We start from the raw sequence: 57,671 nt of genomic DNA, 5'->3' as shown, positions 1-57,671 counted from the left end.
TCGGGATGATTAACCTTTGAATCTTAAAAAGCTCGCTGACGATTTGGGCGGTATAGTCTCCGACGGTCACTTTATTTGAAAAAATTTACATTGGTGAGGTGTAAAATGGAAATTGTGATATTGCGTGACGTAATCGATGATGACCTGGCGATTTTTTTTGAACATCAGATGGACACGACCGCCAATTTCATGGCGGCCTTTACTACTAAGGACCCGTCAGATCATGACGCTTTTAAGGTACATTGGGAGAAGATTTTAAACAATGAGACAATTATTAAAAAGACGGTAATTTATTGTGGAAAAGTGGCAGGACATGTTTCGAGCTTTGAACAGTTCGGTGAACGGGAAGTCAGCTACTGGATCGGACGTGAATATTGGGGGAAGGGCGTAGCAACTGAGGCGCTCTCTCAATTTCTGGATTGCATAACCATCCGCCCCCTTTATGCACGTGCGGCGAAGGATAACATTGCTTCCATTCGCGTATTAGAAAAGTGTGGCTTTAAGATAGAAGGGGAAGACAAGGGATACTCCAATTCACGAGCTGAGGAAGTTGAAGAATACATCTTGAAGCTATCATTATAAAAGAAAAATGGCGGCCAATTCGGTCGCCATTTTTGTGTAAATCTGAAGCATATCTTGTCTATCTTTAGAGAAGATTCAACAAGCGTGTTTCTTCTTCCGTAAATACCCTGGAGCGAGTCAGAAACCGTCGTCCCTCTGGGTTTTCCAGCGAAAACATGCCGCCTCTGCCCGGTACTACGTCGATGATCAGCTGGGTGTACTTCCAGTATTCGTACTGGGCTTTGCTCATGTAGAAGGATGCGCCGCCGATTTCCCCAAGAAGCACGTCGCTGTCCCCGATCATAAATTCTCCTGCGGGATAGCACATCGGAGAGCTGCCGTCGCAGCAGCCGCCCGATTGGTGAAACATGACCGGCCCGTGCTTGGATTGCAGCAACGCGATCAGCTCCAATGCCGCGTCGGTGGCGATTACTTTGCAGATTTCCTCCGTCATCGCATCGACCGGTCTCTTAGAAAAATCCGAGGGCGTCGGGACTGTAACTGACGAGCAAGTTTTTCGTCTGTTGGTAGTGTGAGAGCATCATGCGATGGTTTTCGCGTCCGATTCCGGACGTCTTGTACCCGCCGAAAGCTGCATGCGCGGGATAAGCATGATAACAGTTGGTCCATACACGGCCTGCCTCAATACTGCGGCCCATGCGGTAAGCCTTGTTGATATCGCGGGTCCACACGCCTGCCCCCAAACCATATAACGTATCGTTGGCAATGGCCAGGGCATCGTCCTGATCCTTGAACGTCGTGACGGAAACAACAGGTCCGAAAATTTCCTCTTGGAAAATACGCATTTTATTATGGCCCTTAAGCACGGTGGGTTGAATATAATACCCGTCCGCAATATCTCCTTCCATCGCGGCCCGGCCTCCGCCGGTCAAACACTGTGCCCCCTCCTGCTTGCCGATGCTGATATAGCTCATGATCTTCTCCACTTGTTCCGTAGAGGCTTGCGCGCCAACCATCGTTTCGGTGTCTAACGGATTGCCCTGTTTAATCGCCGCCACTCGCTTCAAAGCGCGGTTCATGAATTCATCGTAAATGGAATCCTGAATGAGCGCGCGGGACGGACATGTACATACCTCTCCTTGGTTCAAGGCGAACATGACGAATCCTTCGATCGCTTTGTTCAGGAAAGCATCGTCTTTCACCATGACGTCATCAAAGAAAATGTTCGGAGACTTCCCGCCTAATTCCAGCGTAACCGGGATAATATTCTGGGACGCATATTGCATGATGAGCCGACCGGTCGTCGTTTCCCCTGTAAAAGCGATTTTGGCGATCCGGCTGTTCGAGGCGAGCGGTTTGCCGGCTTCCAGTCCGAACCCATTGACGATATTCAGAACACCCGGAGGAAGCAAATCCTGAATGAGCTCCGCCAAAACGAGAATGGAAGCAGGCGTCTGCTCCGCGGGCTTAAGGACGACGCAGTTCCCGGTGGCTAAAGCGGGCGCGAGCTTCCATGTTGCCATGAGCAGCGGGAAGTTCCAAGGAATGATCTGGCCCACTACCCCGAGCGGCTCGTGAAAGTGATAGGCAACCGTATCGTTGTCCAGTTGACTGATAGAACCTTCCTGCGCCCGAATGCAGCCGGCGAAATAGCGAAAATGATCGATGGCGAGCGGAAGGTCGGCAGCGAGCGTTTCTCTCACAGGCTTGCCGTTGTCCCAAGTGTCCGCAACGGCCAGCATTTCCAAATTCGCTTCCATGCGGTCAGCGATCTTGTTCAGGATGACGGCGCGTTCCGCAACGGAGGTGCGTCCCCAGGCCGCTTTCGCCTCGTGTGCCGCATCGAGCGCCAATTCTATGTCTTCCGAGGTGGAGCGAGGAATCTCGCAAAAAATGCGGTTGTTGACCGGCGAAGGGTTTTCAAAATATTGCCCTTTCACCGGAGGCACCCAGCGGCCGCCGATAAAATTTTCGTAACGCTTTTTGAACGTGACCTTCGAGCCGGGCTGTCCCGGTTGTGCGTAGATCATATGTAACAACTCCTTTACGGTGGTAGTTTCGATATTTTATATGTGAATTCCATCGCAATATGCCTCCTCTGTCAGAGAGTAAAGCATTAAATGGTAGACGCAGCAAAACAAAAAGGCGCCTATTTAGGCACCTTTAGCGAGGCTCAATCCATGATAATCTCATCCAGCTCCGTGCGGTTTTTGTTCGCAGCCGATCTGACCTCCCGGTCCAGCTTGCTTCCGCCTTGTATTTGGTCGGCAGCCTCGGCTTGATTGTTCAGCTGCTCTTCCGTCTGTCCGATGCCGTGCGCTTCCTGATGGTTTCTGCTGCTTGTCATGTGCCTGTTCCTCCGCAAGTCGTGATACGCCCGTGGGCTGTCCCTTACTATGCGCAGGAACGGGTACGATATTCATCGTTAAAGCAGCATTACCAAGCCGCGACGACGCCGTCGGCGCGCGGTTCCGTGCCTCCGGCCAGCACGCCGTTCTCGCCGCGCAGGATGATTTGCCCCCGTCCGAACGAACCGTGGTCGAGCGCCCATTGGACCTCATGACCCATTCGCGCCAGCGATTTCGCCACCGGCTCGGGAAAAGCATGCTCCAGCATCACCTTGCGGCCGCTGATCCACTGCCAGCGAGGAGCATCGAGCGCCGCCTGCGGAGACAAGCCAAAGTCAATCATGCTGGACACGACCTGCACATGGCCTTGCGGCTGCATATATCCGCCCATCACGCCGAACGGACCGACAGGTTCCCCATCCTTGGTGATGAAGCCGGGAATGATCGTATGGTACGTTTTTTTGCCGGGTTCCAGGCTGTTGGCTTTTCCCGGATCCAGAGAGAAATCCGCCCCCCGGTTTTGAAGTGCGATGCCGGTGCCGGGGATGACGATTCCCGATCCGAATCCGGCGTAGTTGCTCTGGATGAAAGAGACCATACCGCCTTGTCCGTCCGCCGTCGCCAAATAAATCGTTCCGCTGCGCGGCGGGTGACCCGGAGCCGGCACGACCGCCTCCCGGCCGATCAGCCGTCTCCGATCTTCCGCGTACGCGTCGGAAAGCAGATCCTCCACCCGCACGTTCATGCGGGAAGGATCCGTGATGTAGGCCAGTCCGTCCGAAAACGCCAGCTTGGTCGCCTCGATCAGCCGGTGCACGGTAGATACCGAATCCCTCTCGCCCAATTCGAAGCCTTTCAAAATGTTGAGCGCCATCAAGGCGACAAGTCCCTGCCCGTTCGGCGGAATCTCCCAAACGTCATATCCCCGGTAATTGACGCCAATCGGATCCACCCACTCCGGCTTGTACGCCGCCAAATCTTCCTTACGGATCAAGCCGCCGGTTTTGCGGGACGCTTCGTCGATACGGTCCGCCAACTCGCCTTCATAGAAAGCACGCGCCAGTGATTCGGCGATTGCGGTCAGCGTGCGCGCATGATCCGGCGAACGCCAAACTTCACCGGGTCGCGGCGCACGGCCTTCCGGCGCGAACACGCGGAACCATTCGCTGAATTCATCTCCCTGCAGCACTTCCGAATACCGCCTGAAAGTGCGAGCCCAGCCGTCAGCCAAATCGGGTGCAACCGGATAACCGTTCTCCGCATAGCGGATCGCCGGTTCGAACAAGTCAGCGAAAGGCAGCTTACCGAAACGCCGCGACAATTCCGCCCAAGCAGCCGGTGCTCCCGGCACGGTCACGGGAAGCCAGCCCAGAGCGGGCATGGTCTCGTGTCCGCGCCCCTTGACGGCTTCGATCGACAATCCGGCCGGCGCCGGTCCGCTCGCGTTCAAACCGTGCAGCTTCCCCTCCACCCAAACCAGCGCGAATGCGTCGCCGCCGATCCCATTCGAGGTGGGCTCCAATACGGTCTTGCAAGCCGCAGTGGCGATGGCGGCATCCACGGCGTTTCCGCCTTTTTTCAAAATGTCGAGACCGGCTTGCGCCGCAAGCGACTGAGACGTACACACCATCCCGCCGGATCCGTATACGGTCATTCTGCGGGATGGGTACGGGGTGTGAATCGCGTCGAAATTCATCTTGTAACCTCCACTTTGCTATTCAGCAGCGCGAACGCTTCTCTACAGAATACAACAGGCAGGAACGCATGTCCTGCCTGTTGCCCTTACATTTATTTACCGGTCCAGCCACGTGCGCATCATCGACAGCAGCTGCGCGCTGTTTACCGGTTTGGTGATGTAATCGGACGCGCCGGCTTCCAGGCACAATTCGCGGTCTCCCTTCATCGCCTTCGCCGTCAGCGCGATAATCGGCAGATCCTTGAATTTCGGCTTGTTGCGGATGGCCCGGGTCGTCTCATACCCGTCCATTCCCGGCATCATGATGTCCATCAACACAATGTCGATATCCGGCATTTGCTCCAGCAACGAGATGGCGTCATGGCCGTTCTCGGCCGGTATCACCTTCATGTGATGGCGTTCCAAAATGGTCGTCAAAGCGAAAATATTCCGGATGTCGTCGTCTACCACAAGCACCCGCTTGTACTCGATCATCTCGTCGGAATTGTGAAGCTTCACCAGCGCTTCTCTCGAACGTGCGGGCAAGTCCTCCGATTTCCGGTGAAGGAACAAAGTGGTTTCGTCCATGACCTGAACAGGCGATTTTACCTCTTTGATCACGGCCGTCTTGGTCAGCTCTTCCCACTCGGCTTCTTCTTCCGGACGAACCTTTTGGCTGCGGTGAACCACGATCGGCAAATGCTTGTTTTTGATATTCTTCACAATATCCCGGACGAAACGGTTGATGTTCATATCCGTCAAATCGTTATCGGCCACAACACAGTCAAAATGCTTCGCGTTCAGTTGATTCAACGCCTTGCGTCCGGTATCGACCGCCACGATTTTGACATCTTCATTCGCAAGCAGCTCGACGAATTCATTGCGCTTACGTTCGTCCTTCACCGCGATCAGAAGATGACGAACGTCCTTCTCCGCATATGCCAACAGGTTCTCCAACGCATTCTCAAGGTCTTCGTTCGACACCGGCTTACGGACAAAATCATAGACGCCTTTTTGCAGGAGGTTCACTTCGTCTTCATCCACGGTCAGCACGCACACCGGGATATGGCGGACACCGATGTCGTTTTTAAGGTGCTCAAGCACGAGCCATCCGTCTGTATCGCGAAGATGCAAATCGAGCGTGATAGCATCCGGGCGGTATTTTTGAGCCAGCTCCAAAGCCTGCAAGCCCCTGGATGTGATCACGGCCTTGCAGCCCTTCTTGTGAACGACCTCCAGCAAGATTTCGTTAAATTTTTGATCGTCTTCGACAATCAACAGGACGCGATCCCCCGACTCAATTGTGTCCCGGTCGTCCCTCAATTCTTCAATGGTGGCGGCCACCAAGCTGCGCGTGCGTTTCGGCGGCGTCACGTCGATGACTTCCGGCTCGTGCTTCAATTTGGGGGCAGGTTCATAAGATTCCACTTCAGTAGGCAAATACAGATTAAACACGCTGCCGCTGCCCAATACGCTGTAAAGCGAAATCTCGCCTCCCAGCATCTCCGCAATTTCGCGGGATATCGCCAGACCCAGCCCGGTTCCGCCGTATTCGCGGTTTGTGCTGCCGTCCGCCTGCTGGAACGCCTCGAAAATGATCTGCTGCTTGTCCTGCGGAATCCCGATCCCGGTATCGCTCACCGAGAAACAGAGAACCGTTTTGGCGCGATTCAGCGTGTCGTTATCCCGGCTCCACCCCTCGTAGGCTCTGCGGACCAGGAGCATGATTTCTCCCTTTTCCGTGAATTTAAAGGCGTTGGAGAGCAAGTTTTTCAAAATTTGCTGAAGCCGTTTGAAGTCGGTCACGATCGTACGCGGCACATCCGGTTCCAGCTTGATCTTGTACTCAAGAATCGAGTCGTCCGCCATATGCCGGAAGCTGCGATCCAAGCCGTCCGCAAGCTCGGCAAGCGGCACTTCGCTGTAATCCGGCGTGATCGTTCCGGATTCGATTTTGGATAAGTCCAAAATATCATTAATGAGGTTAAGGAGTTCGATGCCTGAATCCTGAATCGTCTGGGCGAATTTCACTTGATTGTCCGATAAGTTGCCCTCCGGATTCTCGGCAAGTTGTTCCGCCAGCAACAGCAGCGAATTGAGCGGAGTGCGTAACTCATGCGACATGTTGGCCAGGAATTCGGATTTGTAACGGGAAGTAAGCGCCAACTGTTCGGCTTTCTCTTCCAGGAACCGTTTGGCGATTTCGACCTCGTTGTTCTTGCTTTCCACTTCCGCTTTCTGAATGACGAGCAGCTTCGCTTTTTCCTCCAGCTCGTCGTTCGTATTCCGGAGCTCCATTTGCTGCTTCTGGAGCTCTTCCGTGAGCGATTGCGACTGGATGAGCAGTTCTTCCGTACGCTGGTTCGCCTGCATCGTGTTGATGACGATTCCGATCGATTCCGTCAATTGGTCGAGGAAGGCGACATCGATTTCGGTGAACGGACGGAAGGATGCCAGCTCGAGTATGGCCAGTACTTGTTCTTCAAAGATGATGGGCAGCAGCACGATGTTGAGCGGTGCCGCTTCACCCAGTGCGGAGGAGATCTGAACGTAATCTCCCGGCACGTTCGTGAGCAGAATCCGCTGCTTCTCGATGAGGCACTGACCGACAAGACCTTCGCCGGACCGGAATTTGTTGGCCAAGTGCTTGCGGTTTTGATACGCGTAGCTCGCGAACAGCTTCAGTACCGCTGCTCCGTCCTCCGGCTCGTTGATATAGAATACGCCATGCTGCATATGCACAAGAGGTGCCAGCTCCGACAAAATCATGCGGCTGACCGCAGAAAGATCTCTCTGGCCTTGCAGCAGACGGGAGAACTTGGCCAAGTTTGTCTTGAGCCAGTCCTGCTCGGTATTGATGCGGGTCGTCTCCTTCAGATTGCGAATCATCTCGTTGATGTTGTCTTTCAGCGCGGCGACTTCGCCTGACGCGGAAACGTCAATCGTTCTGGACAAATCACCCTTCGTCACCGCAGTCGCAACGTTCGTGATCGCGCGCACCTGCGTCGTAAGCGTACTTGCCATATAGTTAACGTTGTCGGTCAAATCCCGCCATGTGCCGGCTGCTCCCGGCACGTTCGCCTGTCCACCCAACTTACCCTCGGCGCCGACCTCGCGCGCCACGGTCGTGACCTGATCGGCGAAGGTGGCCAGCGTCTCGATCATATTGTTGATCGTATCCGCGAGCTCGGCGATTTCTCCCTTGGCTTCCACCGTCAGCATTTGCTTCAAATTACCGTTAGCGACCGCGGTCACGACTTTGGCGATTCCGCGCACTTGGTCGGTCAGGTTCGTCGCCATGATGTTTACGTTGTCGGTTAGGTCTTTCCAAATCCCGCCTACGCCGCGAACCTGAGCTTGTCCGCCGAGCTTGCCTTCCGTGCCGACCTCCCGCGCCACCCGGGTAACCTCGGACGCGAACGAATTCAGCTGGTCCACCATCGTGTTGATCGTGTTCTTCAGCTCCAACAGCTCGCCTTTCACGTCGACCGTGATTTTCTTGGAGAGGTCGCCGTTCGCGACTGCCGTCGTGACGACGGCAATGTTGCGCACTTGCACGGTCAGGTTGGACGCCATGTAGTTAACCGTATCGGTCAAATCTTTCCATGTGCCGGAAACGTCCTTCACCACGGCCTGCGCGCCCAGCTTTCCTTCCGTGCCGACCTCGCGGGCCACCCGCGTAACTTCCGATGCGAAGTTGGAGAGCTGATCCACCATGGTGTTCATCGTGTTTTTGAGCTCGAGAATTTCGCCCTTGACATCTACCGTGATTTTTTTGGACAGATCTCCCTTCGCGACCGCGGTCGTTACTTCGGCGATGTTCCGTACCTGATCGGTCAGGTTGCGCGCCATGTTGTTTACGCTCTCGGTCAAATCCTTCCAGGTTCCGCCGACGTCTTTAACCTGAGCCTGACCGCCGAGCTTGCCCTCGGTACCAACCTCGCGCGCCACACGGGTAACCTCGGACGCGAACGTCGACAACTGGTCCACCATCGTGTTGATCGTGATTTTGAGCTCAAGGATTTCCCCCTGTACATCCGCGGTGATTTTCTTGGAAAGGTCGCCGTTTGCGACCGCCGTCGTGACGACGGCGATGTTGCGCACCTGGTCCGTCAGGTTGGACGCCATGTAGTTAACGCTTTCCGTCAGATCACGCCAAGTGCCCGCCACACCTTTAACCTGCGCTTGGCCGCCGAGTATCCCCTCGGTGCCGACCTCGCGCGCCACCCGCGTAACTTCGGACGCGAACGTCGAGAGCTGATCCACCATCGTATTGATCGTATTTTTGAGTTCGAGAATTTCGCCTTTCGCGTTAACGGTAATCTGCTTCGACAAATCGCCTTTCGCGACCGCGGTCGTCACTTCCGCGATGTTGCGCACCTGGTCGGTCAACGTGCCGGCCATGAAGTTCACGCTGTCGGTCAAGTCTTTCCAGGTACCCGATACGCCCTTAACATCCGCCTGGCCGCCCAAAATCCCTTCCGTAGACACTTCCCGGGCAACCCTCGTCACTTCGTTCGAGAAGTTTTTGAGCTGGTCTACCATCGTGTTGATCGTGCTCTTCAGCTGCAGAATTTCGCCCTTGGCGTCGACCGTGATTTTCTTCGACAGGTCGCCTTTGGCGACCGCCGTTGTCACTTCGGCGATGTTACGCACCTGGTTCGTCAAGTTCGACGCCATGTAGTTGACGCTTTCGGTCAAATCGCGCCAGGTGCCGGACACGCCTTTAACGTCCGCCTGGCCGCCCAGCATGCCTTCCGTGCCGACCTCGCGCGCCACCCGCGTAACCTCGGAAGCGAACGTTGACAGTTGGTCCACCATCGTATTGATCGTATTTTTCATCTCGAGAATTTCGCCCTGTACATCGGCGGTGATCTTTTTGGAGAGATCGCCGTTTGCGACAGCCGTCGTAACGACGGCGATGTTACGCACTTGGTTCGTCAAGTTAGACGCCATGTAGTTAACACTTTCCGTCAGATCGCGCCACGTGCCGGATACGCCTTTAACGTCCGCCTGGCCGCCGAGCTTGCCTTCGGTGCCCACCTCTCGCGCCACACGCGTCACCTCGGACGCAAAAGTGGAGAGCTGCTCCACCATCGTATTGATCGTGTTTTTCAGCTCGAGAATTTCGCCTTTCGCGTTAACGGTGATCTGCTTCGACAGGTCGCCCTTGGCCACTGCGGTCGTGACGGCTGCAATGTTCCGGACTTGATCCGTCAAGTTGCTCGCCATGTAGTTTACGCTGTCCGTCAAATCTTTCCACGTTCCGGAGACGCCTTTGACGTCGGCTTGTCCGCCGAGAATGCCTTCCGTTCCGACTTCTCGCGCCACCCGCGTAACCTCGGACGCGAACGTGCTCAGCTGATTCACCATCTGATTGATGTTGCTTGCCGTGATTTGGAATTCGCCGGTCAGCGGACGGCCTTCGATCTCGAGTTCGACCTTCTGGGACAAATCCCCTTTGGCGACCGCATTGATAACCCGTACCATTTCACTTGTCGGCTGGATCAAATCAGTGACAAGCCCGTTCAACGAGTCGGTCATGGTTTCCCATGAGCCGCTGAGATTTTTCTGCGTGAATCTGCGCGAAAGGTTCCCTTCCTTGCCGACGATCCGGGATACGCTCTCTACCTCGTGAACCATGCCTTCTTGTATGTCCATGATTTCGTTAAAGGTATCGGCGACCTTGCCCGCCACCCCGGTGTAATGATAGGGCAGACGATATGAGAAGTTCCCTTTTTTCATCGCCATTAAAGCGTTCAATAGTTCCCCCACGTCTAATTGGTCGTTTTCGGGAACTGGGTTATTTTTTGGGTTCGCCATATTCTCAACCTCTCACCGTTATATTTTCGTAGATTGATTTTCATAGACAATCAAGAAAAATGCGGCTCGCCGGCCGGTGGTGCGTTGGAATACTTGTGGTACGGCTTGGCTTCGATCGTGAAGACGAACGTCGCGCCCGGTTCGTCCGTCGCAATATATTCAATGCTGCCGCCCATCAGCTCCACCAGCGATTTGGAGATCGACAGCCCGAGTCCCGTTCCTTCGAATTTCCGGTTGGTGGAGGCGTCCACTTGCGAAAAGGGCTGAAACAATAAGTGGGCCTTGTCGCGCGGAATTCCGATCCCGGAATCCCGAATCGTAAATTCGATCGTAATCGAGTCGTCTCGTTCTCCCGCTTTCTTGACGTCAATATAAACGCCCCCGGATTTCGTGAACTTCACCGCATTGCCGATCAAATTCATCAATACTTGCCGGAGGCGATTCATATCTCCCCGAATGACCGAAGGCAGCGACGGTTCCAGCGTGGCTATCATTTCCAGACGCTTTTCCCGGGTTTGGGCGGTAAACAATTCGATCGTTTCTTCCACGCATAGTGCCAGATCGAACGGCTCGTTCTCCAGCTTCAAATGGCCCGATTCGATGTTAGAATAATCCAGTATATGGTTAACCAAAGAGAGGAGCGCATTGCCGCTCGTATGAATGATTTCCGCCAAATCGGCATACTCTTTCGGCAGCTCTGACGCTATTAGCAATTCGGACATGCCGATAATGCCATTGAGCGGAGTCCGGATTTCATGGCTCATCATGGCGAGAAACTCTGACTTTACCCCGGAGGCGATTTCCGCCATTTCTTTGGCCTGGATTAATTCGTGATTCGTTTTCTCCAGCTGCTTCGTCTGCTTGCGCAGCAATTCGCTTTGGACCTGCAGCGCCTTGTTCGCTTCGTACATACTGACATAGCCCTCAATTTTCGCTTTCAAAATTTGAGGGCTGAACGGTTTGGTCATATAATCGAAAGCGCCGATCGAGTAGCTTTTGAAATCATGTTCCACTTGATGATAGGCAGCCGACAAAAAAATAATCGGCACATATTTGGTCTTCTCGCGCATGCGGATCATGTTCGCCGTTTCAAATCCGTCCATATCCGGCATTTGCACATCCATGACGATAACGGCAAAATCATATTCCAATAAGTACCGCAGCGCCTCGATACCCGAATAAGCCCTGAAGATGCGATAAGGCTCTCCGAAGAGAATCGCCTCGATCGCAACCAAGTTTTCGGGATGATCATCTACTAGTAGTATGTTGATTGGATATTCCACTGCGGCCCTCCTTATGCGGGCTCTGTTTATGAATGTAGGACATGAGTGTTTATACCCAAAAAAAAATGCACTGAAACAGAGAAGTCGAGAAAAACTCGAAATCAATATAAAAAATAAGCCTTGTTGTGACCTTTCGGTGCAACAAGGCTTAAATGATTCATTCGGTCACGGTAATTTCGCCGGTCATCGTCGGATGAGTCGAACAATAATACGTATAGGTGCCGGGCTTGTCGAACACATAACTGAACTCGGCGTTTGTCAGCATGTTTTTACTGTCAAACGGAAGTTCCAGCCCGGTAACGGTATGAATCTGCTTATCTTTGTTGACCCATTTCACCTTCTGCCCGATTTTGATTGTCAGCTTGGAGGGCTGAAACGATGTGCTCGTGATGTCGACTAGCGGATCGCCGCCGCCACCTCTGGCGGCCGTTCCGGTCCCGCCGTCCGACGTGCCGCCGGTATGTCCGCCATGATTCGCATGATCGTCACTCGCAGCAGTTGCAGGTACTTTCACCTCCGCTGTAATCAAGATTTGTTTGGTCTTCGAATCATAGGAGACCTTAGCCCCGAGCAGTTGATTCACAACCGGGAGCGGAATCATGACGGATCCGCTTTTGTTGAGGGGTGCTGCGGCGATCGGCTTCACTCGGCCATCCATTTTGGCTTGTTTCTGATTCATCCACAATTGAACGATCTTATTGGCCGCAAGATAAGTAACAGATTGATCGGATGGCGACCATTTCAAGCTCGCGCCGAATGTGTCTGCTACTACTTTCAACGGGACATACGCCGTTCCGTTCAGTACAACCGGAGCGATCGGCAGGTTCACGGTTTTACCCGCCGCATCGGCTGTTTTTTGTCCGATTTTCATTTTGACGGATTTCACCGCGAGCGTTCCCGCATCTTTCTTCACTTCCATCATCGTATGCAGCCCGCCCGGGTAAATCCCGTTGTTCGTATTGTCCACAACATTATGACTATGAAGCGGGAACATGCCGTCCTGATCGAACGTGACAAGCAGATCGTATCGTTCGCCCGGACCGATCAATACCGTATCTTTGGTACTGGGTGCAGGCAGCGGTCTGCCGTCGGACGCGACAATCTGAAAGTGGTAGCCGTGCATATGGAAGCTGTGCGGCTGATACCCGGAATTGATGAATCGAATCAGCACCGTCTCCCCGACCTTGCCTTCGATCATCGTCGTCGGGTCATTTTCGGTGTCCGGATATGCTTTGCCGTTGATCGTCCAGTAGGTCGGATGAAAGGCCGTGCGGTCGTAGGGACGTCCTTCTTCTACGGCTTTATGCCACACCGGATCGATTTCATTCACATTAAAAATGTACTCCTTATCGTATGAAGGGCCGCCGGTCCAAACTTGATTCGCCCCGTTCTTGGCTTTCACGATCAAGGCACCTTGCATGCCCATCTGCAGATGCTCGATCGTATCGACGTGACAATGATAAAAATAAGTGCCTGCATGTTGGGCAGTAAAATTATATGTGAAGCTCTCTCCGACCTGAATCGCCGGTGAGGTGTGCGGTACTCCATCGTTCGCCTGATCGGTATCCAGACCGTGCCAGTGGATCGTGTGAGCCAACCGTTTGATGTCCTTTTTGAAGGGTCCGATATTCGTCAGCGTTACTTCCACTTGGTCCCCTTCATTCACTTCGAGCGTAGGACCGGGATAACCGGCGGTGCCTTGCTGGTTTTGCAGGCTGTAACCCCATACATACACTTTGTTCCCGTCCGGCAAAGTTAAATAGCCGTCTGTGGCATATAAATGAAATTTCTTCACCGTTCCGCTGTCGGTGCCCGCATAACCGACAGCTCCGTTCAAGAGCAAAGTGAATAGCGCGATCGAAGAAAAAAATAAAAAACAACGCAAAAGAGCGGTCTGCCGTCTCATATCTGTTTTCCTCTCGTGTATAAAATGAAAAGAAAAGAAAGGGAGCGCTGTCGGCTCCCCCTCTACGGTTAACGTAACAATATCCCAGCTTGCTTATTAATGGTTCATGTGTACGCTTACGGCTGTGCCGGCCGTGACAGTGAGCGTTTTTGTGGCTTGATTCCAGGAGTAGGAACCGCCAAGCACGCGAACGATCTCTTCTGCAGAGGCAAAAGCGATGCCTTTAACCGTGTAACCGGGTGTAACAAGTTGTTTTCCGTTCACGGCAAAAGCTTTCGACTTCTTGGTCACTTTGCCGCCCACCGCTTTGGCGAACGAATCCAGCGACACAAACAGAGTGCCGTTTTTCCATTCCGCTTTGGCGGAGTCGCCGATCGCCTTGCCGTTCACGATCAATTTCACCGCGTTTTTAGGCACGACTACGACAGTGCCGGTCATTTTGGAACCGGAGTGCAGATAACACTCATATGCGTAGGTGCCCGTCTTCGTAAATTTCAATGGGTACGTCTGCCCTGACATGAGGATGCCGGAATTCGTAAAGCCGCTGCCGTTAAACGTTCCGCTTCCGGAAGGCGCTAAAAACGCGGGGTTAAAGCCACCCTGCTCGGTAAAGAAATTCATATCTTTCGGCTTATTAAAGGTGACGAAATGAGGCTCATAAGGGCTAAGATTCGTCCATGCGACGGAATCCCCTTCGCTTACGACAACAAGTTCCGGAATCATACGGTTATGCGACATCGTACCATGGGCGGTACCCATGTCGACTTGGTAAGTAAGGGTGCCGTTTGCATTCGTTTTATACATAGGAGCATTACTGTGGTTCATTGTATCCAGCTGCAGCAGAAGTTCTTGTTCTTGCGCTCTCGCTGCCGCGACTTGCTCCGTTTTGCTCGGGATCGGCAGTCCTTTGGCCAATACCACGACCGTACCGGTCATCATCGGATGCAGCACGCAGTAGTAGTTGAAAACACCGCTTGAGGTGAATGTGATGTCGTAAGATAGGTTCGGGGGCAAAATTCCAGAGCTGAGAAGCGTTTTGCCGTCGTAACTCACCCCGCTGGCAGCAGTAGGAGCCTCGGACTTCGGATCGTTCGGATTCAACGGCTGTTGTCCGGCCAGGAAAGTGACCGTGTGTGGTGTAAGTTTCGCTCCATTGGTGAAGGTGACTTTGTCGCCTTCATGGATGAAAAGCACTTTCGGGAACATGGAATCCAAAGATGTAGAATCAGTTTCCTTGCCTACTGAGATGTTCCAAGACTGCGAATCGGAGGAATCGGCGGCAAACGCGGATCCGGCCAGTGACGTAACGATAAGCATGATGAGAACAAATAGGCCCTGCTTCTTTGACATGTAGACACTCCTTTGAGGTTTGCATTCGTGCCTATATCCAATATTTAGGCACATAGCCAATATTATCATGCAAATATACAGACGAAAAGAATTTTTTGTTAAAGTTACCAAATGTTATATTTATCGACTTTTCTCTAGGATTTTCTCTTCTAAGCCGCGCTTACCTTTCCTATTCGTGAAATCACTCCCCATAATGACAAGAAACGCTGCAACTCAGGACTTTATTACCGGTCTTGAAAGCACTTTCAATGTTTAATGAGGCTGTTATGATAGCGATGAATCAAAATCCTGAGGAGGAATCTCATGACAAGTCGCAAAGTCGTCGGCCTTCTATCATCGCTGTTACTGGCAGGCAGTCTCGTCGTCCCCTCTTCCGCATTTGCAGCTCCAAGCTACAACCCGGATCCGAGCGTGCTCGATATCGGACCCAAGCTCCGTTCCGAAACGGTCGAGCAAGTGAAAGCAGAGAACCGGCTCGATCTCTCCGGCGCCGAAGCGAGCGGCAGCAGCGCCTCCGGTGCCGCCGCAAAAAGCGTGACGGCTTCCGATGTCGGCACGAAAGTTGTCAGTTGGGTAACGCACAATGATTATACCGGACGTTACGTACTCACTCCGTTCACTTTGCGCGCTGTAGGGAAATACGGCGAAGTATGGGTTGCGAACAACCTCGATTTCCCCGCCGGAGATCCGCGCAATTCCATGACGGCGATCACAGACGCTCAAGTTCAATATTTGATGGATGCTTTTGATAACAAGATTTACGAGAAAGAAATTGCGTTTTTTGCCCCGCCTGCGGAACGCAAAGGAGAATACGGGGTGCGTCCGGAGTATAAAGACGAAAGCGGCCGTGTCGTGATTCTCATTGATAATATTAAAGACCAAAGCTACTACAACCCGAACTATCCTAGCTATATCGCCGGTTATTTCTCTTCCACGATCAGCGATTTGTCCGACCGTAACGTCATGACGATCGATAACTTCGACTGGCTGAACCGGACCGGTCCGAACGCGAAAAGGCCTTATCTATACGAAGGTGTTTTCGCGCACGAGTTCCAGCATTTGCTCCACCGGGATACGGACAACGGCGAGGACACGTTCATCAACGAAGGCCTGTCGGATTTCGCCCAATATCTTGTAGGTTACGGACATTCCCAAGGTCATATCGATTTCTTCATGGATAACCTGCGCAACTCGCTCACCGGCTGGGGCGATCAATCCGATCTCAAAATCCTTGCCGACTACGGCAACGCCTATTTGTTCCAACTGTATCTGTACGAGCAATTCGGTGAAAATTTCATCCGAGATGAGTTTAAAAATCCGAAACACGGAATCGACAGCATCAATTCCGCCCTTGCGGAAATTGGCGTCAATAAGACGTTTAATCAGGTTTACTCCGATTTCATGGCTGCCATTATGCTGGACGGCAAATATCAAGGTGACGACAAAACCTTTAAGTTCAACACCATCGATCTGAAACCGAACGTAGCAGGATCCATTTTCAACAATGAAAACATCGCGCCAGCCTGGGGAACGGATTTCAAAATCATTACACCGGATAAGAAAATCGATCACCTGTACTTTAAAGGTCTCGATTTCCTCGGATTGAAATGGGCGACGGCGAATGATCCGGACAAAGGAACCGTACTCTGGGGCGGTAAAGACTCCAATCTTGCCGATAACTTCTTGATTAAAGGGTTGGATCTCACAGGTCAAACGAAACCGATCGTATCTTTCAATACGAAATATGACATTGAAGAACAATGGGATTTCGGCGTTGTTCAAGTCTCGACGGACAACGGCAAAACCTGGGCTTCATTGTCCAACAGCGATACCCGTTCTGATGTCGTAGACAATGGTCATCCGAAAGTCAAGGCGAATGTGCCAGGCTTTACCGGCAGCTCGAACGGCTGGAAAACGGAATCGTTTGACTTAAGCGCATATGCAGGAAAGAAAGTACTGTTAGGCTTCCGTTATCTCACAGATTGGGCCTCCACGGAATCCGGCTGGTATTTGTCCAATCTGATGCTCAACGATACGACCATTGATCCGATGACGTCTACCGCCGGCTTTATGAGCTTGGAACAGGCGACTAAGGAATACGTCAACTATCAAGTGCAATTCATCGGATTTAAAAAGGGGAATGCGAACGGCGCTGAAACGCATGCCAAACTGGTTCGTTTCCCCGACCTGCTGAACATGTCCCAGGCCGATCAACTGGAGCTCGCCAACATGCTTCATGATTCTTCTTTCGAGAAAATCGTGATGATGACCACCTACTCGGCTCCGCAGGGCAATAACAACAGTGTGAATTATGATTATTCGGTACAGTTCAGAACCACCACGAAAGTAAAATAATCGCGATTGAAAAAAGCAGCTCCGGTCATCGACCGGGGCTGCTTTGTTTCGAAACCGGTTATGAAAATTGAACCTCTAGAAGCACGTCACCCGATTCCCCAAGCGCAAACGCTTTTTGAGAGTAGTGTATCGAAGAGAGCACCGGGATTCCATCGAACAACGTCTGAAGATTCAGCCGGTTTCCGCCGGTCCACCGTACCGTCACCGATTTTTTTCCCGCTTGTATCGCTTTTTCGATCTTGGTCTGCAATTGCTCCATCGTGTTAACCGTGTTCTCGGGCTTCAAGTAAGTGTAACCGAGTTCCTTCTCAAGACCGTTATAGAATGCCGCTTTTTGAGGATCTGTCTTCTTTGCCATGCTCAAGATATCCCCATAGGAAGTGACCGCTGCCGGGTAAGAACGGGTCCACCGATGGTCCCTCCGGATTTGTTGATCCGTAAGCAAGTAATAATTGTAGCTCGTTCTTCCCTTTAGGTCCGGCACGGGATCGTCGAAGGTGGTGTCCAGGTGATACCATTTCCCTCCGATTTTCACCAAATTCCAAGCATGCAGTCCGGTCGACACCGTGCCTTCGACGATGCGATTCTGAATCCCTGCTTCGTTCAGCAATCGATACGTAAGCAAGGCATATCCCTGGCACACAGTACTGCCGCCGGTCAAGGCTGCATAGGAAGAATGTTGAGCCAGCGTCCTGTCGTAGGCGACATGTAAAATGACCCAATCGTGAACGGCCTTCACTTTCTCATGCTCGTTCATTCCCGGCTTGATCAATTGCTTGGAGAGTTGTTTGACGCGGTTGACGACGAATGCCGTTTGTTTGGCGTCTTCCCAATAACTAACCTGCACCTTGATGGTTGCAGCATTCGCGGTGAAGGACGTATTCCATCGGTAAGATGAAATGGTATATCCCAAGCTGTCGTCGGCATCCAATACGGCGTGGACCGCTTTATCCATTTGCGCAGATAACGAACTTGTGGAACCTTGGTATGTAATCGTGAACGAACTTTCCCGTTTGACCAAGTGAGATTGGATGACCGCTTGCAGCGATTTGGAGGTTGCACTGCTCGAAGCAGCGGCTGCAAACACGGCGGGCGGGTTCAACTGCGTGTAGTAATACGCGGAGAATCCGATGGCGGCGGCGAGAGAAGCGAAACCTGTACGAACCCATTTGCGCATCGGATCATATCCTTTGGGTGTGATGGAATCGGCTGGTAGATTGCTGGCTTTATTGTTGATCATTTTCCGAAGTATCGGTCTACGCCATCGGAAATTCCTTTGACGAGCAAAGCTTGGTACGACGCCTGGGAAAGTTTGCGGTCTTCCGCCGGGTTGGTCATAAATCCCGCTTCAATGAGCGTAACCGGCACATTCGACCAATTGAACCCGGTTAAGTCGGCACGCGGTACGACGCCTCTGGATTTTGCCCCGGTGGCGTTCTTCATTCCTTGATAAATCAGCTCGGAAGCTTTCTTGCTTTTCGCATAGATCGTTTTGGTGTATTTATTGCTTTGTGACGGGTAGAGTACGCTGAAGCCCGCGGTTTTCGGGGAGCTGTCGCCATCAGCATGGATCCGGATAAACAAATCCGCCTTTGCCCGGTTGGCGATGTCCGAACGCTGCTTGTTGCTGATATCCACGTTGTGTGTGGTACGGGTCATCACCACTTTATAGCCGCGTTTCTCCAGTTCCGTTCGGAGCTTTAAGGAGATTTCCAAATTGAGTACATATTCCGGTTTCTTGGTCGCGACTCCGCTTGTGCCCGAACTGACTTTCGGTTTTTTGACGGTAGCGCCCGGGCCGATCGGTTCCAACTGGTTGTTGCCCTTCAATTGATGACCCGGATCAATGCAAATCACATAGGGCTTGACGGCAGCGGGCTGTGCAATCGCCGTTGAGGCGATGACGAATATTCCAAGCAGCGTCAACAATCCTGCAGTTAAACCTCTCTTCAATGCCGGTCAACTCCTCACGATGACTTTTACTTCAGTATGCCGTGAGCGTGCTGATGAATCTAGTTAAATTTCTTTCATTTCCCTTTATTCGAGATCGATCCAAAATCTTTTGATCACATTTCCGTCTTCCTCAACGTAATCGATGTCCGGTATGCCTGGTTTTGAACTCTCTCACCGAGTCTACCACATTCTTCCGGATTCACCCGCGGAATATCTGTTGTAGAATAAAACAGAGGTGATTAGATGACTACATGGATCGTGCTTGTCCTTCTTATCGTTGTAGCTATTGTTTATTTATACTTGAGAAACGCCAAAAACCGGGATCCAAAGTATACGAAATGCCCGGTGTGCGGGAGCAGGACGAAACTCATCGGTACAAAGCCTAAGTGTACGCAATGTCTGGCGGTTCTAGGCGAGTTAACGCACAGCCATTCGAACAGCTAAACATAGAATAGCTTTTACATATGCTATCATTCGGTGAAGGCAGCGAGATTCTCCAGCGTTGATCTGAAACCCGCGAGATGATCCTCCTTCCGGATTCCACCAGGCACGTTATCGCATACGATGGTGACTTCGGTTCCTTCCGGTACCGCCTTGATGGTCCATGTCATCGTCATCGTTCCCGAGAAGGCCGGGTCGTCGGAATCGAATTCGACCTGCTGCACGACCCGCTCGTCAGGCACAAGCTCCAGAAATGTTCCTTGGACAACGTCCTCGTGTTCCGAGGTTTTGCCGGCTGTGGAGTGCTCCGATGTCTCATACGTCAGGGTCATTCGATAGGCTCCGCCTTCTCGAGGATCAAATTGATGTATTTGTCCCTTCATGCCCTCCGGCGGAAGCCAGGATACCAAAGCCTGCGGATCAATGAAGGCATGATAGATCGTCTGCGGCGATGCTTGTATCACTCTCGAGGCGGAGTCGGTTCTCGTATGGCCGGACTTATTCGTCATGTCGCGATCCTCCTTTTTAGGGGTGATGATTTTGGAGTTTCATCCACAGTTCCAGAGATGGACGGTTGTCTGCCATCAATTGATCTTTCGAGCGTTTGTTTTTCTCGCACCAATTCACGAAACGTCTGAACTCTTTGACGTTGAGCCCATTCTGAGCGGCCAAGCTTAAAACCAGCTGATCCCATCGTTTCATGTCGACGTGCCCGGTTAACGCGAGCTTTTTAATCCATTTGAACGGGTTCCAGTTCGATTTCGAAGCGTTCAGTTTTCGCTGTATAAAGTAAATGTTTCCGATATATTCACCCCCATGTCCCCACTCCAAGGGTATAAAATGATCCAGCGTTACATCATCCGCAGAACCGGTCAGCGCGCAGACGGCTTTCTTTTTGGCTTCGGTAATTTGCTCTGCTGTAAGGGTTCTGGGAAGGTAATTTAAAAGCTCGTTTCTTTTTCGGGTGTACCTTTTCGGTTCCATGGTCCACAACTCCAGCTTGTCCGATTAAAATGTGCGCCTGCAACAAACCGCCCGTGGTAAGGGCGGTCTGTTTTTTTCAGCCTGAAATTCCGCTCTTGGTTTTTAGTATATCGTCAACCTTCGCTTTCATCGACAAAACGGTCGTTTTTTTATATTGGATTCCGAGCCGAAGCACCTTGATTTGCTGTCTGCGGGACAAATTTCGAAAACGGGGCTCCTGCTTCATGAACCTGCGAATAATAGACCAGCTGGGGACGGGCGTTCGTTCCCGCCGAATGTAGGGTACGTCATACGGTAACTTGCGTTTGCGGATGAGGTGAAGGAGCGAGGTGAGCCGGGAAGAGGCTTTGGTTTCGTCCACCAAACAGGGTGCGGTCTTTCTATTCGTGTGCTTCTGCAGAAAATCATAATGATGGTGGCCGCTGACAATGACGTATCCCCCTTGTTTACGGGATTTCCGGACAATCATCAAATGCATGCAATCCTGAGCGGCTCTCCGAAGCTCCTTGATTCTTCGCGTCACCGGTTCAGAATACCCGGGTTTGATCTTGCCAAGAGGGATATATTGTACCGTATATCTCACAGCAGGCCTCCCCGTTCATATTTTGTTATGTATATGCCATGCTCGCTCCTTTCCGTCACATCACCACCGGCAATAAAAAAACATCCAGGAATCCTGGATGTACGAACGGAATCGGTTTAGCCCTGCATTCCTTTCTTCAGCCACTGGGCAACGGTGACGACCCGCTTCGCTTGGTGTTTCACTGCCGCTTTTACATCCTCCTTCAGGTTCCCGTCCTGATCGACGCTCACGCTCGTGCCGTATGGATTACCGCCCGCAACGAATACGGACGGATCCGTGTAGCCGGGCGGTACAACAATCGCTCCCCAGTGGTACATCATCGTATATAAGGAAAGGAGGGTCGCCTCTTGACCGCCATGCGGATTCTGAGCGGAAGTCATGGCGCTGACGACTTTATTCACCGTCTTGCCTTGTGCCCAGATACCGCCTGTCGTGTCCAGGAACTGCTTCATTTGCGTGGCCATGTTGCCGTATCTTGTAGGTGTGCTGAAAATAATCGCGTCTGCCGCGACCAAATCGTCCGGAGTTGCCACGGGAATGTCCTTGGTCGCGTCGCTGTGCGATTTCCAGGCCTCGTTGCTCTCAATCAAGGACGGCTCAGCCAGCTCCCTCACCTTGAGCAGCCGCACTTCCGCCCCCGCTTCCGATGCGCCTTCTTGCGCCCATTTTGCCAATTGATAGTTGGTCCCCGTCATGCTGTAATAAATGACCGCCAAATTTACTTGTGCCAAATGTATTCTCCTCCCCGCAGGCTGATGATTCCAATCACCCTCTTTTAACGCTCCTCCCCCCGTTTGAACCATCGCCTTACCTTTGGTACAGTAAATGCAGCCTTATACGATCCGAGGAGTTCCTATGTCCAATACCAATTTCTATATGAAGTGGTCCGCGCTCACGCTGTTCATCGCTCTCTTAGCCGCCGGCTGCAAACACGCAGACAACAGCATATACCCAGAGAGCACATCGTCGGACTCCGCTTCTGATTCCTTTCCCGGTCCGTCGACGCCGTCTCCGTCAACCGAGAAACCGGTTAACACGGTGCCCTCCAAGCTGGAGAAAATTTCTTTTTACAGCGAGGCCTTGCAGAAACAGATGCGGTTAAATGTGTATTTGCCGCCGGGGTACAGCACAAGCCTCAGATACCCGGTCTTGTACATGCTGCACGGCTACTTCGGAACCGAGTCGGCGTGGATGCCGGAGATGCAGCTGGAGAAGGAAGCCGACCGGCTAATTCTTGCCGACCGGATCCAACCGATGATCATCGTGGCGCCGCAGCTGGACAACAGCTATGGCCTGAATTCCGCGGAGAAATACCGGATGGAGACGCCCGCGGATCCCGTTCATTCCCGTTACTATGGCAAATATCAAGATTATTTCGAGCAGGATGTTCTCTTTTACGTGGACAGCCATTACAGCACGATTTCCTCCAAGGAAGGTCGGTATGTAGGCGGCTTTTCTATGGGCGGCTTCGCGGCATTGTCTGCGGCATTCCGACATCCCGAGCTTTTCTCGAAAGTCGGCGGCCACAGTCCCGCGCTGTGGACCGACTGGTCCCGTGTGCCTCGGATGAAGTCATGGCTGTACCCCAATAAAGCGGCGCGGCTTGATCGGGATCCGCTCCTGCTTGCGAAGAACGGGGATATGAGCGGCATTTCCGTATACTTGGACTGCGGGGATGCGGACGATTACAAGCTTTATGTCGGCACGAAAAAGCTGTACGAAGTGCTGCAAAGCAAGGGCATCCCTTCCGAGTACCACCTCAATCCGGGCAAACACAACCGAACCTACTGGAAATCCCAAATCGAACATTACTTGCTTTTCTATGGAGCCAAGTAAAAGAAGAACCGAAGCCGGATGCGCTCATCCGCTTCGGTTCTTGTCGTTCATGACCATCTGGCAGCTCCAATCGCTCCGCTAAACTCTCCATTCGGCAAATATACAGCCTCCGCGCCTCTGAACTTGGTGTATCCGGCCACTACGTCTCGAAGCACTTCATTTTGTACAAAAGATGAACCGATATAGACAACTCGTGAAACTCTGGCTTCGGCAGCTGCCAACACACTCGCCGTTGACACCGTCTCGCCTACCATTCCGATGACCGACGCCAGTAAATCTTCCTTTTTCGCCGGGCTATTGCCGAGATTCGGATGTCCGAAATTACTCGCCGTAAGCTCTGCAGCGATGGGCGGTACCGAACCTTCATAGATATGGCCGACCGTTAAATCCACATTGTCTCGTTTTCCCCGTTTGGCTGACTCTACAATCTCTTCATAATGTTGCATTCCGGTGAGCAAATACGACAATCCCATAATCGTGCCGCCGCCGACGCCGGTTCCGCCTACACGGGTATACTGATCTTTTTTCACATGATGAATAGAAGTGCCTGTCCCTACGTTACATAAAATAAAGGAGTCCTCTGAAATCCCCTCTTCGGAAAGCAGATAGCGAATTCCTTGGCATGTCGCATCGAATTCCGGGACGAGGCGATGAGGCTTACCCAACAAGGAACCGAAATTTGCGCTTCTTCCGCCCGTTAAATTTATATCGGCACCATCCAAGCGGGCATTCACCCAGGATACTGCCTTATCCATCTGTGATGCGGGAAACTTGCGAAATTCATAGGTGCCGTTACGGTTCACGGCAAACTTGATTAAGGTACCTCCGGCATCGATGCCCGCGTTGAAAAGCGTCAGAGAATGATCCCCCATTCGACTAGAAAACGACTACATTTTACGGTTGGTGACACGCTTATAAACGACAAAGACGCTGCACAAAAAAACGATATAGGTGAAAATGATAAAGATTATAGAGTGCCAATCCCGGTTCATCAATATATTTTGACCAAGTACACCCATCGTCACGAGGAAAGGCAGTTTACCGAGCACGGTGGCCGTGGCATAAGGTATAAATCGCATGCGCGTAAGCGCGGAAAAAATGTTCACCGCCTGTGCGGGAGCAAGGGGCAGCATCCGGGCAAACAACACGGCCGCGAACGGATTCCGTTCCGCGAATACTGTGATCCGGAACACGCCTTTCATTCCTGCCGCCTTCCGTCTTTGTTCCGGCGTGAATGTATATCGAACGATGAGAAAAAGCGCCAAGGCCGCGCCGGCGGACATCGCCAGATTGAGCACGGTTCCCAGTATCGGTCCGTATTTGGCACCGATCAGTACAGCAACGACAGTATAAGGAATAGCGGGAATCAGCGCGATAATAAAGCCGAGAATCAGCACCAGCGCAAAATGCATCCCGGAATCGTCGGCCTCCAGCCATCCGGCGATCGATCCTCGCCAGATCCACAACGATACGGCTGCTGCCAAATACAGCGAAATGACGAGCCATTTTCTCATAGAGGAAGAGTTTGGACGATGTGTTCGATATTCGTAACCGCCTCTTCGATCGTCGACGCCTTAACGACGGTAAAGTCCGCACCGTAGGCATCGGTAGAGAAAGCGTAACGAGGATCATAGTAATGTTCAAGCAGCATTTTCACAGCTTTGTCGTATCGGGCGGTCATCAAGCAGCCCTCGATTTCGTGGGCAATCGGCGTATGGATGCGGGACTTGATGTGACGGAAAGCGGCCAAACATTCCTCGTGATGCTCTTCCGGCCGATAATCGTCCAGAATGTGCTGTACGCGGACGTCGAGCGGCAGCTCAAGCATCAGGTGATGGCCTGCCTCTTTTTTCCGCACCAGAAAATCCGGCAGCACCACTTTGCCGATTCGCTTGCTTTCCGCCTCCATCAATACATAGGGAGAATGCTGACAGAGAAGAAGTTCTTCCAACAAAAGGGCTTCGAACGTTTTTTGATTGTTGCCCTTCAAGCCGATCTGTCCGAAAATGGATCCTCTGTGCCCAGCCATCCCTTCCAGGTCCAATACGGGAAGACCGCGTTCCTTCAGCGTGCGGAGAATAAGTGTTTTGCCCGTTCCGGTATTGCCGTGCAGCACGACAGCCTTGGGTCGCAAATGAAAGTTTTCAAGCGAGTCCATGATCCACTTACGGTAGGCGCGATATCCCCCGTTCAGGCGATAAACGTGAATATCCATTAAAGAGAGGACGGTGGCGGACGTTTTGCTCCGCATGCCGCCCCTCCAGCAGAACACCGCTTTGCGACCCGGAATCTCGGCGAAAGTGCGGATGAAATCCGGCAGCTTGGCCGATACGATCTCCAGCCCTCTCTCCTTCGCGGCTTGAGCGCTCACTTGCTTGTAAATCGTTCCGACCTCGGCCCGCTCTTCGTCGTTAAACAGCGGAATATTGATGCTCCCGGGTATGGACGACTCTTCGAATTCAGACGGGGATCTGACGTCGATCAGCACAAAGTTGCCGCTCTTGCGCTGCTCGATCAGTTCCTCCAACGATATATCCTGAAACATGTCGGTCTCCTCAAACTGTAATGGATCTAGTGGATTAGGCTTTCACGACAATTTTGCCGGCGTTTTCTTCCGTGACTTCCCCGATCAAATGGGCATCGACACCGGCGTCTCTCAGCTTCTGATGCAATTCTTCCGCCTGGGACGGGTCCACGGCAATGAGCAGACCGCCCGATGTGACCGCATCGCAAACAATCCAGCGGTCCGTTTGATCCATCTCGTCCGGGAACGACACGTGATCTAGCACGTGATTGAAGTTATTCTTCGTCCCGCCGGGCACAAATCCTTGTTCCGCCAGTTCCCTGACGCGGGGAAGCACCGGCACGTCCGAACGGTGAATGACGATGCCCGCATTGCTGCCTTTGGCCATTTCTAAAGCGTGGCCAATCAGGCCGAAACCGGTAACGTCGGTGCACGCGTGAACGTTGTACGGCTCCATCGTTTCGGAAGCCGTTTTGTTCAACGTCGACATCACCTTGGTGACCGTTTGTACCTCTTCATCGGACAATTGGTCCTTCTTGATGGACGTCGTCATGATTCCCACGCCGATCGGCTTGGTCAAAATCAGTTTGTCGCCAGGCTGGGCTCCCGCATTCGTCCGGACTTTATCCGGATGCACGATGCCGGTAACCGCAAGACCGAACTTCGGTTCCTTATCGTCGATGGAATGTCCGCCGACAAGCGAGGCTCCCGCTTCGTGAACTTTATCGGACGCTCCGCGCAAAATGTCCGCCAATATGCGCTTGTCCAGAGTGGAGATCGGGAATGCGACGATATTTAACACCGTTAACGGTTTTGCGCCCATCGCATAAATATCGCTAATGGCATTGGCTGCGGCGATTTGGCCGAACGAATAAGGATCGTCGACGATCGGCGTGAAAAAATCGACGGTTTGAACCATTGCCAATTCATCGGTCAGTTTATATACACCGGCATCGTCGCTCGTATCCAACCCTACCAGCAAATTCGGATCCGGCACTGACGGCGGCAGGCTGCGGATCACTTGCGCAAGGTCCGCCGGACCGATTTTACACCCGCATCCTCCCTTGCTCGACAGAGAGGTCAATTTAACGTTTTCAGCTGCTTCCAATTCATTCACGGTCCCTTCTTGCTTTCTTTCTTAAATCGTACAGATTTTCAGAAATGAAAGCAAACATTACCGGGTCTGCACTGCCAGGATTCATGCTATAATGATTCTTTGTTTTCTGAGTAGTCGTAAAGGAGGTGCTCCCATGTCCCATGTCAGTCTCGACTTTCAGCCCAAGTCGCGCAACAACAAGACGATCTGGATGGTGCTGCTCTTCATCCTGATAGCGGCGGCAGGTTTGATGTATGTTAAATGGATGCCGTATTATCATAAATCGTTATCAGCCGCGGATACCCATTCGATCGGCAAATCCATTCTCGGAGATTCGGCAGCGAAAACCGGCATTCCAACTTGGAACGATGCGGTGAAGTACGCCCGTACCTACTTTGAGAAGGTTTGGCAAGCGGCTGTTCTCGGTATTGTATTGGGATCGCTCGTTCAAGTGTTGATCCCTGTCCGCTGGCTTCAGCGTGTGCTCGGGCAGAACAACTTCAAAAGCACTTTCATCGGCGGTGTCGCGTCACTTCCCGGCATGATGTGCTCCTGTTGCGCCGCTCCGATCGCCGCGGGTCTTCGCCGTAAGAACGTATCGGCGGGTGCGGCGCTAGCCTTTTGGCTTGGAAATCCGCTGCTGAACCCTGCGACGCTGATTTTCATGACGTTCGTCTTGTCGTGGAAATTCACCGTGCTTCGCATCGTTTTCGGTGTTTTGTTGACTTTCGGAGTCGGCTATCTCGCCAACCGTATGGTGAAAGGCGGGAAAGTGACGAATCCGGAAATGGTCGATGCGGTGACCGTGCCGACCGCGGAAATGCAGGCTCCATTCCTGAAACGTTGGATGAAAAGCCTGGGCGATATGCTGGTTCAGGTCGTTCCGGCTTATGTGCTTGCCGTGCTCGTTCTTGGCGCTTTGAAAGTATGGTTTTTCCCGACAGCTGGCGTATCCGGTACGGCGGCTTTGATCTTGTTCGCCGTTGCCGGTGCGCTGTTCGTCATTCCGACCGCTGCGGAAATTCCGATCATGCAGTCCTTGCTAGTCGCAGGAGTGTCCACCGGCCCGGTTGCCGCGCTGCTGCTTACGCTGCCTGCAGTCAGCCTGCCGTCGCTCCTGATGTTGTCCCGATCGTTCCCGCGCAAAATTTTGTTGTTCGTGCTGGGGGCCGTCGTTGTTGCTGGCATCGTTTGCGGAGTCGTTGGCGATATTTTGTTATAAAGGCTTGTTACGTACAAAACCGCCCGGGAAGCGAACAGCTTCCGGGCGGTTTCTATTCGTCTTGCCGGCGTTAGAGAGGCTCATTCGGCGGCTGGATTTCCGGCGGTTGCTGCGGCGGAACCTCGGGCTGGACGTCGGGCTGGATATCCGGAGGTACAGCATCCGGTTTTACTTCCGGCGTGGGATCAGGCTTGATTTCAGGCACTTTCTCCGGTTGAATTTCAGGCACTTTGTCCGGTTGAATTTCCGGCGATAGTTCTTCTCCCATCTTCAGCACCTCCTGCTATCCATTACCCGTTTACGAACTTCCCACCGCTTTCACGTCCACGATCACATGATCAAACGGAACGCCGTTGACGGACACATCCAACCCCCACAATCCGGGCTCGTCGAGACCGAACTTCGCTCCGCTTGGGGCAGCCGCCCCCACTTCATAACCCCCGAGCGATACGGGCCACTCGTATAAAGTAACGGTTTGGTTCGAATTTTTTTCGTGGCCGTCAATTTGTACTTCGCGTTCTGTAACTCTAAATCGCCCCAGAAGTAAACCGTTACATGTTGTCGGCGTGGACATTACCCAAGAAGCATAACAAGTTGTTGCTTTTTTATGACCCATGAGAACGTGCCACAAATTAATAAGCCTCGAAGTAACATCCCCCGAGGCTTGCGGTCCGCCAGTATCAGCTGCGTTCCCAAATCAAATTGCGTAATCTCCGATCCATTAGCCATACCGGTCCCCAAGCTAAAATCGCAATATAGACTGGAAACAGCATATTGGACCACAACGGACTATTCACCCTGAGTTGCGCAGCTACCGCTCCTCCCAAGTAGCCCGTGAGCAGAAGCGCACCCAAGAATCGTGTTCGCGGTACCGCATACAGAAAGGTGCAAATTAAACCCAGAACGCCGATTACCGCCAAGTGGTTCTCCTCAAATCCGAGTGCGAGAGTACCTTCTACCACTTGCTTTGGCTTGGCGACTTTTCCGATTCCATCGAATAGCATGAACAGTACGACAATACCGCATATAATCCGTGCCGTCCAAAGCCGTCCCTTAGAAAAGCCTGTTTCGATCGTCGCTAATTTCGTTTTCATTTCCATCTCGTTCATAAAATTCTCTCGTCCTCCATGTGGGTTGTTTGACATTCTTAACATGCAAGTTCACAAAAATGTGTGTGTAGGTTAATGCCATTTCAATCACCACAGCGTTTGGATTGGTAATCAGAATACTTCTGTATATCTTTTGAAATTGTCCATAATCGCTTGCCAGCCCGCCTGCTGCATTTCAATGGAATGGGTGCTTTCAGCATCAAAAATTTCAACGACCTTCGTTTCATTTCCTTGATTGACGAAGGTGATATCCACTTTTCTCCCATCTCCGAGTGTGTATGAAATTTGCTCAAGCTGCTTCACTACATCGTATACCCCACCGAAATCAAAGCCCGTGCTGCCGTCTTTCGCTTCCATCCTTGTAAGAAACTTGCCGCCAACCCGCAAATCATTTTCCGATCTTGGCGAGTGCCATGTCTCTGATGCTTGATTCCACTTCGTAATGTGTTCCGGTTCAGACCAATACCTCCATACTTTTTCTACTGGCGCTTGAATGACTGCCTGAACGGTTACTCTCGTTTTTTGATGATTACTTGTTTCCATTTTGAAGCACCTCACTCGATGATTGTTTTTTGGATTCTCATTTATAAAGACGAAATCCGATTCCAAAATTCATCGGTCTAATTGTTCAGGGAGCCCAAATCGCGAAAATATTTTGGTGTTGATGAAATTTTGGATGTGGAATATCTTCTTTTCTTTCATTACAATGACGTGAATTCCCCAGGGTACCAAGCAGCTTTTGTCACTGCTCGGCACATATTGCGCAAAAGCAGGGTAACCGCCATTCACCGTAGTCGACAAAAACCGGGACCCGTCACAATGCCAGCGTGTAAGCGAGAAAAACTTGAACAAGTCGTCCTTGCCGCGCACCCACATAGGGAAAGGCGGCATAGACATATGGCCTTCTTCATGAAACAAGGCGACCAGTGCATGGATATCAAATTGTTCAAAAGCTTCCACATACCGTGAGAGCAGCTCTTGATCAGGCTCAGCATCCATCAATCTGTATTCTTCAGAACGGGATTTCGCCCGACCCATCGTTTCTCTGGCTCTTTGCAAGGCGCTGTTAACTGCTGCTTGCGACATTCCTAACGTTTCTGCAATCTGTTTGGATTGCCACTCAAATATGTCCTTCAAAATGAGCACTGCACGTTGACGTGGAGGCAAGATTTGCAAGAGTGTAATAAAACAAAGTTGAAGGGTATCTTTTCGTATGAGTATATCTTCCGGATTTTCCGAAAATGCGGGCGCAGGCCAGATCCAGGAGGAGTCAGGCAAGGTTTCGCTGGGTGCGATAATCGATGTCTCGGCATCGCGAAAGTCAACGGGACGAGTGCGGCGATTAGCTTGTCTTAGCTTATCCAGGCATATATTTGAAGCAATCCGATAGACCCATGTTTTGTAAGAGGATTCCTGTCTGAATGAGTTCCAGCTTTGCCAAACACGAATAAAGGTTTCCTGAACGGCATCGTCTGCGTCATCGATCGATCCTAGCATTCTATAACAGAACGATGTTAACTCCGGCTTCAACCGGTCAAATAACTGAAGTTCTAGAGCATGCTCCAGTGCAGTTTCGTTCATTGGGCTCTCCTTCTTAGGTGTGAAACCCTTTTCCCACACCACCAAAAAAATGTAAATCATAGATTAAGAAAGAGTTTCTACATTTTTCTCAAGTATCCTTCATCATTTGCAACTATCCTGCCTCTATCGGGCCGGACGATTGCTTACCACCTGTGACATTGCGCCTAGCTTCGTATTGTCTTTTTTAGATCTCTGCTATGAGTTATTTTCAGGGTATCCTAATGCTCAATCCAATATCGAATTAGCTTGTTGCATGATTTCAGAAATGATATCCTCCGCTTTTTGACGGTCTGTAAGCATTCTCGTGCCTTGTCCAGTCCACAAAGACATGAGCCGGCGATCGAACAGTTGAATAAATATCAGCGATTATAGTATTCTGCTTCTTTTAAATGAAGAGAAAGCTTCCTAGCCTCGAATACGATGACGGTCATGCCTCGCTCACTTTTCGATTCATGCCATTCGCCTTCTTCCCAGAATGCCGCGTATCCTGCTTGAATCGGCATTTCGTTCCCGTCCCCGCCCTTGACGACACCTTCCCCTTGTACCACTAAGAAGAGCTGTTCGCAGGCGGCTTGATGGCGGCCGACCAAGCCTTCGGGACCAATGAACATACAGCCGACATGCAACGATTCTTCGCTGTTCAGAATTCTGGCCATGGACAAATTCCGGCTGCCGAATGCGGCAATCTCACGGGCAGTATCCGTGGTGCATTGAAATATTTTCAAAGCGAGTCTCCTTCTCTATGTTTTTCGATACCGAGGTCAGCTAAAAATCCCGCCAAGTGTAGTCCACACTTAAAATACCTGCAGACCTTTCTTTCGCGTGAAAGTTCTCCATGCCTGCAGCTTCCGGCTTACGAAAACAAACTAAATTTTGATAGAGACCGAAGGCCCGGCAAATAGACGGTCTTGCCGAATGTATCCCGCATCGGTCATGATCTTGTTCGTAAAAAATGCACGTGCCGTAAAATCTCTCTTGATTTTGTAATTGTGAACGCCTGATCGAGGACATCGATTTCACATATTTCTTGATGCTTCTAAGCTCCGTCTCTGTGACGGGGACCGGACCGCAGCAAAGTCCGCGGCAGCCCTTGCACGGCAGAGTGTCGATAAGAAAAGCCTCCTATCCCGATTAACCACTTTATTTATGCCATTTAATGTAATACGGCTTCTTTCGAAATTTGTCAATCCACTGATTCGGGACGCTCAAGAATAAAGGAGCCCCCGCTGGGAGGGCTCCTTTGTTGTCCTATCCTTACTCTTCTTCGAAGAGACGCTCTCCTCGATACAGTCGCCAGGCGATTCTCGCGGTATGCGGCACCTCGCGGGCGGTTGGCGCATGAGCAGCCAAGTAACGGGTACACGCCAGCAAAATCGTTTCCTTCGCCTGCCGGGCGAAGTCATCCGTCCGATCCTGCCACCGGTCATACTCAGACACCGCGGCCTCGTACATCTGGAACGTGTGAAATTCAGCGTCTTCCCGAAGCAGTCCGTGTCCCAGTGTGTTAAGGAGCGCTGCGGCATCCTGTTCCGCTGCGAGATACCCGGCCGCCCAGCGGGCGGATTCCTCGACCTGCTGTCTGCGATCCATTAGCTCCAACAGTTCTTCCAGCCGATAACTGCGCCCTGCCTTGTCGCCTGCAGCCGGTTTCGGGGCGCGCGGCACGTTCAAAAACCGGTCATGATACACGGCCACAACGCCGTAAAATAAAGCCCTGTTCAGCAGCGGCTCTTTCGAGCGAAGCAGCCGTTCGTGCACGGCATGCGCATAGGTGAACGTGTGCAGTACGGCGATCCAATCTCCGAAATCGTTCTGCGTATGGAACCGGACAATGCGCTCTGCGGCGGCCAATGAGATCAATTGAGCCAAGCGGGACGGTTCAACGCCGGAAAGCAGCAGATCCGTCAATGTCCCAATCGTCTCTATGGGCTTATCGCTCAACACTTGATTCACGAAGGCTTGCTCATCCAGCTCTGCCGCATGACCGGCTGATATATCCGCACTCTGCAACCATTCGAACGCCTGCCGGATCGGCGTGACCAAATCGACCGGCGCCAGCCAATGATGCAGTTCCTCGCTGCGCGTCGGTTCCGCCATCATCGGCACAAGCGAAGCGAGCACTTGCTGCGCGGATCCCCGTCCCATCATCTCGAGCGCTTCGAATGCCTTGTTGTGAAAATCAAAGGTGTGCCCGCCGTCCAAATAAAAATGGTCGGTAACGGCGGAAAGCATCATCTCCGCGATCCTTTCAGGAGCCATGCCGCCGGAGATGGCGGTTAACAGCACTTTTTCCGCGCCTTGCGTATCCCGCACCTCCATGCAGTTGCGGTACCACTGAATCAATCGTTCCTCTCGAACATCCGTGGAAGGCAGCGGGCCGAGCAAATGCCGGGGAGCGCGCCCTGAACTGGCACGGGCGACTTGTACCAGGCCGTGATAGAGGGCCAGAATCCGGCCGGTTTTGTCCAGCTTCGGCATCACGTTCCTCATCGCGGTTAGAATGGTCAGACCCGCTCCCCAACCGTTTCCCTGCCCCGTCCCGAATTCAATCCCGACCCGCACGATGTCGTCCGCGGCCACACCCGCTTCCATTAGTCCGACGACCGCTTTGGCGATCACGATTGCGATGTTCTGCTCCAACCCTTGCCGGAGACGGTTCATGAGCTTTGCGGTGTTGTCCGTTTCTCTCGGCCTCGAGCTGACCCAGACCGTGTCTCCTTCCACCTTCACGTCATAAGCCGGCACATCGTCCGCCCACGGATCAAGCGTTCCGCCGCTGCATACATCGAACCGGGCGTGGTGCCAGTGACAGGTCAAAATACCGTCGCAAACGCTTCCCAAATGCAGCGGAAAACCGAGATGCGGGCATCGGTTGTCCACGGCAAAAACCCTCTCCCCGTGGTAAAACACTGCGATTCCGCCCCTGACGACTTTTGATCCTTGTGTTTTCAATTCCGCTACTGATCCTGCCTCCACCCATTCTGCAGTACTCATTGCCAATCCCTCCCCATATACATCCATGACTTCCTATACTTCCAGTATAAAGGAGATGGAGCGCCCTTGAAAATCGCGATGATTCGTCTCGAAGACGTCGGTCCGGGAGGCTATTACGAAACCCGGGAAAATCAGCAAAAGTTATGGACGGTTGCGGAGTATCTTCACCGGCAGGGCGTTCCGTTTCAGGTTGCCGTCATTCCGCGTTTCGTCGATCCGCCGCGGGGAATCAACCGGTCGATGGCGGATGCATCGAATCCGGTATCTGCCGGGTATCTTCGGGCGATTCGTGGGATGCCCGCTCTCGGCGCGACCTTGGGCATGCACGGATTCACCCACCAATATGGCAACGCCGTCAGCGCTGAAGGATACGAGTTCCATGACGGCAGCTGCACCGAGGACTGCCCTCCGGACGATTCGCCGGATACGTTGACCCGCTATGACAAGTTCCTTCTATCATACGCCTATCGCCGTTTTCAACGGGCATTGGCGCATTTTCGAGCCGCCGGACTGCGTCCCGATTGGTTCGAGACTCCCCATTACACCGCTTCCGCCTTACAAAGACGACTCCTCGAAGCCTGCAGCGGAGTCATGCATGAAGAAAACCCGGAAAAGCCCGGCAGCCGGACGATTTCGTTCCGCGCTCCCGGGACGCCGTTCTCGAAAGGAGCCTGGTATGTGCCGACGCCATTGAGTTATGTAGGCGGTGCCTCCGTGGAGGAAGACGTAAACCGGATCTGCGAACAAATGGGATCGTATGAGGAAAGGGATATCGCGTCGTTTTTCTTTCATCCTTTCCTCGAGTTCCCCTATATCCAGCTTCGCTCCGGCCAAACACCACTCTACTCGGATCAATCACCCCTTCATCGGCTCATTTGGAGTTTCCTTGCGGAGGGCCGCCGATTCGTGTCCATCCTGCACTTGTTCCGTTGGTCCGGCAGCCCATTCGTCCAGCCAGCGCACCGCTTCTAAGCGGTCCGGCCAAGTCTGCCTCAACGGCTCGAAGGCACTGTGCTTCCTGCCGTTTGCCAGCGCTTCCGCTGAGTACCAAGCTTCACGGGGAAGCCGGAACAGCCCGGCGATCGTCAGCCGTTCGCCTAGGTTCAGCGGGCGAATCTCCTCATAGCCTCTTAGAAGCGCCGCCATCAACTCCGGATTGAACCCCGTTACATTCGATAGTGCTTTTACGAGCTCCATGTACCTGGAGCCGACCCGGAGCGTGTCCCAATCGATCAGCTTTATCCCTGCGGCAGTTACGATTATGTTCGGTATTGTGACGTCACCGTGGATTAACGACGGTTCCTCCCGCTCTTGATCCATGGCCAGGCTCGCTTCCGGGCGACGAAGCAGGCTCCAGGCTTCATGCGCCAAAGCATTGCATTCGGAACCATGCGCCGCGAACCATTGCCCCCCTGGAGAGTTCTGTTTGCTTAACTTGCTTAATTGGGTGCGAAACCTCCTCTCCTTAGCTCGTAGAAGGTGCTTATGCCTGCGCGTATAGCGGTGTCCGCTCATGCTCCTCCCCAAACCGTGAAGCCTCGCCAATGCATTTCCCAGCTCTTCAAACTCCGCAGGCTTTCGGGACAGGATTCTCCCTTTCACCCATTCCGTCATATAAAACACGGTGTCTCCGCTCGACAGCCAGTAGCGTCCGCTTGTCGTCGTTCGCCAAAGCGGCATATGAGGATATTTTGACTTCTCTAAGGTGCGGATGCACGCGACGACAGCCCGGATCTGATGTTCGGCATCCGAACGTCCGGGGGTGCGGCGAAAAGGTTTGAGCACCCAGTCCCCTTGACCCGATGTGACCCGGTAGGCGGCGTTCGGTCTGTAAAAAGACGAGTGCGGCGTCACCTCGCGCGCGGACAAGCCGAAGCGGCGGATGACGGTCTTCAGTAAGGCTTCGTTCAACCCGTCGGCCATCGAACGATTAAACCTCCCATCCGTGCCATTCACCCTATATTATTCAGCTTCTGCACGGCGGGTCTGAAGCAGGACGTATATTTTCGAAGCACGGGAACACCTTATGGAAAAACAATCCGAGGTCACGACGATGCCTTTAAGCACGATCGAACTGTTAAAAAAATCTGCCGATTTTAAACATGAGGCGCTCGATAACGACAAACTGCAAACCGATTTGTTTTACTTTGCCTCCTTGTGCGATATGAAAGTTATAAGAAAGGAGATCGCTCATCCTTTTACCCTTTGTTCTTCCGTCCAAGAGTTCGAACAAGTATTAAATTCAGCCATGTCATGTTCTCCCTTTGACGAACAGAGCGACTTGGCTTCAACGCTGCTGAGCGGTCATGTGATCGTTCGGATCGAATCCAAACTGTACAAGCTGGAAGCCGTCAAGCCCGGAAACATCAAACCGAGCGAAGCCGTCATGGAAACGACGATTCAAGGTCCTCAGCTCGCTTTCAGCGAGGATGCCGAAACGAACCTGATGATCATTCGCAAAAAATATCCGTTCGCCTCCCTGCTTACCGAGAAATATTCGCTCGGCAAAGTGTCGCAAACGAAGTGCTATATGGTGTACGACAATGACAAAGTAGATCCCAATGTCCTTCAAGACTTAAAGTGCAAGCTTGAGAAAATAGAGGCTGATGTCGTCCAGGCAACCGGGCAAATTGAATCGCTCATTACGAAAAGCAAGATTCGCTGGATCCCGACCATGATCATTACGGAAAGACCGGATCGCGTCGTATTCAATTTGGCTCAAGGCAAAGTCGTCCTCGTCCTCGACGGCACGCCGTTTACTCTCGTCACTCCCTCTGTGTTTTACGATTTCATGTCCGCGATGGACGACGTATACCAGCCGTTTGTGGTGACACGCGCTCTCGTTGTTCTGCGGTATATCGCCCTTCTGGTGACCATTACGCTCCCGGCATTGTACATCTCCATCGTATCCTACAATCCGGAAATCGTGCGTGTGCAATTCGCGCTCTCCTTGGCCGGAAGCCGCGCGGCGGTGCCTTATCCTTCGTTTATCGAAGTGTTGTTCATGCTGTTTCTTATCGAAGCGCTGGTCGAAGCCAGCCTTCGGCTCCCAAGATACATCGGTTCTACCGCAACGACCGTAGGCGGCCTGATTCTCGGGCAAGCGGCTCAACAAGCGGGACTCGTGAGCAGCGTGATGATCATTGTGACTTCCGTGATCGCCATCTCGAATTTTTTGATTCCGATCAATGCCATGAGCTTTGCGATCCGCATTGCGAAGTATCCGCTCATCATATTGGCTTCGTGCTTCGGATTTGTCGGGCTGGTCGCCGGTCTGTTCGCCATCACCCTTTACGTCTCCAGGTTGGAAAGCTCCGGCCTCCGTTATTTCCGCTTCTATATCGGAGAACCCGCGGTCAGCGGTTACAAGGAGGGGGATAAGTATTGAGCCGTTATTTTTATTATTTGTTTGTGCTCAACATGTTCATCAACACGATTTTCTTCGTGCCGCGGATCTTGCTGGCGAAACGATATGACGGGGCCATCTCGTCCATCCTCCTCGCCATCGTCATCGGCAGTTTGCTGGCGTTCCTCTTCACATCGGCCATGAACCGGCTTAACGGTCAAGGATTGCCGGAAATGTTGGAAAAATCGTTTCCCTTTGCTATTCGCGCCCCTCTGCTGATCTATTTCGGCATCATGTGGTGCGCAGCCGGTTCGATCATTCTGATCGCGTTCTCCCATATCACGCAGCGTTATTTGAACCCCGATATGAATCCGAACATTCTGCTGCTTTGTTATTGCGGTATCGGTTGGTGGGCCGCTACGTTCCGTCCCATGGCCATTTTGAATGCGGCGGAAATCATCATCCTCGTTCAGTTACCGTTCGTGCTGTACATCATGATGAAGACCCTCCTGAACCGGGAGTTTGATTGGGATGAGCTGAGGGTGCTTACCGACTATATCTGGCGAATGCCATCATGGACCAGTTTAGCGGCGGCTACATATGGTTTTACCGGATACATCAATTTCGCTTTATATAACCGATTGTATAAAAATATGAAAGTCAAGCATCGCTGGCTGATCCCGCTCCTCGGCACCTCAGTGATGTTCGTTTCCATTTTTGTGCCGATCGGTTTGCTCGGCGTGGATGCCGTAGCCGATTATTTGTATACCTGGATCTCCACGGCGGATACGACGAGGATACGATTCGGATTTGTCGAACGCATCGTGTACCTATTCTTGTTCATTTACATCGGATTTTGTTTGCTCTTCATCGCGATAACCTGGAATATTGGTTCTTTGCTCGTTTTGAGCTGTGTGAAGCGAGACAACGTAAAAATCAGAAAGCACAACGTTTCCATGAAAACTGTCGTATGCGGCCTTTTTGCCGTCGTCACCTTGGTGCTGGGAATGCTGAGCAACGATAAAAGACTGTTGGAGTTCGTGACCCAGTGGCTGTCCGTCCGCTTCGTATCCGAGGTGTTTCTTGTCGCGCTGGTCGTCTGGTTGAGCTGGAGGCGGAAGCATGCGTAGCTTCAAAATCATCGTTGCATTCTGTGTGTTGTCGCTGCTGCTGAGCTCCTGCGGTTTCAAGGACCTCGACCGCCGTTTTTTCGTCATTGCTTTCGGCATTGATTCAGGAAAAACCAAGAAATATGAAATTTCACTCAAGCTGGCGATCCCATCCCCCAAGATTGAACCTGGGCAAGAAAAGGATCAAGTCATCAGCGAGGAAGCCGACAGCATTGCGGAAGCGGTTCGACGCATGAAGTCCAAAGTGGATAAGGAATTTGATTTTGGACATTGCAAGATCTTGGTGATCGGCAAAGGCTTTGCAGAAAAGCACAAGCTGGCGCGAGAAAATCTGGATTGGATATTCCGGCGCAGAGATATTCAACAGATCGCTTATATAGCGCTTGGAGAACCGGATGCCAAATCCGTTCTGAACACCAAAGTCAAATCCGAGCGTCTGCCCGGCAACGCCTTAATACTGGCTTTATCACGTGAAGGTACGGAGTCCCCTTTCATCGCAACCGTGTATCTGTTCGATTATTACCGAAGAGTCAGGGGTTACGGTAAGGATCCGTATCTTCCCGTCATCCGAAGCCTCAAGGACACCTTTGACATCAGTCGGGCCGCCGTGTTCCAGACGGGTACAATAAAACTGGAGCTTTCGCCTGAAGAAACCAGCATCCTCAATCAAGTCGTCCGCCAATATCCGCATATCTCGTTATCTACCGAATATAACGGACATCAGATCAGCGTCAATGTCGTGCAGTTGAAGGCGAAGTACCGGATTACCGGGACGGACGAAAATCCTCGTATCGTCTTTCACGTAAGAATGAGGGGCGAAACGGAAGAATCCTCCGCCGGCGTGTTCGACAAAAGCTGGACCAAGCTGGAGAAGTATTTGGAGGACCAGGTCGTAGAAGATTACACGAATTTTCTTCGCAAGCTGCAGCAAGCGAAAGTGGACCCGATCGGTTTCGGGATGCGGTACAGGGCGATCAGGCATGAAGGACATGGGGAATTCGACAAATGGTGGAATACGGTATACCCGAATGTCGAATTCAAAGTATACGCAAATGTGGAAATCCGGGGAACGGGCATTATCAAATAGCCTTCAGAAAGGAGTGAAACCAGGATGGAACCGAACGAAACGGAACCGGTTATCGAACAAGAAAACATGGCTGCGTCAGAAGGCGAAGAAAACGTCGAACAAGAAACGGAGGAATACGTTCACATTGAGTGGGCGGGCTATATTTGAACGAAAAAGCGGCCGTAAGGGCCGCTTTTTGCCGGTATTTGTCAGGCTTGCCGTGTAACGCCCGGCTTGCTGGAAGAACCTTGTTCGAGTTCTCTTTCGCGCCGCAGAATATCCTCCATCGACGTAGCGAGCGCCGCTTGCGGGCCTTGGAAGTGTTTCTTATAGTATGCGAAATCCATAATGATGAGCAGGACCATCATGCCGAGCACGGCGTAGCCGGCCATTTCATTCGGCGGGATGACCATGATCACACAAATGAACACGATCCACAGCAGCGACACCACGGCAATGAAGTTGCTGTAGCGGCCGAGATGCCACGGGCCCAGATGTTTCTTTTGGAATTTGCCTTGGGATACCGCAATCAGCTTCAGGAAAATCGGAATGCCATAAGCGAGGTACAGACCGACCACGCTCACAGCCGTCAGGAACGCAATCGTCGTGTAGGCCGCGTCCGGATTGGCCGATTTGATGATGTAGTCGATAAACGCCAGCAGGAACGAAAGAATGACGGCAAGCCAAATAGCTTTCGCCGGGGTGCGATATTTTTTTGAAATTTGTGCCCATTGCCCGCTGAAAGGCATCCCTTTATCCCTCGAGAATGCATACATCATACGGGAGAATGAGGTAATTGACGACAAGCCGCAGAACCACATGGCGGCTGTGACCAGCCATAGAATTACATTGCCGAACGTGTTCCCCAGCGCATCACTGATAATATAGATGAAGGCATTGTCCGACCCGTTGGCTGCGGCGACATCCTTAATCGACAGCGTAACGAACGCCAGCATGATAAACCCGAAGACGAACGAATAGGCGACGGAGTTGAAAATACCCCATGGCGCGCGTACCCGGGGGTTTACCGTTTCTTCAATGGTGTGGGCGGAAGCGTCATATCCGGTAAACGTCCACTGCGCCTGCAGCAGGCCGATCAGGAAGGCAAACATATAGGGTTTATCCGAGAACGTTTGGCCGACTTGAAACAAGTAATCCACACTGTTCAAGCCGTTTTTGCTCAAAAAGGCGAGTGTCAACACGAGCACGGCTACGATGGCGATATGATACCAGGCGGAGAAATCGTTCAGTCTGGCGACCATTTTAATGCCGATATGATTCAGGATACCGTGGCTCAGCAAAATGACCGCAAACACGATCAATGTTGTCGTGAGCGTGGAGGTGTAGCCGAAGGCGCTGGCCAGCAGCGGATCGGCGAAGATGGAGACGGAATAGTCGATGCCCGCCACAATGCCGATTTGGCCGATCAGATTGATCCATGCCGTGTACCAGCCCCAGCGCTTGTTTTTCAGAATCGAAGCCCAATGGTATAAGGCGCCGGCTGTCGGAATGGCGGAAGCCAGCTCGGCCAGGCACGCGGCAATGAACATGACGAATAGTGCCACGAGCGGCCAACCGAAGCCCATCATACCGGGACCGCCGTATTTCAATCCATGTCCGTAAAGCGACACCGCGCCTGTCAGAATCGAAATGATGGAAAAGGAGATCGCGAAGTTGGAAAATCCGCCCATACTCCGCAAAAGTTCCTGCGCGTAACCGAATTTATTTAAGTCCTGTTTGTCCTTGTCATGGTTGTGGGAATGTGCACTCATGCTTTGGCCTCCTCCAAGTTATCGGAACATACCAATCCGTAAGTCCTTTTCACTTTCCAAGGAAACTTTCATGCTTGCTTTCATCGAATTCACGAATGCTTCGGCCTGCCAGCCGGACAATCCACACCGCAAACAAAGATGTAACGACAATCAACAGGATGCCGATCGTCAGTTCCATTCCGTCCACCTCCCCGTCCCTCGACATTGCGATCCCATTCTAGTTGTAAGCGGTTTCTAAAGCATCTATGAGAAAAGCTTCCGCGAAGAAGCGTCCCTCCGATTCCGGGCCATGCATGCTAAATGTCCAGGTTCACGCCGCTTGTCTTTTGTTCGAGCATCGCCTTCAAGACACTCCCGATATGCGCTCCGGCTTCCAATGAAGGCGTTCCCCGCGGATGGATGTTGGAGATCACGGTGCGGTCGCTTTCCACTGTTCCTTTGCGAGGACGGTAGCACATATACGCGCTCATCGAACGGGAGGACACGAGACCCGGCCGCTCCCCGATCAGCAGAACCAGCACTTCCGGCTCTATAATGTCGCCGATATGATCCATCACCGCCACCCTGCCGCCGCGTACGAAAAACGGCGTTCCCAAAGACAGGCCGTGGGCTGACAGCGAGTCCAGCAAAGATGGATATACGTCCCGCAAGTTGGCATCCACTGCATTGGCGCTCAGTCCGTCGGATACGACGATTTGCACCTGCGGCTTCATTCTGCAGCTTCGGCGGATCCGTTCCACACCGTCGTCCCGAATGATGCGGCCCATGTCAGGGCGTTTCAGGTAGTTATCGATGTTCTCAAAATACGTATCGACCGTGAATAGCCCAAACTCGTCCAGCAGCGGTTGACTCACCGTTCCGTACACGGAATCAATTGCGGCGGCGTGATCGCAGCGAAACTTCAGCATCTCCCGGGTGAGCGGCCGCGTACCGGACCGCCAAACACCGATCCGGGCTGGCGTGCTCGCAATCAGTTCTTCCACTCCCTCTGCCCATTTCGCGTTCGGCACATGCGAGATCGGAGGGCCAAAATCGTCCGCGCTTCCGGTTTCTGACGGCATCCGAGACTCAGTTACGTTAGCCGCGGGCTGAGAGGCTGCGTTTTGCAGGGCGGCGGGCAGCTTCTTCTGCAACTCCGCCATCACTTTATCAACCAATTGATCCAAGGGGATGGTCCGATTCATGCTTCACTCTCCTTCGCCTTCACGTTTACATGAATATTGACGGATCGCCCGCGATCGGCGTCAACCGGCCGTTTTCCATAATGCCCATCATCTCCAGCCATTTCTCGAAGGCAGGAGCCGGACGAAGCCTCATCGTTTCCCGCAGCGTGGCAATATCGTGATAGCTGGTGGATTGATAGTTCAGCATACAATCGTCCGCCATCGGAACGCCGATGATGTAATTGACGCCTGCGGCCGCGAGCAGCACCGCCAAATTGTCCATGTCGTTCTGGTCGGCTTTCATATGGTTGGTGTAGCAGACATCTACACCCATCGGAACCTGCTGAAGCTTCCCCATGAAATGATCTTCCAGACCGGCACGGATGACCTGTTTACTGTCGTATAAGTACTCCGGCCCGATAAACCCGACAACCGTATTCACGATGAAGGGCTTATACTTCTTGGCAAGTCCGTAACATCTCGATTCCAGCGTCACCTGATCGACACCGTGGTGGGCTTCCGAAGACAACTCGGAGCCTTGACCCGTCTCAAAATACCATAGGTTAGGTCCCGTTCCCGTCCCCTCGCGGCGGATCATATCGTCCGCTTCGTCCAGCAGCTTCACGTCGATGCCGAACGCCGTGTTGCCGTCCTGCGTGCCGGCCAGGCTCTGGAACACCAAATCAGCAGGCGCGCCTTGCCGGATGGCTCTCATTTGCGTTTTGATGTGGGCAAGCACACAGTTTTGCGTCGGGATGCGCCACTTTTCCATTTCTTCTTTGGTCGCGATGAGCATCGCTTTCACGCTTTCCGCGGAATCGATGACCGGGTTGATGCCCAGTACGGCGTCGCCGATGCCGTAGCTCAAGGCTTCAAATAAAGAAGCCTTCATGCCCCGGATACTGTCCGTCGGATGGTTCGGCTGGGCGCGTCCGGCCAGAACGCCGCGCTGTCCGATCGTAATGTTGCAATGCGTCGTCACTTCGATTTTGGCCGCCGCCTGCACCAAATCGAGATTGCTCATCAGCTTGGTCACGGCCGCAACCATTTCACTCGTTAAGCCGCGGCTGATCCGGCGGATTTCTTCATTGTGCGTATCTTGACGAAGCAGGTGCTCCCGAAGCTCGGCCACCGTCCAGTTTCGGATCTCGGCATATATTTTCTCGTTCACTGCTTCCTCAATGACCCGCGAAACTTCATCGGTTTCGGGAGGAATAAGCGGATGATTGCGAATGTCGGCCAGCGTTAAATCGGACAGTACCAGTTTCGCGGCCATGCGCTCTTTGGCGTCTGCCGCGGCAATGCCGGCCAATTGATCGCCCGACTTTTCCTCGTTCGCCTTGGCCATGACTTCCTTCAAGTCTTTAAAAGAATACGTGTTGCCGAATAATGCTGCGGTCAGCTTCAAACGTCCGTCACCTCCACTCTGTTATGGAACGCCAGCGTTTTGACTACGACCGGGATCATCGATCCGGCTACCGGCTGTCCCAAATCGATATAATCGCCGTGCTCCACTTTGATCTGATCGATGCACACCAATTTCGGTCCTGCCCCTGCACGTTTCGCGAGCGCTTGGCCGAGCGCTTTGGCGATGTCATTTTCGCACACCACCACGATCACGCCGCTGCTTGGAAAATAAGCTATAAAGCTTTCGTAGATCGTTTCGGACAATCGTTGCAGCGAAGCGTATGTCAGTGGCCGGAGTCCAGATATCGCCAACGCAAACGGTGGAGAAGCTTCCGCATCGAACAAGCCGGCTGCGGTGCGCATCGTCTGCGATACAGCCTGCGCCAAGTGCTCCGTATGTGCCAGTAGATGGGGAGTAACCTCCAGCTTCTGCACCGGCAAATTGCGAATTGGAAGTGCCGATTCATCCAAATGAACGGTAGCGCCGCTAATTTCCGTGCTTTGCATCCCAGCCCCGATCACCGTGGCGCGCACCGTTTGGTCCGGCTTCACGAGCCGGATCGCGTATCGCGACGAGAGTTCCTTGATCGTGTGCGCGAGCAGCGGGCCGATATCGCCGTGCACCGCGGTGTCCGCCAAACCATTCGGTTTTGCCTCCTCCATCAGCCGGCCGATTCCTCCCGAAACCATCCATTCTTCAATGGGCGGCATGGGACTCAGCGGTTCCCCCAAAAGCAAGGCGCGAACCGGCTCCTGGTCGGCACTGGCGTAACCGGCCAAGTAATCCAGCATGTTGCGGCTCATGGCGGAGCAAATCTGTTGCAACACTTCAAAGCTCACCCTTTGTCCAGGTTCCAGCCGATAACCGCTTGCATTCAACCAGCGCCTGATCGACGGTGATACCTCCGTGATCGCTCCCCCTGTATCTACTTGAATCAACCGGCCGCCCACATGAAAAGTAACCGTCCCGATCGGCTTGCCGCGCTGAAAAATCGCCGCATTCGCCGTCCCTCCGCCGATGTCGATATTGGCCACGGCGCCGCGGATACGCAAGGATCGTTCTTCCGCGCCTGCGCCTTTGCCGGCCAGCAGTCCCTCGAGGTCCGCACCTGCGGTCGCGACCACAAAATCTCCCGATCGCTCGGCAAGCAGATGCAAGATCCGCTTTGCATTGCGTTTGTTCGCGGTTTCGCCGGTGATAATGACGGCACCCGATTTCAGCTCCTCCGGCCGGACCGCCGCATGCTCGTATTCTCGCGCGAGAATCTGCCATATCCCATCTGCATCCACTTCATCAGCGCTTTTCAGCGGCGTGCTGTAAATAGGACTCTCATACAGCAGCTCCCTCTCGACGATATCGTAGCGCGGAAGGCTCAGGACACTTGAGGTGCGCATGAGCCGCAGGCGGCTGACGATCATTTTGGTCGTGCTTGTGCCGATATCGATGCCTACGCTCAAAATCCACCGATCGTCCGAGCGTTCGGTCATCCGGTTCTGAACATCCCGGACCATGGTTCCACCCCGTCCGTCAAAATGCGCTCCGCCAGCTTGGACAACGGGATTCGGGCTGCCATGCTGGCACTGCGCATTCGTTTGTAGGCTTCGTCCTCTTCCAGCGCGAAAGCTCTCATGACAGCGCCCTTGGCTTTCTCAACCTGTCTGCGCTCCTCCAACGATTGCTTAAGCTGTTCTAGATCCTTCTTGAGCGATTCCATCTTTTCTTTCTGGCTGAGCGCGATCCCGACAGCCGGAATCAGATCTTCCTCCGACACCGGTTTGACGAGATAAGCGGACACGCCCGCTTCCCGGGCATCCTGCACGAGCTCCCTCTGGCTGTAAGCGGTCAGAAGCAAGACAGACGTATCGTGCATTTTCCTGATAATCTGGGACGCCTTGATGCCGTTCATCACGGGCATTTTCACATCCATGATCACCAGATCGGGCTTCAACCGGGCCACGATCTCGATCGCTTCATCCCCGTTCTTGGCTTCTCCGGCGACGACATACCCTTCTTCCTCCAGCATTTCGCGGATGTCCATACGGATGATGGGATCATCATCCACAATGACGATGGAGTTCATCACAGTTTGTCCTCCTCCGGCAGCGCTCTGGAAAGCGGGAATGTGATTTGCACGCTGGTGCCGCGGTCATCCGAGGCGATCGTCAGAACCCCGCTCAAATTTTCCTGGACCAGCATTTCCGAAATTTTAAGGCCGAGATGCCCTTTTCGCTCCTGTCTTCCTGCGGCGTCGAGCCCAATTCCGTTGTCCGAAACCCGCAAGCTGACGATCTGACTTTTGTTGGCGATAGAAATGTCAATTTCACCTTGATCGCGTTCCGCGAACGCGTGCATCACGCAATTCTGAATGAGTTCGTTCACAACTAGCGCCAGCGTTGTAGCGGTATCGGAGGGAAGTGAGAGTTCATCTCCGAAAATACTTGCGCGGATCGTTTGATCCGGTTTGGCCATGGAGGAAATAACATTTTTTGCAATCCGCTCCACCACGTCGTTAAACACGATCGAATCAAGGCCTTCATACGCGAGCATTTCGTGAATAACAGCAATGCTGTTAATCCGGTTGATGCTGTCCCGGTACACCTTCTCCACTTCCGGAAGCTTCGTTCTCCGCATTTGGAGACGCAGCAGGCTGGACACAGTTTGAAGGTTGTTTTTGACGCGGTGATGGATTTCCTTGATGACAGCGGATTTGATCGTGAGCTGCTTTTCCTTCGCCACCAGCTCGGATATGTCGCGCAGAAGCATCAGCCCGCCCACCGCTTTTTGCTCCCGGTAGATCGAAACCGCTTTGACCACAAACGCGATATGGCCGAACTTGAGTTCCTTTTGGATGACGCCGGTCGGGTTCAGCAGCCGCTCCTTCTCCAGCTCCCGATAGAAAAGCTCGTTCAGCGTACGGCCTTCCGCTTCTTCGGTGTGCCCGATATCGTGGAGAATTTCCCGTGCGCGGGGGTTGGTATACGTCACCTTCTCCTGCTCATCGAAAAGAATGATGCCTTCATGCATGAGCGACTGCATGCTGCCTTCCGACATGGCCACGGTAAGCAGCGTCTCGCTCAGTCTCTCGGTTGTCAGCAGGAGCCGTTCCACGTTTCGTTCCTGTTCGACCTTTTCCGAGATATCCTGCTCCATGATCAGCACGCCGATCACCTGGCCGTCTTCCGCCCGAATCGGCACGACATGCTGCTGCATGGCGATCTGTTCCTGCGAGATGCCCCGGGAACCGATCACCGGCTGGCCCGATACGAGCGAGAACAGCACGGCCGGTTCATTATTTGAATACGCAAGCTGGCCGACCACTGAAGTCTGATAGAGAGACGGCGCCGTCGACGGAAAAGATTGGGCGACGACCAGTGCCGATCCTTTGTCCGTGAGCGGACAGTCGATGAATACATCCGATTGCGAGACATCCGCGATAAGCTGCAAATGCTTGGCAAAGTCTTCGATAATCGCGGCATGTTCCGCAGTCAATGTCGTTTGGGTGAGACAAAGTTCCTTGATCGATACCATGACCAGCCTCCATCGTCTTCGGAGTTTGTCCTATATCGACCATTTTTACATAGAACTGACATCAAAAGAAAGCCCTTTCATAAGTCGCTGCCCGGTGCCACGATGGAGAGCAGCTTTCGCTTCAGCGTCTCAACTCCGTCTCCTTGCAGAGAAGAAGTAATATAGATGTCGCCTTCCGGAAGCGACTGACGGAGAAGCGAGACCGCCCGCTTGGCATCGGCTTTCGGGTCATCGGCTTTCGTGACCGCCCCCAGCGCGGGAATCGGAAACCCGCTCGCAAATCCCGGCGGAAAATAGTTTCGTTCCCGGGTCGCGTCGTGCACGAGCAGCACCGCTGCGGCCTCATGAGAAGTCGCCATCAACGACCGGTAGTAAAGCGGATTCTCGCTGTACTCTCCCGGCGTGTCGATGATCCAATCGCGATAGACAAGACTTTGCGTTTTGGCCGCCGGCTGCCGTTCGCCGAACAGCGCCTTTACCAGTGTCGATTTTCCGGCTCCGACCGCTCCGATGATCATCACTTTTTTCATAGGGTTATGACCTCGTGAGCGGAGCAATCGTAAACTTCAGCTTTTCCTCGAGAAACACGTTCACCGCTTGAATCGCCATTTCCACCGCCGCCACTTCGCCTACGATGACGAGCGAACCGGTGAACCGGTCCAAATATCCGATGCCCACGCTGGCGGCCTTCGTGGCGATATCCGCGGCAATGATCGCCGTCTCCGTCGGAGTGAACGTTAAAATCCCGAGCGCGTTGGCTTCCTCTATGCCCAATTTCGTATACAAAATCGGATCGGGGTTGGCGATCACATGGGCCAGCGTCAGCTGTTTGCCGGGCACATATTCCTGGATGACCCTCTGCTTCTGCTGTTCCATCCTATCTCCCCCTTCCCAGGGCTTATCCTTCGTCCGGATCCAGCCCGAGCTCGAAGCTGTCGACGATGCCGACGATCATCGCATCGACCGGCACCTGCTTTCCGCTGAACAAAATGCGCGCCGGGCTTCCCCGGGAGACGATCACTTTCTCGCCCACCCCGGCTCCGATCCGGTCTGCGGCAATCACCGTCTGGCCGGACTCACGCTCCCGGAAATCGAGCGGCTGCACGATCATCAGCTTGAGATTGTCCATGCCTTCTTCTTTCTGGGTCGCCCATACGCTGCCGATCACTTTTCCTAAAAACATAGGTTCTCACCTTTCATCCGCATCGTGGACGGCGATGCCTTTTTCCTTCAGCAGATCTTTGGCCAGCGGAGAAAGGATCGTTCCTTTGCCGACCGAAAGCCGGTTCCATGACCCGTTCGTTCGCAGCTGCTGCCTGACCCACTGTTCCGTCACAAGCCGTCCGTTGAATGTCAGGCTGTCTTCGGCTGTTCGGCTATGCGGTCTCTCACCGCCGCTCACACTGAGGCCGCCGCACATGGACGCTGCCTGTTCGGCGAGCTTCTCGCGCGGAGCAAATACGACGCCCAGAGAAGCCATCTGCCGCTTGTGGGAGTCGAACAGATTTGCGTAAGGTTGCGTCAAGGTTAAGGTTTTCAGCGTCCGCCGGTCCGCTTTCTTCAGTCCGGGAACATCTTCGCCCACCAATACGAATCGATTCAAGGTCAGCGAGGCGAAAATGATTTCCGACATCACCGTTCCCCGAATCCCCAGTGCGGATCGTGCGGCGTTGTCCAGGTCGATTTCCGGAATGACGATCCCGTCATATTCAAGCGGCAGTTCCAGCGGCGCCGGCGCATATTCATCAACCGCGATCACTTTGCCGGGGCCTCCGCTTTCGATCTTGTGCTTGCCGAGCCATCCGGAAGTCTCTCCGTCGAGCAGCAGCATGTCGTGGCGAATCCCGTGAATGTTCAGCAAAATGAAATGATCGCTGTATGCTTCATGTGCGGTGCTGTCGCCAAATACGTACAACACCTTCGGCTGCTGCCGGACCGCTTCCGCCTCCAACGTATACACGAGCTCGCGGACGATCGATTCCACCAGCTGTTTGATCTCCATCCTCCGCTACCCCCTGACGGAACCGGTGAGCTCACCGTTTATGCCGATGACGCGCACGACGTCACCCGTTCGAAGATAAGCTGCGTTCGCCTCATCGTTATCGATGTGAAAGTCGAGCGAAAACTTCGGGTTCACCCTCACGATCACATCGGCGAACAACACCGGCCGGTCGCCCAGCGTCTGCACGATCAGGCTGTCGCCATTGACCACTTGAAACCTCTCCGCGTCATCCGGTGACATATGCACGTGGTTTTTCGCCACGATTAATCCTTGCTGCAGCACCAAGGCGGCTTTCTCGCTCACAAGGGTGATGCCCGGCGTACCTTCGATGTTGCCCGAAAGACGAACTTCCGGATGAATCCCCAGTGTAAACCCGTCGGTGCGGGAAATTTCCACCTGGGAAGCGCCCCGAGAAGGTCCGAGAATTCGCACGTGGGGAATGATACCTTTCGGTCCGACCAGCGTCACGGTCTCTTTCGCGGCGAACTGCCCTTTTTGCGACAGTTCCCGAAGAGGCGTCAAGCTGTATCCCGGACCGAACAAAGCTTCCACATGCTCCGGCGACAGGTGGACATGGCGATTCGATACGCCCACCGGCATCGTCAGACCGCCGGATTTAGCGCTTTCCCGGAGATGGACCGGATCGGACGCAAGCCGTGTGGTGGCGATGCCCCTGTTCTTCAGAAAATCGGCCGCGGCCGGTGTCAGCTTATCCCCTTCGGACAGCGGAAACGGATTCGGGATGCCGGATACCAGCCGGGCACGCAGATACGTTTCCGTAATGAGCGCCATGGGTCACATTATCCTTCGAGCTTCGGAAGAATGAACTCAATATCGCCGTGCGGGCGAGGAATGACGTGTACGGATACGAGCTCGCCGACTTTTTCCGCCGCTGCCGCACCGGCATCCGTTGCCGCTTTTACTGCGCCTACGTCGCCGCGAACCATGACGGTCACCAGACCGCCGCCTACATGCACCTTGCCGATCAGCTTCACGTTTGCAGCTTTGACCATGGCGTCTGCCGCCTCGATCGATCCTACCAAACCTTTCGTTTCCACCATACCGAGTGCTGCCAGTTCTCCTGCCATTGTAAATCCTCCTCGTTTTGTGTTTGGAGCCGTTTAAAGCTCTCTATTGGGATTGAAGTTCGGAAAGCACGCTTTTCACGATTTGCATCACTTCATCGCGCGTAATGCCCAGTTCGCCGCGGCTCTCGATGGCTTGAACGGTCCGATCGACAGCATGAGCCGCCTTCTGATCCGGTGTCGTCTCCATCTCCCGAATTCCGAACGCAACGCGCTTGATGTTAAGCAAGTGCTGCGGACCGATATTGTCCGACGTGATGTTGTTGCCGAATGAACCGCATCCGAGCGTCATGGAAGGCTGAATGCCGGTGGTGGCGCCGATTCCGCCGAATGTAGTGCCGCTGTTGACCACGATGCGTGAAGCCGGTTTCTCCAATCCGAACGCCTCAATGACCTGCATATCCTCGCAATGAATGCCAAGCGTATGCCCCAGGCCGCCAAGCTCCAATAACTCGATGCATCGCCGGCAGCCTTCCTGCCAATCATTTACGGTGTACAACGCGAGCAAGGGACTTAACTTTTCCACAGAGAAAGGGTATTCCAGACCGACGTCGGTTTCTTCAGCTATGAGCACCCTCGCATCGCCCGGAACGGAGACGCCGGCCATGCCCGCGATCACCTGCGGAGACTTGCCGACAATTTTCGGATTCAATCCTTTTCCGATCAGTACGACAGAGCCGATCTTCTGCTTATCCTGTTCGTTCAGAAAATAGGCGCCTTGCCGCTTGAGCTCCTCGACCAGCTGCGATTTAACGGTCTTATCGACGACGACCGCCTGCTCGGAAGCGCAGATCGTGCCGTAGTCGAACGTTTTGCTTTGCAAGATCTGACGGACCGCCTTGGCGATATCGGCGCTTTTGTGCACGTATACCGGTACGTTGCCCGGTCCGACGCCGTATGCCGGCTTGCCGGAGCTGTACGCCGCCTTCACCATTGCGGTTCCTCCGGTCGCCAGGATCACGTCGGTCAATTTGTGCTTCATCAGTTCCTGGCTCGCTTCGATCGACGGCCGGCTGATGCAATGAATTAAACCTGGAGGCGCTCCCGCTTTTTCCGCCGCCTGCCGCATCACCCGAGCCGATTCCTGGCTGCAGCGAAGCGCCGACGGGTGCGGACTGATGACGATGGCGTTGCGTGCCTTGATCGAAATCAAGCATTTGAAAATAACCGTCGACGTCGGATTGGTTGAAGGAATGATGCCGGCCACGATCCCGAACGGCTGAGCGATTTCCCACACCTTGTTCGAATCGTCCTTTCGGATAATCCCGACCGTCCGCATGTCTTTGATGGCGGCGTATACGTCTTTGGCGACGAACAAATTTTTCGTTTTTTTGTCGGCCGCTTTCCCGTAACCCGTCTCCTCCGCCGCCAAGGAGCCCAATCTCTCGGCCTCGTCTTCCGCGGCCTTTGCCATTGCGGCTACAATGTCGTCGATTTGCGATTGGGTCATTGTCTCCAGCTGCTTCTGAGCGGCCTTCGCTTCCCTCAGAAAATCCCGCACTTCCTGAACCGCCTGTAAATCGGCATCCAGCTTCATGTCATCGAATCACTCCCTTCACGGGTTGTGCTCCGTCAGCAGACGGAGCAGGACCGCTTTGCCGGCGGTGCTGATCTGCCGGCCGCTGAGCGGGAATCCGGGCGTGTTGCGGGCGATTCTTCTCAGCTCCTGAACGGGCAGCTTGTCCCACTCCGGCACAAATTCAGGTGCTCGAATGGCCTCGTGCAACATACCGGATTCCGGCAGCCGCGGTTCCGGCTTTACCGGCTCTTCCGGCCGCTCCAGCATCTGAAGCATTTGCGGAACCGAGGCATCAGGACGCGGGATCACATGCGAAGCCAGCAGCTGCCCGACTTGACGTGCCGCCGCTGCTCCCGCTTCCACGGCAGCCTTCACGGATGCCACGTCGCCGATCAAATAGACGGTCACGATCCCGGCGTCCGCTTTCTCGTACGTGGTCACCCGGACGTTCGCCGCCTTGGCCGCGGCATCTGCAGCCGCGATCAGGGCAGGAACGCCCCAAGTTTCGATCATGCCCAGTGCGGGCACTTGTGGTTCCATTTTCGGCTCACCCGCTTTTCCCTTAACCTAACTTCTTCGGCTGCTGCGCCACTTCGCGGACCGCTGCCGCAAAAGCCTCCGCGGCAGCCGTGCACGCGGACTGACTTCCGGTGAGCAAGCCTCCGGCAAAGTTCGTTTCCGTAGGCGGCCCGTAAAACTGGCAAAGCCGCACGTCGGCCGCCTTCAACGCGGCATCGAGTCCGTACACCGCCTCAACCGGAGGAGCGATCAAGTAGGCCAAAGGCTCGCCTTCCCGGATCCCCGCCACCTTGGACAAGTAGGACCCGGTTCTGGACACAACATGCGCATAATACGCGTGGGAAGCCTCTTCGTTGAGGGCGTAAAAGCATGCGCCTTGTTCCATTAACGCGATGGCCGCTTCCAATCCGCTATTCACTTCTGCCGGCGTCTCGCCGCCGATGATTCCGATAAATTCGCCTGACAGAGGGCCTGAAGCATGCGCCGATCCTGCATAAAAAGATTTGGCGTAGACGACTTCGACCGCCGCCTTCTTCGTCGCTTCATCGACCGCCGTGTACCCGACGTCGTCTATGCTGGACGTGAGCAATCCCAAGCTCCGGATGCCCGGTCTGAGCTCCAACTGCGCGGCCAGACCCGCATCCACATTCGGGATGACCCGTACGGCCAGCGGAACGGCCCGTATCGGTTGCTGTCTCACTCCCTTCACCTCTTCGCCCGGATTTGGCCGGACAAGCAAAAAGGCGCCCAGGATCAACAAGCGGTCTCCCCCGCTTGTTCTCCTAAGGCGCCATTGCCTTCCGGTCTATTCTTTTTCGACTTGATAGTACTAATTTACCCCACTCGCGAATGTTTTGCAAGCGCTGTCATTCCAAAAGAACCAATCTAGGACTCTATTACCCATTAGGAGACAAAATCCACACTTAAAAGCTAAAGTACCGTTATTTTTATCATTTTATGCCGATGGAATCGCAGGTGATTAATCCGATACTAACCTCTCAACAGATGGTAGACCACTATCCTCCCATTTTAGGAGAAACACGTCCGGGTTCGTAAGCTGCCTCCACTCCTGAAATCCGAAGTTTGGATTGAAGTGTTTGATCATAAGGGACAGTAGGCCGCCATGACTCGCGACAACAATGGATTGCTCTGGCCGTGCAATTGAATCTTCAATGACTTGGATCCCCCTGGACATCGCTTCACGGGAAGATTCCCCACCCTCGTACTTCATGTCCAAATCCTCAAATGATTTTTTCAAACAATCCATCCAATCGTCTAATGGCTTCGAGCTCAGGACTCGTTCGCGCAAACGGTGATCTATGGCCGTGTCAACCCCGGTTATTTCGCTTAAGGGTCGTACCGACTCAATCGCCCTTTTGTACGGACTTGAGACAATATATTCGACATCAAACTTCCGCAACAATTCAGCCATTTTCTTCGATTGCCGTACGCCTTCCTCCGACAAAGGAGCATCCGGTTGTTGGCCCGCCGCTGCACAATGCCTGACGAGAAATATTCGTTTCACTCCTGTCCCTCCATCAGCCGGCCGGTCAAAAATCCGTTTCAAACGTACACTTAAATCTCTCGACTCCCGAATATTTTTCACCGAGGCTCTCGATGATGAAACCGATGTTCCGGTAAAATTCGACGGCCTCCTCGTCGGTTTCCACCGTTACAAGCTGCGGCTTTTCCAACTCCAGGGTTCGCAAAATGATCCCCCTGCCGTACCCAAGTCCGCGCTGGTCCGGAGAGACGGCTAAGTGTTTAATGTCCAGCTTGTTCTCCTCAACACGCCGGTAACCGATCACCGCGACGATCTGACCCTCGGATTCCAGGCCAAACGCGCGCAGCTGCTGATCTTTTCTATATCGATCCAACGCTTCGATTACCTCATCTTCATCCGTATCTGCGAACATCGCATACTCAAATAATTCTCGAATCGCGGGCTCGTCGAGCCTTGCTTTCAAATCTACCAGCATGTTCATTGCCTCCTTCATCGGTCACCTCATACCCTCTTGAACAATTTCGATCATCTTATCCATATTTTCAGGATGACAGGCGATGATATAAGGTTCCGAGCTCATGCCGGAGTACGGCTTGCCTTCGAAATCTACGACAATCCCTCCCGCTTCTCTCACCATCAGAATGCCGGAATACAGATCATCGCCCTCCGAATTATACAGCACGATCCCGTCGATGTCGCCCTTGGCCAGCATGCACCATTGCAGTGTCGGAGCCCATAGCCGCATCATTCTACGAAAACGTAAGTCCAGGTGTTGTCGCAGCTTCACCGCTTTCGGATCGTTCTGAACTTGATGTCCCTGGATCCATCCGATAATTCCGCGCCTTAAATCTTTACACGGTCTAGCCTGCATCGCATGATCGTTGCAATAAGAACCTTCTCCCGCACTCGAGACGAAGAGGCGGTCGGTCATCGGCTCATAGACCACACCTAGCACCGGCTCTTGACGATACATTAGCGTAATGGAGGTGGTGAAAACCGGCAGCCCGATGGCAAAATTGTTCGTCCCATCCAATGGATCGACCAGCCACAACCAATCGCTGCTCTTGCCGTTATTCCCTGCTTCCTCGCTATGTACTTGATGATCGGGGAACTCGCGGGTTATGCGCTCCAGAATGACGGCTTCGGCCAAGTGATCCACTTCTGTGACCACATCGCCGAAACCATCCTTCAACTGCAGATCCTCCACTCGCTCAAAACGCTCTTTCGCGATATCGCCTGCCTGCACGATCACTTCTACTGCAAGCTCTTTCGCCTTTTGCATCACCTGTTTATCCAATGACTCTCCCCCATAATCCTCTCTGTTACTTCGCCGTATCCATAATCAACTGGATCACTTTGCCTGCGGCATCCTCTTCATGATGACGAGTCATGTTCTCCGCAATCTCCGTCCGTCTGTCATATAGACGTAGGATGGAATCAACGAACGAGTCGTCGTTCATATCTTCTTCCCGCAATACATGACAGAAGCCGCGTTTCTCAAACGATTCAGCATTCAAAATTTGATCGCCCCGGGAAGCCTGCTTGGAAAGTGGAATGAGAAGCATCGGTTTATGCAGAGCCAGAAACTCGAAAATCGCGTTCGAGCCCGCCCGGGATACGACGATGTCCGCCATCGCCATCATGTCCGGCAGCCTATCGGTGACGTACTCATATTGCCGGTATCTTTGCGAAATCAAAGTACGATCGATTTGACCTTTGCCGCAAATATGGACGATTTGAAAACGATCGATCAGCCGATCGAGATTGTTTCGAACCATGCCGTTAATGCGCTGCGACCCCAAACTCCCGCCCATGACCAGCAGGACGGGCTCCCGGTTGGTAAAGCCGCAGAACGCCAGCCCTCTGGCTGCATCTCCGTTCTTCAACTCTTCCCGGACGACGGCGCCTACCAAATCGGACTTACCGCGCGGCAAATGTTCCAACGTTTCCGGGAACGTCGCGCACACTTTCGAGGCGAACGGAATGGCGATTCGATTCGCCAATCCGGGTGTGATATCGGACTCATGGATCACGACGGGCACTTTGTTCAAACGCGCACCGAGGACGACCGGCACGGAAACAAATCCGCCTTTGGAAAACACGACGTCGGGCTTGATGTGCTTGATTTTGCGGTAAGCCTCGTAACAGCCCTTGATCACCCGGAAAGGATCGGTTACATTTTTCCAATCCAAATAACGTCTGAGCTTGCCGGTGGAAATCCCGATGTACCGGACATCCTTTAACCGTCGAATCAATTCCGCTTCAATTCCTTGATATGAACCCATGTAGTAGATTTCCCAACCGAGCTCCCTGAACTTGGGGATCAAAGCCGTATTGACCGTGACATGACCTGCCGACCCGCCGCCCGTGAACAAGATTCGTCTCATCACGTATTCCCCCTCACACGCCGACTCCTTGGAGGTACGCGTTTTGTTTGATGATATTTTTTACACGTTTAACGGTATTCGACCGCTTCGGCAGCTCTGCCGTTCGGTTGAGGAATATCCACCGCAAACACGCCATCGCTTCAAAAGCTTGATATTCGCCAAGATCAAGCGGAATATCGGAAGTATAAGCAGATAAAAACTGCGAAGCGATTCTCTCGGATGTATAAACCTTCAGTAGGAAATGGGCCCATGCCAAGTCGTACCGGTGATCCCCGAGTTGTCCGTTCGTCCAGTCGATGACCGTATACCGGCCGTCTTTCTCCACAATGTTGCCCAGATTGAAATCGCCGTGAATGAGCCTTTCTTGCTTCAATCGGCTGTCCGTGACAATCGATTGTAAGCGGTCGTGCAAATCCGGAAATTGATCGATGCCGGGGTAGAAATACGGGATAAAGTCATACTTCCGAAAAAAAGAGCGCTCACCCATCTGAATGTTATGTATTTGCGATAACAATTTTGCTATTTCTGCGATCATTTCGGGGTTCACTTTTTTTACCGCTTCCCCATCGAAGCTGGTTAACAAAACCGGATGATCCATGCCGTCTATTCCGGAGCCGAATGGTTGAGATACGGACAGGCCTTGATGACGAAGCTCAGACAATAAGTCGTATTGATATTGGGCATCGGGCTTGGAGCTCTTGTTCCATATCTTCATTGCATAATGAATATCGGCGAACGCAATCCGGACGACCTCGGCTTCTAATCCGGACGGCATCGGGTGAACGGTCCAAAGCGCATCGGGCGCTGCCAGGCGCTGACTTACCTCGCTTCCGTTGTTCCATTGAATGTGACGAAACCGATTTTGCATTTTTTCACTCCTGGACCGCGTGACTTTCCCCTATATTTCGATTATTATGCGCTCTTCTCCTTTTCAAAGCAAAAACCCCGCCGCATCGGTGAGGATACAGCGGGGGCGGGTGCGCACCACCTACTCAGGAAGGAAGCTGGAGAGCGGTCTGAACGTTCATCCGGTCCAGTTGAACTTGTTCTTGCATGTTGTAAGGGTGATAAAACCCTCTCTGCATCAGATAAGCCGTAATTTTCTCCTGGAAATCGATCGATTCGTTCAGATGCCGGATCAACGTCGCCTTCACCTCCGGGGTAGCCGATTCCGTGGCCGCCGCCGCGTACATATGGATACCGGATTTGGCCGCCATATTCAAATCCAGGGCAATGACCTGATCGGTCATAACATTTAATCCCGTTAAATTTTCAACCAGCCAGTTCATGCTAAACCCTCCTCTAATGTACCGAGTTGGCCAAAAGCGAGTCTAACTCCTTCAGTTGCCGGGTGGACTGCTCAATGTCCGTTTGAAGGAGGGCTTTCAACTCGGGGTCCTCCACCAATGCCTGCATCGTTTTGGACTTGGTGAGGCAAAGCGCCTTAAAAGCCGTAATCTCGTGCAGATCGCACGTTTCGTGGGCGCCGTAGCGGTTGTCCATAATGCTGCCGTAATTTCCTCCGCCTGTCATGGCTTGAGCACCACCTTCACGCAATTATCCGTTCTGGTATCCATAAATTCATATCCGCGCTTCGCTTCGGACAACGGGATAACATGCGTTACGATATCCATCGGATCGATTTTTCCGGAGGCGA

General features: G+C 53.0%; 60 protein-coding genes (1 of these 60 running past the window's edge). 9 read left to right on the top strand and 51 right to left on the bottom strand.

The window, feature by feature from the left end:
- The first annotated feature begins 105 nt into the window (after positions 1–105).
- A complete protein-coding gene (locus E5161_RS00930) occupies positions 106–582 on the top strand; it encodes a GNAT family N-acetyltransferase (RefSeq protein WP_136775713.1) in 477 nt (158 codons plus the stop codon).
- Positions 583–646: 64 nt separating this feature from the next.
- On the opposite strand, the gene E5161_RS00925 is transcribed toward E5161_RS00930, so the two are convergent.
- From E5161_RS00925 to E5161_RS00895, 8 genes are all read right to left on the bottom strand, one after another.
- The gene (locus E5161_RS00925) at positions 647–1,015 is read right to left on the bottom strand and encodes a DUF779 domain-containing protein (RefSeq protein ID WP_136775712.1); all 369 of its coding nucleotides are present in this window, start codon (positions 1,013–1,015) and stop codon (positions 647–649) included.
- A 16-nt stretch (positions 1,016–1,031) separates the two neighbouring features.
- Complete coding sequence (gene adh / locus E5161_RS00920; protein WP_136775711.1) at positions 1,032–2,552, bottom strand: aldehyde dehydrogenase; 1,521 nt, start codon at positions 2,550–2,552, stop codon at positions 1,032–1,034.
- Positions 2,553–2,695: 143 nt separating this feature from the next.
- Entirely contained in the window at positions 2,696–2,869 is a 174-nt protein-coding gene (locus tag E5161_RS20635) for a hypothetical protein (protein WP_169306537.1), read from the bottom strand.
- Positions 2,870–2,958: 89 nt separating this feature from the next.
- Complete coding sequence (locus E5161_RS00915; RefSeq protein ID WP_136775710.1) at positions 2,959–4,566, bottom strand: gamma-glutamyltransferase family protein; 1,608 nt, start codon at positions 4,564–4,566, stop codon at positions 2,959–2,961.
- A 96-nt stretch (positions 4,567–4,662) separates the two neighbouring features.
- Entirely contained in the window at positions 4,663–10,368 is a 5,706-nt protein-coding gene (locus E5161_RS00910) for a HAMP domain-containing protein (protein WP_136775709.1), read from the bottom strand.
- A 50-nt stretch (positions 10,369–10,418) separates the two neighbouring features.
- The gene (locus tag E5161_RS00905; protein ID WP_136775708.1) at positions 10,419–11,651 is read right to left on the bottom strand and encodes an ATP-binding response regulator; all 1,233 of its coding nucleotides are present in this window, start codon (positions 11,649–11,651) and stop codon (positions 10,419–10,421) included.
- A gap of 157 nt (positions 11,652–11,808) precedes the next feature.
- A complete protein-coding gene (locus E5161_RS00900; RefSeq protein WP_136775707.1) occupies positions 11,809–13,557 on the bottom strand; it encodes a stalk domain-containing protein in 1,749 nt (582 codons plus the stop codon).
- A 96-nt stretch (positions 13,558–13,653) separates the two neighbouring features.
- Entirely contained in the window at positions 13,654–14,907 is a 1,254-nt protein-coding gene (locus E5161_RS00895) for a plastocyanin/azurin family copper-binding protein (protein ID WP_169306536.1), read from the bottom strand.
- A 303-nt stretch (positions 14,908–15,210) separates the two neighbouring features.
- On the opposite strand from E5161_RS00895, the gene E5161_RS00890 reads away from it, so the two are divergent.
- A complete protein-coding gene (locus E5161_RS00890) occupies positions 15,211–17,262 on the top strand; it encodes an immune inhibitor A domain-containing protein (RefSeq protein ID WP_136775705.1) in 2,052 nt (683 codons plus the stop codon).
- A 58-nt stretch (positions 17,263–17,320) separates the two neighbouring features.
- On the opposite strand, the gene E5161_RS00885 is transcribed toward E5161_RS00890, so the two are convergent.
- The 6 genes from E5161_RS00885 to wrbA form a co-directional block, all read right to left on the bottom strand.
- Positions 17,321–18,439 carry a transglutaminase domain-containing protein gene (locus E5161_RS00885; RefSeq protein ID WP_169306535.1) on the bottom strand — a complete coding sequence of 373 codons (1,119 nt, stop codon included), beginning with the start codon at positions 18,437–18,439 and terminating at the stop codon, positions 17,321–17,323.
- Positions 18,440–18,498: 59 nt separating this feature from the next.
- On the bottom strand, positions 18,499–19,215 hold the full coding sequence (locus tag E5161_RS00880) for an N-acetylmuramoyl-L-alanine amidase family protein (protein ID WP_211246665.1): 717 nt from the start codon (positions 19,213–19,215) through the stop codon (positions 18,499–18,501).
- 470 nt (positions 19,216–19,685) lie between these two features.
- Positions 19,686–20,165, bottom strand: coding sequence for an SRPBCC family protein (locus tag E5161_RS00870; RefSeq protein ID WP_136775702.1), 480 nt, complete (start codon positions 20,163–20,165; stop codon positions 19,686–19,688).
- 16 nt (positions 20,166–20,181) lie between these two features.
- The gene (locus tag E5161_RS00865; protein WP_136775701.1) at positions 20,182–20,640 is read right to left on the bottom strand and encodes a hypothetical protein; all 459 of its coding nucleotides are present in this window, start codon (positions 20,638–20,640) and stop codon (positions 20,182–20,184) included.
- Between the two features lie 76 nt (positions 20,641–20,716).
- A complete protein-coding gene (locus E5161_RS00860) occupies positions 20,717–21,223 on the bottom strand; it encodes a hypothetical protein (protein ID WP_136775700.1) in 507 nt (168 codons plus the stop codon).
- 116 nt (positions 21,224–21,339) lie between these two features.
- Positions 21,340–21,954: an NAD(P)H:quinone oxidoreductase gene (wrbA, locus tag E5161_RS00855; RefSeq protein WP_136775699.1), complete on the bottom strand. Its 615-nt coding sequence runs from the start codon at positions 21,952–21,954 to the stop codon at positions 21,340–21,342.
- A 124-nt stretch (positions 21,955–22,078) separates the two neighbouring features.
- Between wrbA and E5161_RS00850 the strand changes: the two genes are divergently transcribed.
- Positions 22,079–23,059 (top strand): alpha/beta hydrolase, encoded by a 981-nt coding sequence (locus E5161_RS00850; protein ID WP_169306534.1) that lies wholly within the window; start codon positions 22,079–22,081, stop codon positions 23,057–23,059.
- Positions 23,060–23,106: 47 nt separating this feature from the next.
- Here the strand turns inward: E5161_RS00850 and coaW are convergent, their stop codons facing one another.
- The 4 genes from coaW to selD are packed head-to-tail and all read right to left on the bottom strand — an operon-like array spanning position 23,107 to position 26,691.
- On the bottom strand, positions 23,107–23,931 hold the full coding sequence (gene coaW, locus E5161_RS00845; protein ID WP_136775697.1) for a type II pantothenate kinase: 825 nt from the start codon (positions 23,929–23,931) through the stop codon (positions 23,107–23,109).
- A gap of 15 nt (positions 23,932–23,946) precedes the next feature.
- A complete protein-coding gene (locus E5161_RS00840; protein WP_136775696.1) occupies positions 23,947–24,573 on the bottom strand; it encodes a TVP38/TMEM64 family protein in 627 nt (208 codons plus the stop codon).
- Entirely contained in the window at positions 24,570–25,604 is a 1,035-nt protein-coding gene (mnmH, locus tag E5161_RS00835) for a tRNA 2-selenouridine(34) synthase MnmH (RefSeq protein WP_136775695.1), read from the bottom strand. Before mnmH ends, E5161_RS00840 begins: the two co-directional genes overlap by 4 nt.
- A 34-nt stretch (positions 25,605–25,638) precedes the next feature.
- Entirely contained in the window at positions 25,639–26,691 is a 1,053-nt protein-coding gene (gene selD, locus E5161_RS00830; RefSeq protein ID WP_136776378.1) for a selenide, water dikinase SelD, read from the bottom strand.
- Positions 26,692–26,833: 142 nt separating this feature from the next.
- On the opposite strand from selD, the gene E5161_RS00825 reads away from it, so the two are divergent.
- Positions 26,834–27,901: a permease gene (locus E5161_RS00825; RefSeq protein ID WP_136775694.1), complete on the top strand. Its 1,068-nt coding sequence runs from the start codon at positions 26,834–26,836 to the stop codon at positions 27,899–27,901.
- Between the two features lie 70 nt (positions 27,902–27,971).
- Here the strand turns inward: E5161_RS00825 and E5161_RS00820 are convergent, their stop codons facing one another.
- From E5161_RS00820 to E5161_RS00790, 8 genes are all read right to left on the bottom strand, one after another.
- Positions 27,972–28,169 (bottom strand): hypothetical protein, encoded by a 198-nt coding sequence (locus tag E5161_RS00820; protein WP_136775693.1) that lies wholly within the window; start codon positions 28,167–28,169, stop codon positions 27,972–27,974.
- A gap of 30 nt (positions 28,170–28,199) precedes the next feature.
- Entirely contained in the window at positions 28,200–28,331 is a 132-nt protein-coding gene (locus E5161_RS21250) for a hypothetical protein (protein WP_281279828.1), read from the bottom strand.
- Positions 28,332–28,581: 250 nt separating this feature from the next.
- Complete coding sequence (locus tag E5161_RS00815; protein ID WP_211246664.1) at positions 28,582–29,010, bottom strand: DoxX family protein; 429 nt, start codon at positions 29,008–29,010, stop codon at positions 28,582–28,584.
- Positions 29,011–29,121: 111 nt separating this feature from the next.
- A complete protein-coding gene (locus tag E5161_RS00810; protein ID WP_136775692.1) occupies positions 29,122–29,553 on the bottom strand; it encodes an SRPBCC family protein in 432 nt (143 codons plus the stop codon).
- Positions 29,554–29,622: 69 nt separating this feature from the next.
- The gene (locus tag E5161_RS00805; protein ID WP_136775691.1) at positions 29,623–30,591 is read right to left on the bottom strand and encodes a sigma-70 family RNA polymerase sigma factor; all 969 of its coding nucleotides are present in this window, start codon (positions 30,589–30,591) and stop codon (positions 29,623–29,625) included.
- A gap of 359 nt (positions 30,592–30,950) precedes the next feature.
- Complete coding sequence (locus E5161_RS00800) at positions 30,951–31,316, bottom strand: cupin domain-containing protein (protein ID WP_136775690.1); 366 nt, start codon at positions 31,314–31,316, stop codon at positions 30,951–30,953.
- A gap of 40 nt (positions 31,317–31,356) precedes the next feature.
- Entirely contained in the window at positions 31,357–31,692 is a 336-nt protein-coding gene (locus tag E5161_RS00795) for a YkgJ family cysteine cluster protein (RefSeq protein ID WP_342773810.1), read from the bottom strand.
- A 153-nt stretch (positions 31,693–31,845) separates the two neighbouring features.
- Positions 31,846–33,585 (bottom strand): Rieske (2Fe-2S) protein, encoded by a 1,740-nt coding sequence (locus E5161_RS00790; protein WP_136775689.1) that lies wholly within the window; start codon positions 33,583–33,585, stop codon positions 31,846–31,848.
- Between the two features lie 66 nt (positions 33,586–33,651).
- Here E5161_RS00790 and E5161_RS00785 point away from each other — a divergent pair, with 66 nt between their 5' ends.
- Entirely contained in the window at positions 33,652–34,557 is a 906-nt protein-coding gene (locus E5161_RS00785; RefSeq protein WP_136775688.1) for a DUF2334 domain-containing protein, read from the top strand.
- Here the strand turns inward: E5161_RS00785 and E5161_RS00780 are convergent.
- Positions 34,441–35,508 carry an aminoglycoside phosphotransferase family protein gene (locus E5161_RS00780; protein WP_136775687.1) on the bottom strand — a complete coding sequence of 356 codons (1,068 nt, stop codon included), beginning with the start codon at positions 35,506–35,508 and terminating at the stop codon, positions 34,441–34,443. The genes E5161_RS00785 and E5161_RS00780 overlap by 117 nt on opposite strands.
- Positions 35,509–35,611: 103 nt before the next feature.
- On the opposite strand from E5161_RS00780, the gene E5161_RS00775 reads away from it, so the two are divergent.
- Genes E5161_RS00775 through E5161_RS21245 form a run of 4 tightly spaced genes read left to right on the top strand, consistent with a single transcriptional unit; the run spans position 35,612 to position 39,295 of the window.
- The gene (locus tag E5161_RS00775; RefSeq protein ID WP_246042051.1) at positions 35,612–36,973 is read left to right on the top strand and encodes a spore germination protein; all 1,362 of its coding nucleotides are present in this window, start codon (positions 35,612–35,614) and stop codon (positions 36,971–36,973) included.
- Entirely contained in the window at positions 36,970–38,061 is a 1,092-nt protein-coding gene (locus E5161_RS00770) for a GerAB/ArcD/ProY family transporter (protein WP_136775686.1), read from the top strand. The genes E5161_RS00775 and E5161_RS00770 overlap by 4 nt, the downstream gene beginning before the upstream one ends.
- The gene (locus tag E5161_RS00765; RefSeq protein WP_136775685.1) at positions 38,054–39,148 is read left to right on the top strand and encodes a Ger(x)C family spore germination protein; all 1,095 of its coding nucleotides are present in this window, start codon (positions 38,054–38,056) and stop codon (positions 39,146–39,148) included. Before E5161_RS00770 ends, E5161_RS00765 begins: the two co-directional genes overlap by 8 nt.
- Positions 39,149–39,172: 24 nt before the next feature.
- Positions 39,173–39,295, top strand: coding sequence for a hypothetical protein (locus E5161_RS21245; protein ID WP_281279827.1), 123 nt, complete (start codon positions 39,173–39,175; stop codon positions 39,293–39,295).
- A 41-nt stretch (positions 39,296–39,336) separates the two neighbouring features.
- Here the strand turns inward: E5161_RS21245 and E5161_RS00760 are convergent, their stop codons facing one another.
- From E5161_RS00760 to E5161_RS00650, 24 genes are all read right to left on the bottom strand, one after another.
- On the bottom strand, positions 39,337–40,899 hold the full coding sequence (locus E5161_RS00760; RefSeq protein WP_136775684.1) for an amino acid permease: 1,563 nt from the start codon (positions 40,897–40,899) through the stop codon (positions 39,337–39,339).
- Between the two features lie 49 nt (positions 40,900–40,948).
- The gene (locus E5161_RS21240) at positions 40,949–41,077 is read right to left on the bottom strand and encodes a hypothetical protein (RefSeq protein WP_281279826.1); all 129 of its coding nucleotides are present in this window, start codon (positions 41,075–41,077) and stop codon (positions 40,949–40,951) included.
- Positions 41,078–41,195: 118 nt separating this feature from the next.
- Positions 41,196–42,083 (bottom strand): ethanolamine ammonia-lyase subunit EutC, encoded by an 888-nt coding sequence (gene eutC / locus E5161_RS00755; RefSeq protein ID WP_136775683.1) that lies wholly within the window; start codon positions 42,081–42,083, stop codon positions 41,196–41,198.
- A 25-nt stretch (positions 42,084–42,108) separates the two neighbouring features.
- Positions 42,109–43,470, bottom strand: coding sequence for an ethanolamine ammonia-lyase subunit EutB (locus E5161_RS00750; protein WP_136775682.1), 1,362 nt, complete (start codon positions 43,468–43,470; stop codon positions 42,109–42,111).
- The gene (locus E5161_RS00745) at positions 43,467–44,981 is read right to left on the bottom strand and encodes an ethanolamine ammonia-lyase reactivating factor EutA (protein ID WP_246042050.1); all 1,515 of its coding nucleotides are present in this window, start codon (positions 44,979–44,981) and stop codon (positions 43,467–43,469) included. The genes E5161_RS00750 and E5161_RS00745 overlap by 4 nt, the downstream gene beginning before the upstream one ends.
- Positions 44,954–45,550 (bottom strand): ANTAR domain-containing response regulator, encoded by a 597-nt coding sequence (locus E5161_RS00740; RefSeq protein WP_136775681.1) that lies wholly within the window; start codon positions 45,548–45,550, stop codon positions 44,954–44,956. Before E5161_RS00740 ends, E5161_RS00745 begins: the two co-directional genes overlap by 28 nt.
- On the bottom strand, positions 45,550–46,998 hold the full coding sequence (locus tag E5161_RS00735; protein WP_136775680.1) for a sensor histidine kinase: 1,449 nt from the start codon (positions 46,996–46,998) through the stop codon (positions 45,550–45,552). The genes E5161_RS00740 and E5161_RS00735 overlap by 1 nt, the downstream gene beginning before the upstream one ends.
- A gap of 77 nt (positions 46,999–47,075) precedes the next feature.
- On the bottom strand, positions 47,076–47,528 hold the full coding sequence (locus E5161_RS00730) for a EutP/PduV family microcompartment system protein (RefSeq protein WP_136775679.1): 453 nt from the start codon (positions 47,526–47,528) through the stop codon (positions 47,076–47,078).
- 4 nt (positions 47,529–47,532) lie between these two features.
- Positions 47,533–47,874, bottom strand: coding sequence for a BMC domain-containing protein (locus tag E5161_RS00725; RefSeq protein ID WP_136775678.1), 342 nt, complete (start codon positions 47,872–47,874; stop codon positions 47,533–47,535).
- 22 nt (positions 47,875–47,896) lie between these two features.
- Positions 47,897–48,181: a EutN/CcmL family microcompartment protein gene (locus E5161_RS00720; RefSeq protein WP_136775677.1), complete on the bottom strand. Its 285-nt coding sequence runs from the start codon at positions 48,179–48,181 to the stop codon at positions 47,897–47,899.
- 6 nt (positions 48,182–48,187) lie between these two features.
- Positions 48,188–49,000 carry a hypothetical protein gene (locus E5161_RS00715; protein WP_136775676.1) on the bottom strand — a complete coding sequence of 271 codons (813 nt, stop codon included), beginning with the start codon at positions 48,998–49,000 and terminating at the stop codon, positions 48,188–48,190.
- 6 nt (positions 49,001–49,006) lie between these two features.
- Entirely contained in the window at positions 49,007–49,792 is a 786-nt protein-coding gene (locus E5161_RS00710; RefSeq protein WP_136775675.1) for a phosphate propanoyltransferase, read from the bottom strand.
- Between the two features lie 8 nt (positions 49,793–49,800).
- On the bottom strand, positions 49,801–50,088 hold the full coding sequence (gene eutM / locus E5161_RS00705) for an ethanolamine utilization microcompartment protein EutM (RefSeq protein WP_123040136.1): 288 nt from the start codon (positions 50,086–50,088) through the stop codon (positions 49,801–49,803).
- A 43-nt stretch (positions 50,089–50,131) separates the two neighbouring features.
- Complete coding sequence (locus tag E5161_RS00700) at positions 50,132–51,622, bottom strand: acetaldehyde dehydrogenase (acetylating) (protein WP_136775674.1); 1,491 nt, start codon at positions 51,620–51,622, stop codon at positions 50,132–50,134.
- Between the two features lie 18 nt (positions 51,623–51,640).
- Positions 51,641–52,144 (bottom strand): BMC domain-containing protein, encoded by a 504-nt coding sequence (locus tag E5161_RS21235; protein ID WP_136775673.1) that lies wholly within the window; start codon positions 52,142–52,144, stop codon positions 51,641–51,643.
- A 22-nt stretch (positions 52,145–52,166) separates the two neighbouring features.
- Positions 52,167–52,823: an ethanolamine utilization microcompartment protein EutL gene (eutL, locus tag E5161_RS00690; protein WP_136776373.1), complete on the bottom strand. Its 657-nt coding sequence runs from the start codon at positions 52,821–52,823 to the stop codon at positions 52,167–52,169.
- A 279-nt stretch (positions 52,824–53,102) separates the two neighbouring features.
- Positions 53,103–53,648, bottom strand: coding sequence for a histidine phosphatase family protein (locus tag E5161_RS00685; protein ID WP_136775672.1), 546 nt, complete (start codon positions 53,646–53,648; stop codon positions 53,103–53,105).
- A gap of 25 nt (positions 53,649–53,673) precedes the next feature.
- Positions 53,674–54,102 carry a GNAT family N-acetyltransferase gene (locus E5161_RS00680; RefSeq protein ID WP_169306533.1) on the bottom strand — a complete coding sequence of 143 codons (429 nt, stop codon included), beginning with the start codon at positions 54,100–54,102 and terminating at the stop codon, positions 53,674–53,676.
- A 21-nt stretch (positions 54,103–54,123) separates the two neighbouring features.
- Positions 54,124–54,924, bottom strand: a complete 801-nt coding sequence (locus tag E5161_RS00675; protein ID WP_246042049.1) for an inositol monophosphatase family protein — start codon at positions 54,922–54,924, stop codon at positions 54,124–54,126.
- Positions 54,925–54,949: 25 nt separating this feature from the next.
- Positions 54,950–56,014 (bottom strand): undecaprenyldiphospho-muramoylpentapeptide beta-N-acetylglucosaminyltransferase, encoded by a 1,065-nt coding sequence (locus E5161_RS00670; RefSeq protein ID WP_136775670.1) that lies wholly within the window; start codon positions 56,012–56,014, stop codon positions 54,950–54,952.
- A 13-nt stretch (positions 56,015–56,027) separates the two neighbouring features.
- A complete protein-coding gene (locus E5161_RS00665) occupies positions 56,028–56,882 on the bottom strand; it encodes an aminoglycoside phosphotransferase family protein (protein WP_136775669.1) in 855 nt (284 codons plus the stop codon).
- A gap of 124 nt (positions 56,883–57,006) precedes the next feature.
- Entirely contained in the window at positions 57,007–57,303 is a 297-nt protein-coding gene (locus E5161_RS00660) for a spore coat protein (RefSeq protein WP_136775668.1), read from the bottom strand.
- A 13-nt stretch (positions 57,304–57,316) separates the two neighbouring features.
- Entirely contained in the window at positions 57,317–57,547 is a 231-nt protein-coding gene (locus E5161_RS00655; RefSeq protein ID WP_246042047.1) for a hypothetical protein, read from the bottom strand.
- Positions 57,544–57,671: the 3' portion of a zinc-dependent alcohol dehydrogenase gene (locus E5161_RS00650; protein WP_136775667.1), read on the bottom strand. Its footprint extends 1,009 nt past the window's final position; only the last 128 of its 1,137 coding nucleotides appear in the window; its start codon lies off the right edge, out of view; its stop codon occupies positions 57,544–57,546. The genes E5161_RS00655 and E5161_RS00650 overlap by 4 nt, the downstream gene beginning before the upstream one ends.

It is taken from the genome of Cohnella pontilimi, assembly GCF_005049045.1.
In the GTDB taxonomy this organism is placed as follows: Bacteria; Bacillota; Bacilli; order Paenibacillales; family Paenibacillaceae; genus Cohnella; species Cohnella pontilimi.
The sequence above is the reverse complement of the archived record's forward strand: the minus strand, read 5'-3'. Positions and strand labels throughout refer to the sequence as shown.

Excerpts from the sequence above, each read along its gene's own strand:
- E5161_RS00930 (WP_136775713.1), top strand. The coding sequence starts at position 106 with ATGGAAATTGTGATATTGCGTGACGTAATCGATGATGACCTGGCGATT.
- E5161_RS00925 (WP_136775712.1), bottom strand. The coding sequence starts at position 1,015 with ATGACGGAGGAAATCTGCAAAGTAATCGCCACCGACGCGGCATTGGAG.
- adh (WP_136775711.1), bottom strand. The coding sequence starts at position 2,552 with ATGATCTACGCACAACCGGGACAGCCCGGCTCGAAGGTCACGTTCAAA.
- E5161_RS20635 (WP_169306537.1), bottom strand. The coding sequence starts at position 2,869 with ATGACAAGCAGCAGAAACCATCAGGAAGCGCACGGCATCGGACAGACG.
- E5161_RS00915 (WP_136775710.1), bottom strand. The coding sequence starts at position 4,566 with ATGAATTTCGACGCGATTCACACCCCGTACCCATCCCGCAGAATGACC.
- E5161_RS00910 (WP_136775709.1), bottom strand. The coding sequence starts at position 10,368 with ATGGCGAACCCAAAAAATAACCCAGTTCCCGAAAACGACCAATTAGAC.
- E5161_RS00900 (WP_136775707.1), bottom strand. The coding sequence starts at position 13,557 with ATGAGACGGCAGACCGCTCTTTTGCGTTGTTTTTTATTTTTTTCTTCG.
- E5161_RS00895 (WP_169306536.1), bottom strand. The coding sequence starts at position 14,907 with ATGTCAAAGAAGCAGGGCCTATTTGTTCTCATCATGCTTATCGTTACG.
- E5161_RS00890 (WP_136775705.1), top strand. The coding sequence starts at position 15,211 with ATGACAAGTCGCAAAGTCGTCGGCCTTCTATCATCGCTGTTACTGGCA.
- E5161_RS00885 (WP_169306535.1), bottom strand. The coding sequence starts at position 18,439 with ATGCGCAAATGGGTTCGTACAGGTTTCGCTTCTCTCGCCGCCGCCATC.
- E5161_RS00870 (WP_136775702.1), bottom strand. The coding sequence starts at position 20,165 with ATGACGAATAAGTCCGGCCATACGAGAACCGACTCCGCCTCGAGAGTG.
- E5161_RS00865 (WP_136775701.1), bottom strand. The coding sequence starts at position 20,640 with ATGGAACCGAAAAGGTACACCCGAAAAAGAAACGAGCTTTTAAATTAC.
- E5161_RS00850 (WP_169306534.1), top strand. The coding sequence starts at position 22,079 with ATGTCCAATACCAATTTCTATATGAAGTGGTCCGCGCTCACGCTGTTC.
- coaW (WP_136775697.1), bottom strand. The coding sequence starts at position 23,931 with ATGGGGGATCATTCTCTGACGCTTTTCAACGCGGGCATCGATGCCGGA.
- E5161_RS00840 (WP_136775696.1), bottom strand. The coding sequence starts at position 24,573 with ATGAGAAAATGGCTCGTCATTTCGCTGTATTTGGCAGCAGCCGTATCG.
- mnmH (WP_136775695.1), bottom strand. The coding sequence starts at position 25,604 with ATGTTTCAGGATATATCGTTGGAGGAACTGATCGAGCAGCGCAAGAGC.
- E5161_RS00825 (WP_136775694.1), top strand. The coding sequence starts at position 26,834 with ATGTCCCATGTCAGTCTCGACTTTCAGCCCAAGTCGCGCAACAACAAG.
- E5161_RS00820 (WP_136775693.1), bottom strand. The coding sequence starts at position 28,169 with ATGGGAGAAGAACTATCGCCGGAAATTCAACCGGACAAAGTGCCTGAA.
- E5161_RS00815 (WP_211246664.1), bottom strand. The coding sequence starts at position 29,010 with ATGAACGAGATGGAAATGAAAACGAAATTAGCGACGATCGAAACAGGC.
- E5161_RS00810 (WP_136775692.1), bottom strand. The coding sequence starts at position 29,553 with ATGGAAACAAGTAATCATCAAAAAACGAGAGTAACCGTTCAGGCAGTC.
- E5161_RS00805 (WP_136775691.1), bottom strand. The coding sequence starts at position 30,591 with ATGAACGAAACTGCACTGGAGCATGCTCTAGAACTTCAGTTATTTGAC.
- E5161_RS00790 (WP_136775689.1), bottom strand. The coding sequence starts at position 33,585 with ATGAGTACTGCAGAATGGGTGGAGGCAGGATCAGTAGCGGAATTGAAA.
- E5161_RS00780 (WP_136775687.1), bottom strand. The coding sequence starts at position 35,508 with ATGGCCGACGGGTTGAACGAAGCCTTACTGAAGACCGTCATCCGCCGC.
- E5161_RS00775 (WP_246042051.1), top strand. The coding sequence starts at position 35,612 with ATGGAAAAACAATCCGAGGTCACGACGATGCCTTTAAGCACGATCGAA.
- E5161_RS00765 (WP_136775685.1), top strand. The coding sequence starts at position 38,054 with ATGCGTAGCTTCAAAATCATCGTTGCATTCTGTGTGTTGTCGCTGCTG.
- E5161_RS21245 (WP_281279827.1), top strand. The coding sequence starts at position 39,173 with ATGGAACCGAACGAAACGGAACCGGTTATCGAACAAGAAAACATGGCT.
- E5161_RS00760 (WP_136775684.1), bottom strand. The coding sequence starts at position 40,899 with ATGAGTGCACATTCCCACAACCATGACAAGGACAAACAGGACTTAAAT.
- E5161_RS21240 (WP_281279826.1), bottom strand. The coding sequence starts at position 41,077 with ATGGAACTGACGATCGGCATCCTGTTGATTGTCGTTACATCTTTGTTT.
- eutC (WP_136775683.1), bottom strand. The coding sequence starts at position 42,083 with ATGAATCGGACCATCCCCTTGGATCAATTGGTTGATAAAGTGATGGCG.
- E5161_RS00745 (WP_246042050.1), bottom strand. The coding sequence starts at position 44,981 with ATGGTCCGGGATGTTCAGAACCGGATGACCGAACGCTCGGACGATCGG.
- E5161_RS00740 (WP_136775681.1), bottom strand. The coding sequence starts at position 45,550 with ATGAACTCCATCGTCATTGTGGATGATGATCCCATCATCCGTATGGAC.
- E5161_RS00735 (WP_136775680.1), bottom strand. The coding sequence starts at position 46,998 with ATGGTATCGATCAAGGAACTTTGTCTCACCCAAACGACATTGACTGCG.
- E5161_RS00730 (WP_136775679.1), bottom strand. The coding sequence starts at position 47,528 with ATGAAAAAAGTGATGATCATCGGAGCGGTCGGAGCCGGAAAATCGACA.
- E5161_RS00725 (WP_136775678.1), bottom strand. The coding sequence starts at position 47,874 with ATGGAACAGCAGAAGCAGAGGGTCATCCAGGAATATGTGCCCGGCAAA.
- E5161_RS00720 (WP_136775677.1), bottom strand. The coding sequence starts at position 48,181 with ATGTTTTTAGGAAAAGTGATCGGCAGCGTATGGGCGACCCAGAAAGAA.
- E5161_RS00715 (WP_136775676.1), bottom strand. The coding sequence starts at position 49,000 with ATGGAGATCAAACAGCTGGTGGAATCGATCGTCCGCGAGCTCGTGTAT.
- E5161_RS00710 (WP_136775675.1), bottom strand. The coding sequence starts at position 49,792 with ATGGCGCTCATTACGGAAACGTATCTGCGTGCCCGGCTGGTATCCGGC.
- eutM (WP_123040136.1), bottom strand. The coding sequence starts at position 50,088 with ATGGCAGGAGAACTGGCAGCACTCGGTATGGTGGAAACGAAAGGTTTG.
- E5161_RS00700 (WP_136775674.1), bottom strand. The coding sequence starts at position 51,622 with ATGAAGCTGGATGCCGATTTACAGGCGGTTCAGGAAGTGCGGGATTTT.
- E5161_RS21235 (WP_136775673.1), bottom strand. The coding sequence starts at position 52,144 with ATGGAACCACAAGTGCCCGCACTGGGCATGATCGAAACTTGGGGCGTT.
- E5161_RS00680 (WP_169306533.1), bottom strand. The coding sequence starts at position 54,102 with ATGCTGGTAGATTTGAAAGCAAGGCTCGACGAGCCCGCGATTCGAGAA.
- E5161_RS00670 (WP_136775670.1), bottom strand. The coding sequence starts at position 56,014 with ATGAGACGAATCTTGTTCACGGGCGGCGGGTCGGCAGGTCATGTCACG.
- E5161_RS00665 (WP_136775669.1), bottom strand. The coding sequence starts at position 56,882 with ATGCAAAATCGGTTTCGTCACATTCAATGGAACAACGGAAGCGAGGTA.
- E5161_RS00660 (WP_136775668.1), bottom strand. The coding sequence starts at position 57,303 with ATGAACTGGCTGGTTGAAAATTTAACGGGATTAAATGTTATGACCGAT.
- E5161_RS00655 (WP_246042047.1), bottom strand. The coding sequence starts at position 57,547 with ATGACAGGCGGAGGAAATTACGGCAGCATTATGGACAACCGCTACGGC.